Origin of the sequence: Trinickia sp., from assembly GCF_051953955.1 — a bacterium.
Classification (GTDB): domain Bacteria; phylum Pseudomonadota; class Gammaproteobacteria; order Burkholderiales; family Burkholderiaceae; genus Trinickia.
The window spans coordinates 55,712-96,093 of the sequence record NZ_JBQCIF010000002.1 but is presented as its reverse complement, the minus strand read 5'-3'; the positions used below and the strand labels follow the sequence as shown (position 1 = coordinate 96,093).

General features: G+C 65.3%; 37 protein-coding genes (1 of these 37 cut by a window edge). 20 read left to right on the top strand and 17 right to left on the bottom strand.

Going from position 1 to position 40,382, the window contains the following annotated elements:
* The 7 genes from ACTHNZ_RS00585 to ACTHNZ_RS00555 all read right to left on the bottom strand — a co-directional run.
* A partial coding sequence (locus tag ACTHNZ_RS00585) for a DUF924 family protein (protein ID WP_440540541.1) occupies positions 1-549 on the bottom strand: 549 nt, incomplete at its 3' end.
* Between the two features lie 11 nt (positions 550-560).
* Entirely contained in the window at positions 561-980 is a 420-nt protein-coding gene (locus ACTHNZ_RS00580; RefSeq protein WP_440540540.1) for a group II truncated hemoglobin, read from the bottom strand.
* Positions 981-1,088: 108 nt separating this feature from the next.
* Positions 1,089-3,608, bottom strand: coding sequence for an ABC transporter permease (locus ACTHNZ_RS00575; protein WP_440540545.1), 2,520 nt, complete (start codon positions 3,606-3,608; stop codon positions 1,089-1,091).
* 71 nt (positions 3,609-3,679) lie between these two features.
* Positions 3,680-4,297, bottom strand: coding sequence for a DUF4126 domain-containing protein (locus ACTHNZ_RS00570; protein WP_440540539.1), 618 nt, complete (start codon positions 4,295-4,297; stop codon positions 3,680-3,682).
* Positions 4,298-4,495: 198 nt separating this feature from the next.
* Complete coding sequence (locus ACTHNZ_RS00565) at positions 4,496-5,470, bottom strand: quinone oxidoreductase family protein (protein WP_440540538.1); 975 nt, start codon at positions 5,468-5,470, stop codon at positions 4,496-4,498.
* Positions 5,471-5,602: 132 nt separating this feature from the next.
* A complete protein-coding gene (locus ACTHNZ_RS00560) occupies positions 5,603-5,989 on the bottom strand; it encodes a methylglyoxal synthase (RefSeq protein WP_440540537.1) in 387 nt (128 codons plus the stop codon).
* An 83-nt stretch (positions 5,990-6,072) separates the two neighbouring features.
* Positions 6,073-6,852 carry an SDR family oxidoreductase gene (locus ACTHNZ_RS00555; RefSeq protein WP_440540536.1) on the bottom strand — a complete coding sequence of 260 codons (780 nt, stop codon included), beginning with the start codon at positions 6,850-6,852 and terminating at the stop codon, positions 6,073-6,075.
* 235 nt (positions 6,853-7,087) lie between these two features.
* Here ACTHNZ_RS00555 and upp point away from each other — a divergent pair, with 235 nt between their 5' ends.
* The 10 genes from upp (at position 7,088) to rng (ending at position 17,351) form a co-directional block, all read left to right on the top strand.
* Positions 7,088-7,738: a uracil phosphoribosyltransferase gene (gene upp / locus ACTHNZ_RS00550; protein ID WP_440540535.1), complete on the top strand. Its 651-nt coding sequence runs from the start codon at positions 7,088-7,090 to the stop codon at positions 7,736-7,738.
* A 194-nt stretch (positions 7,739-7,932) separates the two neighbouring features.
* A complete protein-coding gene (locus ACTHNZ_RS00545; protein WP_440540534.1) occupies positions 7,933-10,026 on the top strand; it encodes a putative bifunctional diguanylate cyclase/phosphodiesterase in 2,094 nt (697 codons plus the stop codon).
* Between the two features lie 271 nt (positions 10,027-10,297).
* Positions 10,298-11,026 carry a YebC/PmpR family DNA-binding transcriptional regulator gene (locus ACTHNZ_RS00540; RefSeq protein WP_440540533.1) on the top strand — a complete coding sequence of 243 codons (729 nt, stop codon included), beginning with the start codon at positions 10,298-10,300 and terminating at the stop codon, positions 11,024-11,026.
* Between the two features lie 126 nt (positions 11,027-11,152).
* Positions 11,153-12,427: a phosphoribosylamine--glycine ligase gene (gene purD, locus ACTHNZ_RS00535; protein WP_440540532.1), complete on the top strand. Its 1,275-nt coding sequence runs from the start codon at positions 11,153-11,155 to the stop codon at positions 12,425-12,427.
* 71 nt (positions 12,428-12,498) lie between these two features.
* Entirely contained in the window at positions 12,499-13,422 is a 924-nt protein-coding gene (hemF, locus tag ACTHNZ_RS00530; protein ID WP_440540531.1) for an oxygen-dependent coproporphyrinogen oxidase, read from the top strand.
* Positions 13,422-14,135 carry a nicotinate-nucleotide adenylyltransferase gene (locus ACTHNZ_RS00525; protein ID WP_440540530.1) on the top strand — a complete coding sequence of 238 codons (714 nt, stop codon included), beginning with the start codon at positions 13,422-13,424 and terminating at the stop codon, positions 14,133-14,135. The genes hemF and ACTHNZ_RS00525 overlap by 1 nt, the downstream gene beginning before the upstream one ends.
* A gap of 2 nt (positions 14,136-14,137) precedes the next feature.
* Positions 14,138-14,623, top strand: a complete 486-nt coding sequence (rsfS, locus tag ACTHNZ_RS00520) for a ribosome silencing factor (protein WP_440540529.1) — start codon at positions 14,138-14,140, stop codon at positions 14,621-14,623.
* Positions 14,624-14,706: 83 nt separating this feature from the next.
* A complete protein-coding gene (gene rlmH / locus ACTHNZ_RS00515; RefSeq protein ID WP_440540528.1) occupies positions 14,707-15,177 on the top strand; it encodes a 23S rRNA (pseudouridine(1915)-N(3))-methyltransferase RlmH in 471 nt (156 codons plus the stop codon).
* Between the two features lie 54 nt (positions 15,178-15,231).
* A complete protein-coding gene (locus tag ACTHNZ_RS00510) occupies positions 15,232-15,867 on the top strand; it encodes a Maf family protein (RefSeq protein ID WP_440540527.1) in 636 nt (211 codons plus the stop codon).
* 20 nt (positions 15,868-15,887) lie between these two features.
* A complete protein-coding gene (gene rng / locus ACTHNZ_RS00505; RefSeq protein ID WP_440540526.1) occupies positions 15,888-17,351 on the top strand; it encodes a ribonuclease G in 1,464 nt (487 codons plus the stop codon).
* 38 nt (positions 17,352-17,389) lie between these two features.
* Here the strand turns inward: rng and ACTHNZ_RS00500 are convergent, their stop codons facing one another.
* Complete coding sequence (locus ACTHNZ_RS00500) at positions 17,390-17,656, bottom strand: hypothetical protein (RefSeq protein ID WP_440540525.1); 267 nt, start codon at positions 17,654-17,656, stop codon at positions 17,390-17,392.
* Between the two features lie 256 nt (positions 17,657-17,912).
* Here ACTHNZ_RS00500 and ACTHNZ_RS00495 point away from each other — a divergent pair, with 256 nt between their 5' ends.
* Positions 17,913-18,071 (top strand): hypothetical protein, encoded by a 159-nt coding sequence (locus ACTHNZ_RS00495; RefSeq protein ID WP_440540524.1) that lies wholly within the window; start codon positions 17,913-17,915, stop codon positions 18,069-18,071.
* Between the two features lie 49 nt (positions 18,072-18,120).
* Complete coding sequence (locus ACTHNZ_RS00490) at positions 18,121-18,435, top strand: hypothetical protein (protein WP_440540523.1); 315 nt, start codon at positions 18,121-18,123, stop codon at positions 18,433-18,435.
* An 86-nt stretch (positions 18,436-18,521) separates the two neighbouring features.
* On the opposite strand, the gene msbA is transcribed toward ACTHNZ_RS00490, so the two are convergent.
* On the bottom strand, positions 18,522-20,306 hold the full coding sequence (gene msbA, locus ACTHNZ_RS00485; RefSeq protein ID WP_440540522.1) for a lipid A export permease/ATP-binding protein MsbA: 1,785 nt from the start codon (positions 20,304-20,306) through the stop codon (positions 18,522-18,524).
* Between the two features lie 349 nt (positions 20,307-20,655).
* Between msbA and ACTHNZ_RS00480 the strand changes: the two genes are divergently transcribed.
* The 3 genes from ACTHNZ_RS00480 (at position 20,656) to ACTHNZ_RS00470 (ending at position 23,679) form a co-directional block, all read left to right on the top strand.
* A complete protein-coding gene (locus tag ACTHNZ_RS00480) occupies positions 20,656-21,489 on the top strand; it encodes a glycosyltransferase family 2 protein (protein ID WP_440540521.1) in 834 nt (277 codons plus the stop codon).
* Entirely contained in the window at positions 21,479-22,312 is an 834-nt protein-coding gene (locus ACTHNZ_RS00475; RefSeq protein ID WP_440540520.1) for a glycosyltransferase family 2 protein, read from the top strand. Before ACTHNZ_RS00480 ends, ACTHNZ_RS00475 begins: the two co-directional genes overlap by 11 nt.
* A gap of 83 nt (positions 22,313-22,395) precedes the next feature.
* Positions 22,396-23,679, top strand: coding sequence for an O-antigen ligase family protein (locus ACTHNZ_RS00470; protein ID WP_440540519.1), 1,284 nt, complete (start codon positions 22,396-22,398; stop codon positions 23,677-23,679).
* A 42-nt stretch (positions 23,680-23,721) separates the two neighbouring features.
* On the opposite strand, the gene ACTHNZ_RS00465 is transcribed toward ACTHNZ_RS00470, so the two are convergent.
* The 5 genes from ACTHNZ_RS00465 to dnaE form a co-directional block, all read right to left on the bottom strand.
* On the bottom strand, positions 23,722-24,927 hold the full coding sequence (locus tag ACTHNZ_RS00465) for a glycosyltransferase family 9 protein (RefSeq protein ID WP_440540518.1): 1,206 nt from the start codon (positions 24,925-24,927) through the stop codon (positions 23,722-23,724).
* A gap of 39 nt (positions 24,928-24,966) precedes the next feature.
* A complete protein-coding gene (locus ACTHNZ_RS00460) occupies positions 24,967-26,397 on the bottom strand; it encodes an ArnT family glycosyltransferase (protein WP_440540517.1) in 1,431 nt (476 codons plus the stop codon).
* A gap of 172 nt (positions 26,398-26,569) precedes the next feature.
* Positions 26,570-27,580, bottom strand: coding sequence for a glycosyltransferase family 2 protein (locus tag ACTHNZ_RS00455; protein WP_440540516.1), 1,011 nt, complete (start codon positions 27,578-27,580; stop codon positions 26,570-26,572).
* A 186-nt stretch (positions 27,581-27,766) separates the two neighbouring features.
* Entirely contained in the window at positions 27,767-28,921 is a 1,155-nt protein-coding gene (locus tag ACTHNZ_RS00450) for a glycosyltransferase family 4 protein (RefSeq protein ID WP_440540515.1), read from the bottom strand.
* 71 nt (positions 28,922-28,992) lie between these two features.
* Entirely contained in the window at positions 28,993-32,532 is a 3,540-nt protein-coding gene (gene dnaE / locus ACTHNZ_RS00445) for a DNA polymerase III subunit alpha (protein ID WP_440540514.1), read from the bottom strand.
* Between the two features lie 183 nt (positions 32,533-32,715).
* On the opposite strand from dnaE, the gene ACTHNZ_RS00440 reads away from it, so the two are divergent.
* The gene (locus tag ACTHNZ_RS00440; RefSeq protein WP_440540513.1) at positions 32,716-33,579 is read left to right on the top strand and encodes a sulfurtransferase; all 864 of its coding nucleotides are present in this window, start codon (positions 32,716-32,718) and stop codon (positions 33,577-33,579) included.
* Positions 33,543-34,550, top strand: coding sequence for a tRNA glutamyl-Q(34) synthetase GluQRS (gene gluQRS, locus ACTHNZ_RS00435; protein WP_440540512.1), 1,008 nt, complete (start codon positions 33,543-33,545; stop codon positions 34,548-34,550). Before ACTHNZ_RS00440 ends, gluQRS begins: the two co-directional genes overlap by 37 nt.
* A 94-nt stretch (positions 34,551-34,644) precedes the next feature.
* On the opposite strand, the gene ACTHNZ_RS00430 is transcribed toward gluQRS, so the two are convergent.
* The gene (locus tag ACTHNZ_RS00430; protein ID WP_440540511.1) at positions 34,645-35,661 is read right to left on the bottom strand and encodes a 1-aminocyclopropane-1-carboxylate deaminase; all 1,017 of its coding nucleotides are present in this window, start codon (positions 35,659-35,661) and stop codon (positions 34,645-34,647) included.
* 230 nt (positions 35,662-35,891) lie between these two features.
* Here ACTHNZ_RS00430 and ACTHNZ_RS00425 point away from each other — a divergent pair, with 230 nt between their 5' ends.
* Positions 35,892-36,428 (top strand): Lrp/AsnC family transcriptional regulator, encoded by a 537-nt coding sequence (locus ACTHNZ_RS00425; RefSeq protein WP_440540510.1) that lies wholly within the window; start codon positions 35,892-35,894, stop codon positions 36,426-36,428.
* A 36-nt stretch (positions 36,429-36,464) separates the two neighbouring features.
* Here ACTHNZ_RS00425 and ACTHNZ_RS00420 read toward each other — a convergent pair whose 3' ends face one another.
* Together ACTHNZ_RS00420 and purT are read right to left on the bottom strand one after the other, a co-directional pair.
* The gene (locus ACTHNZ_RS00420) at positions 36,465-37,919 is read right to left on the bottom strand and encodes a DEAD/DEAH box helicase (RefSeq protein ID WP_440540509.1); all 1,455 of its coding nucleotides are present in this window, start codon (positions 37,917-37,919) and stop codon (positions 36,465-36,467) included.
* 349 nt (positions 37,920-38,268) lie between these two features.
* Positions 38,269-39,483, bottom strand: coding sequence for a formate-dependent phosphoribosylglycinamide formyltransferase (purT, locus tag ACTHNZ_RS00415; protein WP_440540508.1), 1,215 nt, complete (start codon positions 39,481-39,483; stop codon positions 38,269-38,271).
* A gap of 153 nt (positions 39,484-39,636) precedes the next feature.
* Between purT and ACTHNZ_RS00410 the strand changes: the two genes are divergently transcribed.
* Both ACTHNZ_RS00410 and ACTHNZ_RS00405 read left to right on the top strand, forming a co-directional pair.
* Complete coding sequence (locus ACTHNZ_RS00410; protein ID WP_440540507.1) at positions 39,637-40,176, top strand: META domain-containing protein; 540 nt, start codon at positions 39,637-39,639, stop codon at positions 40,174-40,176.
* Between the two features lie 66 nt (positions 40,177-40,242).
* Positions 40,243-40,382: the beginning of a DNA translocase FtsK gene (locus ACTHNZ_RS00405; RefSeq protein WP_440540506.1), read on the top strand. Its footprint extends 3,214 nt past the window's final position; the window shows 140 of its 3,354 coding nt (coding positions 1-140); the start codon lies at positions 40,243-40,245; the stop codon falls past the right edge of the window.

Genomic DNA, 40,382 nt, shown 5'->3' with positions numbered 1-40,382 from the left:
CGGGAACCGGCCGAATCGCTCGATCACGGCGGCGTGCCGACACGCGTAATCGTAATAGCTGCCCTTGCCCGCAGAGCCACTGTCACGAGCCAACGCCTCGAATAGCCGCACCGATTCGCGCTGAGCGGCACGCGACTCCGCGTGCTCGAACGGCAGATACGCAAATGCCCGATGCTCGGTCGACGGCAGGTCCAAATGGCCACCGCTATCGACGAGCCGGCGCGCGACCGCGAATGCCTGCGCATCCGACGAAAATGCCTCGGCTCGGCCGCGGCACGTATTGCGCGTAAATTGATCGAGCACGACGATGAGCGCAAGGGCGCCGAGCGGCGTGCACTGCCAGACATCGCATTCGCCGCGCTGCGCGCGCGCCAGCGTCTCGCCGAAGCGCGCGAGAATCGACGCGTCGAAGGCATCGTCGCGCTTGAACCAGCGCTCGGACGGCTTGCCGAACGCCGGCGTGCCCGGCTCCCCGAACCAGAAGTCGAGCACAGCCCGCGCTTGCGGATCGAGCGCGGCGTAGTCTGCATTCGCGTCGATTCGATTCATCTGGCGTTCCTTCAACCCGGCCGATTGCGCATCCAATCGGCCGTATCGAAGAACGATGTGACGAGGCGCTCGCGCAGCGCTTGCGGCAGCCCCGTATCCTCCATCGCCCACGCCATGCAGCGCACCCATTGGTCGCGTTCCGTCGAAGCGATCGCGAACGGCAAATGGCGCGCGCGCAGTCGGGGGTGTCCGAAGCGTTCGATGTAATGATCGGGGCCGCCGAGCCAGCCGCAGAGGAACCAGAACAGTTTGTCGCGCGAGCCGTCGAGCGACGCGGGATGCAGCGCGCGGATGCCCGAGAACTCGGGCTCGAGGTCCATGAGGTCGTAAAAGCGGTCGACGAGTTCGCGCACGCGCGCTTCGCCGCCCACGAGGTCGAATGCGCTGGACTGCTTCTCCTGCGCTTGTCCGTCGTTCAAATCATCAGTCATACGTCTAGTAATCGAAATCGATACGACACCACGCCGACACCAAGCCGAAAGCTCCGGCGGCACCCACATCGGAGCCCGAACCGCGAAAACGCGGCGAATGGCCGCACCTCAAGCATCGCGCAACGACTGCGCCGCCGGACGGTTCAGCACGCGCCGCAAGCTGAGCCAGCCGCCGACACCCGCGCATGCGATTCCGGCGGCGATGCCCGCGGGCACGAGCCACGGATCGAGATCGACATGGAAGTCGAACACGCGCGTTGCCAGCACGAGCGCGAGGGCCTGTGCGCCGATGGCTGCCATCGAGCCCGCCAGCGCGCCGACGACGGCAAACTCGGCCGCATGCACCGAGCGCACTTGGCCGTGCGATGCGCCCAGTGCACGCAACAGTGCCGATTCTCGCACGCGCTCGTCGCGCGTGCCGGCAAGTGCCGAATACAGCACGAGCAAGCCGGCCGCGAGCGTGAAGCCGAACAGGAACTGCACCGCCCCGACCACCTGCTCGACCACGTGCTCCACCTGCGCAAGGATCGGTGCGATATCGATCGCCGTCACATTCGGGTGCGCGGCAACCAAGCCGTCGAGCACCGGCCGCTGCGCGGGCGGCAGATAAAAGCTCGTGATGAACCGCGTCGGCAATCCCTGAAGCGCGGCGGGCGGCATCAGCACGAAGAAGTTGACTTTGAAGGTGCCCCAATCGAGCGTGCGCACGCTCGTGATCGGCGCCTCGATCGGGATGCCCGTCACTTCGAAGCGCATGACGTCGCCGACCTTGACGCCGATGAGCTTGGCCAGCCCCGCCTCGATCGAAATCTCGGGCCGCGTCGCATTGCCGAACCACTGGCCCGCCGTGATGCGATTGTCTTCGGGCAGTTCACGCCGATACGACAGATTGAATTCGCGGTCGACGAGGCGGCGCGCATCGGCATTCTTGTACGTGTCGGGCGCGATGCGTTTGCCGTCGATCGCGACGAGCCGGGCACGCACCATCGGCTCGAGCACCACGTTCGTGATGCCGTGCGCGCTCAGATAGTCGATGACGGCCTGCCGCTCGCCGGGCTGAATGTCGATCAGAAACTCGTTGGGCGCATCGGGCGGCGTCGATTTACGCCAGCCTTGCACGAGATCGTTGCGCGTCAGCGCGATCAGCAGCAGGCACATGAGGCCGATCGCGAGCGCGGTGATCTGAAGCGCGCTGACCCAGCCGCGCCGCTCGAGCGACGCCCATGCGTAGCGCCAGCCGACGCCGCCCGCCACGCGCCGTCCCCCGTCGCTGCGCGCCACCCGCGCGCATAGCCAAAGCGCCGCGCGCGCCGTCGCGGCAAACACGACGAGCCCTAGCGCGAACCCGCCCGCGACGATCGCGCCGAGCTTGAGCTCGCCGGCCGCGAGCACGAGCAGCGCGCCGAACAGCGCGATGCCGACGGCATAGGCCCACCAAGCCGCTCTCGCTTCGCCAGCCCACTCGCGGCGCAATACGCGCAGCGGCGGCACGCGGGTGAGCGGCAGCAGCGGCGGCAAGGCGAAGCCGAACAGCAGCACGAGAGCGGCACCCACGCCCTCGAGCGCCGGCAGCGGGCTCGGCTGGGGCAGCGCCACGGAAATCAAGCTGCCTAGCCACGCGAGCAGCGCGAAATGCCCTAGATAGCCGAGTGCGGCGCCGAGCACCCCACCCGTCAAGCCGACGAACGCGAATTCGAGCGTGACGAGCGTGCGCAGCTCGAGCTTGCTCGAACCGAGGCAGCGCATGACGGCGCAACCGTCCAGATGGCGCCGCGTATAGCGATGAGCAGCCATGGCGATGGCGACCGCCGCGAGCAACGCTGTCAGCAGCGCGACGAGCCGCAGAAAGTGCCCCGCGCGCTCGAGCGTCTCGCGCACCTGGGGTTGGCCGTCCTTCACCGATTCGAGCGCGACGCCACGCAGCCGGCCATCGTCGACGCGCGCATGCGCGAACGCGGCAAAGCGCGCGACGGCTGCGTCGTCCCCGGCGACGAGCAAACGATACGTCACGCGGCTGCCGTAGCCGAGAAGCCCGGTCGAAGGCAGCTCGTCGGCGCGCATCATGACACGCGGGGAAAAATTGACGAATGCGAAACCGCGATCGAGCTCGCGCGTGATGACGGCACCGATCGTGAAGCGGCGATTGCCGAGCTCGACGGTGTCGCCGACCTTCGCATGCAGCGTCTCGAGCAGTTGCGCATCGACCCAAACGCTGCCTTTCGGGGGAATCCCGTCCGCGCGATGATCGGGCGCGTCGGCGCCCGGCGCGATCCGCAGGGCGCCGCGCAGCGGGTAATCCGGGGACACCGCTTTGACGGCTGCCAGCCGCGCATTCGACAGCGCCGCATCGCCCGCGCTCCCTGAGTCTACGCGCGCCACCATCGTCGGAAAAATTGCCGTCGTCGCCGTGCGCAAGCCCAAGGTGCGCGCCTCGCTCGAGAACGTCGGATCGACGGGATGATCGGCACGCACGACGAAATCGGCCGCGATCATGCGGCGTGCGTCGCGCTCGAGCCCTCGCTGGAGGCGATCGGCCAGAAAGCCGACACTCGAGAGCGCCGCCACGGCCAGCACGAGCGCGATGACGAGCATCGTCAACTCGCCCGCGCGCCAGTCCCGCGCGGTCATGCGCGCGGCTTGCCGTACAAGCTCGAACCGGCCCAGCGGCGCGCTAGGCTTGACGACGGGCGGCGCTTCGTTCAATCCCGCTTGCCCCCTATCGAGCCGAGGCGCGACACCATGTGCGCCGCCATTGCCCGGAAGCCGCCCTGCACGCCGCGCCAGAGACGCGGCAGCGCCCAGGCCGCGAACGCGACGAAAGCGGCCATCAGAACGAGAAAGACGAGCGGCACGAAAAGCGCAAGCGCGAGACCCACGCAGACGAGGATGTCCTCCGTCGAGGAGGCGATCCAGTTCGAAAACGGCTCGGGCGACAAATTGATGAGCGCGCGCGTGCCGGCCTTCGTCAGGTGCGCGGAACCGGCCAACGCGCCGCCCACGAGCGCCGCGACCGTCAGGAGCGCCGGATCGGCATGGCCGAGCGAACCGACGGCCAACAATGCGCCCGCCGGAATGCGAATGAACGTGTGGATGGCATCCCAAAGCGAGTCGAAGGCGGGAATGCGATCGGCCAGGAATTCGACGACGGCCAGCACGCCCGCCGCGCCGATGACCCACGCGGATGAAAGCGTGGAGAGCGTCTCGGGCAGGTGCACGATGCCGAGCCTCGCGAACACGCCGACCAGGAAGACGGTCAGATAAAGACGCAAGCCGCTGGCCCATGAAAGACCCGCGCCGAGCGAAAGTGCGTCGATCATTGCCCCTCCCCCGCCACCTTGATGGCGCCTGGCTGCCCGAGCGCCATCGTTGCCGCATGCCGCGCGGATGCCACAGTGCGCCGATATCCCATTATAGACAGGGCGGCGGCCGCCCGGCGGCGCGGGGTGCGCGCCAGCGAACCGGGCGACGCGCAAATCCCAAAGAGGCGGCGGGACCCGCGAGCCTTACGGCGCGCCTTACGGAATCAAAACGGTCGAGCCCGTCGTCTTGCGGCCTTCGAGCGCCCGGTGGGCCTCGGCGACGTCCTTTAGCGCGTAGCGCTGGCACACGTTAGTCTTGACCTTGCCCGATGCGATGACGTCGAAGAGCTCCGCAGCCATCGCATCGAGCCATTCTCGCTTGGCCATGTAGCTGAACAGCGTCGGCCGTGTGAAAAAGAGCGATCCACGATTCGAAAACTCGGCGGCCTCGATCGGCGGCAACGCCCCCGAGGCGCTGCCGAAGCTGACGAAATAACCGAGCGGCGCCAAGCAATCGAGCGATCCTTTGTAGGTGTCTTTGCCGATCGAATCGTAGACGACGGGCACGCCCTCGCCGTTCGTGATCTCCCTCACGCGGTCCGTGAAGTTCTCGCGCGTATAGACGATAGGGTGATCGCAGCCGTGCGCCTTCGCGAGCTCGGCTTTTTCATCGGAGCCGACGGTGCCGATCACCGTCGCGCCGAGCGCCTTGGCCCATTGGCAAACGAAAAGGCCCACGCCGCCCGCCGCGGCATGAATGAGGATCGTCTGCCCCGGTTCGACGCGGAACGTGCGGCGCAGCAGGTACTGCGCGGTCAGCCCTTGCAGCATCGCGGAAGCCGCATCGTCGAAGCTGATCGCGTCGGGCAGCTTCACGAGCGCATCGGCCGGCAGCACGCGCTCGCTCGCATAAGCACCGGGCGGCCGCGCCACATAGGCGACGCGATCGCCGGCCGCAAAGCGCGTGACGCCCGCGCCGACCTCCGTCACCACGCCGGCCGCTTCCATGCCGAGGCCGGCAGGCAGCGGCAACGGATAGTGTCCCGTGCGGAAGTAGACGTCGATGTAATTGAGCCCGACCGCTTCCTGCTTGATGCGCACTTCACCGGCGCCCGGTGCGCCCACGTCGACGTCGACCCACCGCATCACTTCGGGACCGCCCGTCTTCTCGATTCGAATCGCTTTCACCATGCCGTTCTCCTTGCCGAGCGCGAAGCTCGAGTCGTTCGGTTCAGGCGGCCGAGCGTCGTGCCGCCGCGTTCATCGTTACAGTTGCCAGAGACTGCTTCGACCATTCCCGCCATTCCGACGAGGCGCGCCTCGTCAAGCAGCCGCGGTGCGCGCCGCGAGCGTGTCGAGCAGCATGCGCGCCGTCGCGAGGTTCGTCGCGCAAGGCACGTCGTGCACGTCGCAGGCGCGCACGAGCGCGTTGATGTCCGGTTCGTGCGGCTGCGGCGTCATCGGGTCGCGCAGGAAGATGACGAGATCGATTTTGCCTTCGGCGAGAAGCGCCCCGATCTGCAAATCGCCGCCATACGGACCCGAGAGCATGCGCTCGACGGTCAGCCCGTGCGTATCGGCGATGCGCCCGCCCGTCGTTCCCGTCGCGATGAGCTTGCAGTGACGCAGCGTCCGCGCGTACTCGCCGGAAAGGGCGACGATATCGTCTTTCTTATGGTCGTGCGCAATCAATGCGACGCAGGGGGTCATGGCACAGCTCCTTCGCATTCAAGCCAAGTTAAAGCCAAGTCAAAAAGCGATCGCATCCGATCGGGAAGCCGGGTGGCCGGGACTCAGAACGTGCCGGGATAGGCGCCGCCGTCGATGAGCCAGTTTTGGCCCGTAATGTAGCCGGCGTGCATGCTACACAAGAACGCGCAGGCCCGCCCGAACTCGTCCGGCTGCCCGAGCCGCTGCGCGGGGATGCTGGTCGCGCGCTGGCGCCGCGCCTCCTCGACGCTGATTCCTCTCGCTTGCGCCTGCGCGTCGAGCGTGGCGGCGATGCGATCGGTGTCGAACAGGCCCGGCAGCAGATTGTTGATCGTCACGTTGTGGTGCGCGACCTTGCGCGCGACGCCCGCGACGAAGCCCGTCAGCCCCGAGCGCGCGCCGTTCGACAGCCCGAGCACGTCGATCGGCGCCTTCACGGCCGAGCTCGTGATGTTGACGATGCGGCCGAAACCGCGCGCGATCATGCCGTCGATCGTCGCCTGCAGCAGCGCGATCGGCGTGAGCATGTTCGCTTCCAGCGCGCGAATCCAGTCGTCGTGCGTGAACTGGCGAAAATCGCCGGGCGGCGGCCCGCCGGCATTGTTGACCAGGATGTCGGGCGCCGGGCAGGCAGCGAGCGCCGCTGCCCGGCCCTCGGGCGTCGTGATGTCGCACGCGACGGTGCGCACCGAAACGCCCGTCTTCGCGCGAATGTCGGCGGCGGTCGCCTCGAGCGTCGAGAGCGTGCGCGCAACGATGACGAGCTCGACGCCCTCGGCGGCGAGCGCCTGCGCGCAGCCCCGGCCGAGCCCCTTGCTGGCCGCGCAAACGAGCGCGGTGCGTCCTGCGATTCCTAGGTCCATGCTTGATCGAGTCCGATGAGGATGGGCAATGGGGGCGATTGTAGAAGAATCGCCGCAACCGCGCCGAAGCGAGCCGCCGAGTTGCCGACGCTCGCGGAGCCGCGGCCGCGCGATACGGATCGAATCCGTGCGTTCGCTGCCAAGAAAACAACGGAAATTCGGCAACGAAAATTCGGCGCACACGGTTCTTTCGGTAAACTTGCGCGAACATACCCAGCCGCCGCACGCGCTCCCCATGAAACAAGACAGCCGCTTCCCGAACCTCTTCATCCTCGATCATCCGCTGATCCAGCACAAGCTCACGCACATGCGCGACAAGGACACGTCGACGCGCACGTTCCGGGAGTTGCTGCGCGAGATCACGCTGTTGATGGGTTACGAGATCACACGCGACCTGCCGATCACGACGCGCCGCGTCGAAACTCCGCTCGTCGAAGTCGACGCCCCGGTCATCGCGGGCCGCAAGCTCGCGATCGTACCGGTGCTGCGCGCGGGAGTCGGCATGTCCGACGGCTTGCTCGAGCTCATTCCGTCCGCGCGCGTCGGACACATCGGGGTCTATCGCGACGCCGATCATCGCCCGGTCGAATATTTGGTGCGGCTGCCCGATCTGGAAGACCGTACGTTCATCCTCTGCGATCCGATGGTGGCCACGGGTTACTCGGCCGTGCATGCGGTCGACGTGCTCAAGCGCCGTGGCGTGACGGGCGCACAAATCTCGTTCGTCGCGCTCGTCGCCGCGCCCGAAGGGGTCCAAGTGTTTCAGAATGCGCATCCCGACGTGAAGCTCTACGTCGCGTCGCTCGATTCGCATCTGAACGAGCACGCATATATCGTGCCTGGGCTCGGCGATGCCGGCGACAGGCTGTTCGGCACGAAAAACTAGAAACTAGACCGGAGAATCGAGTCCTAGCGCGCCGCGGATTGCAGCGCGCCCCCGAAGCGGCGCCGATGCCGCCCGCCCCATGCCGGCCGCTCCACATCGCGCGACCCCTATTCGGGTTTGTCTCGCATCAGAAAACGCCCGGCGTGCCGTTAAACGACGTGAGAACCCTCTCCTCTCGTCATTGCAAGACCGCCATGCACGGCACCTATAACCTTTGGCTCGTCGCGCTCTCGCTCGTCGTCGCGACGCTGGCCTCGTTCACCGCGCTCGACCTGTCCGGGCGCATCGCTTCGCTGCCGAACCGCCGGCAGCTGCACGCTTGGCTGGCCGGCGGCGCCGGCGCCATGGGCGTCGGCATCTGGTCCATGCATTTCATCGGCGTGCTCGCCTTCAGGCTGCCGATCCCGGTCGGCTACGATTTCTGGATCACGACCTGCTCGCTGCTGATCGCGATCGGCGTGTCGTACTTCGCGCTACGCGTGATCGCGCAGCCCGCGTTGAGCCCGATGCGCCTGATTTGCGCGGCCATCCTCATGGGCCTCGGCATCTGCGGCATGCATTACACCGGCGATGCCGCCATGCGGATGGAGCCGCCGATCCAATACGATCCGCGGCTCGTGGCCGCGTCGATCGTCATCGCCATCGCGGCCTCCGGAGCGGCGCTTTTCATCGCACAAAAACTGCGCGCCGAGCATCAGCAACACATCCAGCGCAAGCGCATGGCCGCCGCGCTCGTCATGGGATTGGCCATCACGGGCATGCACTACACGGCCGATGCGGCCGCCAACTACCTGCCCGGGGCGATTTGCGGCGCGGCGAGCGGCGTCGACCTGCGCTGGCTCGGCACGACGATTTCGATCTTCACGTTCGCGATCCTGATCGTCACGCTGATGCTCTCGCGGTTCGATGCGCGCACGGCCGCTCTCGCGCAATCCGTCTCGCAGCTCAATAGCCGCATCGTGCACATGGCGACGTTCGACTCGCTGACCGAATTGCCGAACCGCCGCACCCTCACCGAGCACATGGAGCGCGCAATCGAGCTCGGCAGGCACGGCACGGGATTGTTCGCGATTCTGTTCATGGATATCGACGGTTTCAAGACGATCAACGACTCGCTCGGCCACACGGTCGGCGATCACGTGCTCAAAGCGTTCGCGCAACGCCTGCTCGATTGCGTGAGCGCGGGCGACACGGTGGCGCGCTTGGGCGGCGACGAGTTCGTCGTCCTCGTGCGCCATGTCGGCTTGCCCGAGGACGGTCTGCGCGTGGCGCAAAAGGTGCTCGACCGCATGCGCGAATCGATCTGGGTCGACGCACGGCCGCTTCAGGTCGCACCGAGCATCGGCGTCGCCCTCTTCCCGCGCGACGGCGACACCGTCGAAACGCTGCTGAAGAACGCCGACGCGGCGATGTACGCGGCCAAACGCGCAGGCCGGGGTACATGCCGGTTCTTCGAATCGGACATGAATGAGGCGGCGACGCGCACGTTGCAGATTCAGCAGGCGCTGCACGAAGCGCTCGACAAAAACTACTTCTCGCTGCGCTTCCAGCCGAAGTTCTATGGGCGCGACGGCGCGCTGGCCGGTGCCGAAGCGTTGCTGCGGCTCAATCACCCGACGCTCGGGCTGATTTCTCCAGCGGAATTCATCTCGACCGCCGAGCGCAGCGGGGAAATCGTGCCGATCGGGTATTGGGTCGTGCGCGAGGCGTGCCGGCAGATCCGGCGCTGGCAGGCGGCGGGCCTGAAATCGACGAAGGTGGCGATCAACCTGTCGCCGCGCCAACTCGCGCAGGCCGATCTGCTCGCGACGATCCAAGAGATCGTCCGCGCCGAGCGGGTCGGCCCCGAGCGGATCATGTTCGAAATCACGGAAACGGCGGCCATGCACGATGTGCGGCGCATGGCGGACACGGTGCACGCGTTTCAAATGAGCGGCTTCGAAGTCGCGATCGACGATTTCGGCACGGGCTATTCGAGCCTCGCCTACCTGCAGCGCTTCCGCGTGCGGCAACTGAAAATCGACCGATTCTTCGTCGATGGGCTCGATGCCAACGATGACGAAGGGACGGCGATCGTCTCGGCAATCATCAAGCTCGCGCATTCGCTCGGCATGAACGTCGTGGCCGAGGGCGTGGAAACGGTGTCGCAGCGCGAAAAGCTCGAGGCGTTGCGGTGCGACCAACTGCAAGGCTATTTGCTCGGCGAGCCGCTCACGCCGGACGCGTTCGGCGTCCTGCTCGGCGGGACGAACGAGAACGCTACGCCGGGCACCCCGGTTCCCGCTTGAGCGCCCCGCGCGGCGCCGGGTCCGCTCCTGCCTTTCCCGGCGCCCTGCGCGCCCAGGCCGCGCCTCGCGCGCGAGTCCGGCATGGTAAAATCGCCGTCTGCTCTTCGGACGGCCTGCTTCACTCGCATCGCGGCCCGCATTCACGAGAAACGCGCGACACGCCGCCCGACACCTGAACCGAGCCCGGCGGGACACGCGCGGCTCATACGATTCGCAATCGACGAAAACGCATTATGCGTGTGCCGGAACGGCGCGCGCCACGGAGAAAGGTATGGCTGGTCACTCGAAATGGGCCAACATCAAGCACAAGAAAGCCGCCGCTGATGCCAAGCGCGGCAAGGTCTGGACGCGTCTCATCAAGGAAATCCAAGTCGCGGCCCGCATGGGCGGCGGCGAGATCGATTCGAATCCGCGCCTGCGTCTGGCCGTCGAAAAGGCTTACGACGCCAACATGCCGAAGGACAACGTCAACCGCGCGATCCAGCGTGGCGTGGGCGGCGTCGACGGCGCGAACTACGAGGAAATCCGCTACGAAGGCTACGGCATCGGCGGCGCGGCCGTCATCGTCGACACGATGACCGACAACCGCACGCGCACCGTCGCGGAAGTGCGCCACGCATTCTCGAAGTTCGGTGGCAACATGGGCACGGACGGCTCGGTGTCGTTCCTGTTCGATCACGTCGGCCAATTTCTGTTCGCCCCGGGCACGCCCGAGGACAAGCTGATGGAAGCGGCGCTCGAAGCCGGCGCGAACGACGTCGTCACGAACGACGACGAGAGCATCGAGGTGCTCTGCGGCCCGAACGATTTCGCGAAGGTCAAGCAAGCGCTCGAGGCGGCCGGCTTCAAGGCCGAGCTCGCCGAAGTGACGATGAAGCCGCAGACGGAAGTCGAGTTCACGGGCGACGATGCCGTGAAGATGCAAAAGCTCCTCGACGCGCTCGAAAATCTCGACGACGTGCAAGAGGTCTACACGAACGCGTCGATCGCGGACGAGTAAGGGATGCCGCACGCCGTGCCCGCTTTCCGCGTGAATGAAGCGCAGCGGGCACGAGTGCCGCGCAAAGACATCGCGGCCGGGCTCATTGCGCCGGCCGCCCTCTTTTAGGTCTTCGGGGAACATCATATGAAACTACTCGTCGTCGGTTCCGGCGGTCGCGAACACGCGCTCGCCTGGAAGCTCGCGCAATCGCCGCGAGTGCAGCTCGTCTACGTGGCGCCCGGCAACGGCGGCACGGCGAGCGACGAGCGCCTGCGCAACGTCGCCATCACCGATCTCGACGCGCTCGCCGATTTCGCGGAACAAGAGCAAATCGCGCTCACCGTCGTCGGTCCCGAAGCGCCGCTCGCCGCGGGCATCGTCAACGTCTTCCGCCAGCGCGGCCTCAAAGTGTTCGGGCCCACCAAGGAAGCCGCTCAGCTCGAAAGCTCGAAGGATTTCGCGAAGGCGTTCATGAAGCGCCACGCGATTCCGACGGCCGAATACGAAACGTTTTCCGATGCCGCGCTCGCACACGCCTACGTCGATCGCAAGGGCGCGCCGATCGTCATTAAGGCCGACGGCCTTGCGGCGGGCAAAGGCGTGGTCGTCGCCGCCACGCTCGACGAGGCGCATGCGGCCATCGACATGATGCTCGCCGACAACAAGCTCGGCGATGCCGGGGCGCGTGTCGTCATCGAGGAATTTCTGACCGGCGAGGAAGCGAGCTTCATCGTCATGGTCGACGGCAAGCACGTCCTGCCGCTCGCCTCGAGCCAAGATCACAAGCGCCTGCTCGACGGCGACCAAGGTCCGAACACGGGCGGCATGGGCGCGTACTCGCCGGCCCCGATCGTCACGCCGCAGTTGCACGCGCGCGTGATGCGCGAAATCATCCTGCCGACCGTGCGCGGCATGGAAAAGGAAGGCATCCGCTACACGGGCTTCCTCTATGCGGGGCTCATGATCGACGCCGAGGGCAATCCGAAGACGCTCGAATTCAACTGCCGCATGGGCGATCCCGAAACGCAGCCGATCATGGCCCGCTTGAAGGGCGACTTCTCGAGAGTGATCGAAAGCGCCATCGCAGGCACGCTCGATACGGTCGAACTCACGTGGGACCGCCGCACGGCGCTCGGCGTCGTGCTCGCCGCGCACAACTACCCCGAGGCACCGCGCAAGGGCGATCTCATCAGCGGCATCCCCGCCGAAACCGAGAATGCAGTCACGTTCCATGCCGGCACGACGATCGCGGGCGGCAAGCTCGTGACGGCGGGCGGGCGGGTGCTGTGCGTCGTGGGCTTGGCCGATTCGGTGCGCGGCGCGCAATCGGCGGCCTATGAAGCGATCAACCAGATCTCGTTCGACGGCATGCAATATCGCCGCGACATCGGTTATCGTGCCCTGAACCGCAAGCACTGACGCCGGGCTCTAGCAGGCACGCGTTGTTCACCCTTCGCCGTCACTTTTGCGCACGTCCATAGCGTCCTATCATGTCCGACACTCCTTACGACGTCTCTCTTGTGCGCAGCTACCTGCAAGGGCTGCAAACGCGAATTGCCGACGCGCTCGGGGCGCTCGACGGCACGCCGTTCGGCGTGGATGCCTGGCAGCGTCCGGCCGGCGAACGCCTGCGCGGGGGCGGCGTCACGCGCATCCTCGAGGAAGGGGCGCTGATCGAACGCGGCGGCGTCGGATTCTCGGACGTGGCCGGCGACAAGCTGCCGCCGTCGGCCACGGCGCTTCGGCCCCATTTGGCGGGGCGCGGCTTCGAAGCGATGGGGGTCTCGCTCGTCATGCACCCGCGTAATCCCTACTGCCCCACCGCACACATGAACGTGCGGATGCTGGCAGCCACCAAGGAGGGCGAGGCGCCCGTCTTCTGGTTCGGGGGCGGCATGGACCTGACGCCCTACTACGGCTTCGAGGAAGACGCCGTGCATTTTCATCGGGTCTGCCACGACGCGCTGGCTCCGTTCGGGGCGGAGCTCTACCCGCGCTTCAAGCGCTGGTGCGACGATTACTTCTTCCTCAAACACCGCAACGAAACGCGCGGCATCGGCGGCATCTTCTTCGACGATTTCGACGAACTGGGCTTCGAGCGCTCCTTCGCGATGATGCGCAGCGTCGGCGACGCCTTCGTGAACGCGTATGTGCCGTTGCTAGAAAAGCGTCATGCGACCCCATATGGAGAGCGAGAACGCGCGTTCCAGGGGTACCGGCGCGGGCGCTATGTCGAATTCAACCTCGTCTACGACCGTGGCACACTGTTCGGGCTGCAAAGCGGCGGGCGGACGGAGTCGATTCTGCTGTCGATGCCACCCGGCGCGAACTGGCGCTACGACTGGCAGCCCGAACCCGGCTCACAGGAGGCGCGGCTCTACAGCGACTTCTTAAAGCCGCGGGATTGGGTTTGATGACCAGCGGACGGCCGATGCTGCCGCGCCGGATCGGCCTGCTCGGCGGCACCTTCGATCCGATTCACAACGGGCACCTCGCGCTGGCGCGCCGGTTCGCCGAGTCGCTCCAACTGACGGAACTCGTGCTGTTGCCGGCCGGCCAGCCGTACCAGAAATCGGGGGTATCCGCGGCGCACCATCGCTTGGCGATGACGCGCGCGGCGGCGGCTTCGCTTGCGTTGCCCAGCATCGCGGTCACGGTGGCCACCGACGAAATCGAGCACGTCGGGCCTACCTACACGGCCGAAACGCTCGCCCGCTGGCGCGCCAAAGAGGGCCCGAACGTTTCGCTTGCCCTGCTGATCGGCGCGGATCAGCTTTTGCGGCTCGATACGTGGCGCGACTGGCGACGGCTATTCGAATTCGCGCACGTGTGTGCCGCCACGCGGCCCGGCTTCGACTTGTCGAGCCTCTCGCCGGCATTGGCCGGCGAGCTCGGCCCACGGCGGGCCGACGCCGCGACGCTGCGCTGCACGAGCGCCGGGCATTGGCTCGTCGACGATACGCTCGCGCTCGACGTCTCCGCCACCGACATCCGAGCCCACGTGAAGGCGAGGCTCGAACGGGGCGGCAAAGCGGGGGCGCTAGGCGCCGCAGGCACGCCTACGTCCGAACCTATCCCCGAGGCCGTCTGGGACTATATTCTTCAACATCACCTGTACCACCCATAACCATGGATATCCGCAAACTGCAGCGCGCGATCGTAGACGGTCTCGAAGACGTCAAGGCGCAAGACATTCGAGTCTTCAACACGAGCCATCTGACGGAACTGTTCGACCGCGTCGTCGTCGCGAGCGGCAACTCGAACCGCCAGACGAAGGCGCTCGCCTCGAGCGTCCGGGAAAAAGTGAAGGAAGCGGGCGGCGAGATCGTCAGCACCGAAGGCGAGGACATCGGTGAATGGGTGCTCGTCGACTGCGGCGATGCCGTGGTCCACATCTTGCAGCCGGCGCTGCGCCAGTACTACAACCTCGAGGAAATCTGGGGCGACAAGCCTGTGCGCGTGAAGCTGTCCGCCACGAGCCCGTTCGGGCTCGCGCGCGCAAGCGAAGCGGAGGAAGACGAGGACGATGAAGAAGCGGACAGCGCACCGGCTGCCGCACCCGCACGTCGTGCTCCGGCTCGCAAAAGCCCCGCGCGCAAGACGAGCGCCAAGTAACCGTATCGCCACGCAAGCTGCCGCAAGCGTGAGCTTCCTCCAATGGAGGCTTACGGGTGCGCGTGCTGCGTGCTTGCTCGAGCATGAAACTCCATATCCTGGCCGTCGGCCATAAAATGCCCGATTGGATCTCGGCGGGCTTCGACGAGTACACGAAGCGAATGCCGCCCGAATTACGCATCGAGCTGCGCGAGATCAAGCCCGAACCGAGAACGGGCGGACGTTCGGCACAAAGCGTGATGGCGGCGGAGCGCCAACGCATCGAGGCCGCGTTGCCGAAAGCGGCGCGCGTCGTCGCGCTCGACGAGCGCGGGCGGGATTGGACGACGATGCAACTGGCCGCCGCGCTGCCCGAGTGGCAGCGCGATGGTCGCGATGTTGCGTTCGTGATCGGCGGGGCAGACGGCCTCGATCCCGAGATCAAACAACGTGCCGAGTTGCTTTTGCGCGTGTCGAGCCTGACGCTGCCGCATGGCATGGTGCGCGTGCTGCTGGCGGAACAGCTTTACCGCGCGTGGAGCATCACGCAGAATCACCCCTATCACCGCGTCTGATGCGGCGTCCGTCTCTCGCGATCGGGCGCCCTCGCCGATAACGAGAACGAACACATGCCGCAGCCGAGTACCCGCGTATCGCCCTACCCGTTCATCTACCTTGCATCGCAAAGCCCGCGCCGGCGCGAATTGCTCGCGCAACTAGGCGTCAGCGTCGAGCTGCTGCTGCCGCGACCCGATGAAGACGCCGAAGGGCTCGAAGCCGAACTCGTCGGCGAATCGGCCCATGCTTACGTGCAGCGCGTCTGTGTCGCAAAAGCCGAGGCGGCGCGTGCGCGGCTCGCGGCCGGCGGCCATGCGCCGGCGCCGATCCTCGTCGCCGATACGACCGTGACCATCGACGACGCGATCCTCGGCAAGCCGGGCGACGTCGAGCATGCCGTGCAGATGCTGGCGCGGCTCGCGGGACGCGAGCACGAAGTGCTCACGGCGGTGGCCGTCATCGATGCCGGCGGTGCGCTCCTGCCCCCCGCGCTTTCTTGCTCCACCGTCCGTTTCGCTCAAGCGCCGCTTGCCGCGCTGACGCGCTATGCGATGACCGGCGAGCCGCTCGGCAAAGCAGGCGCTTACGGCATCCAAGGCCGCGCGGCCGAGTTCATCGAGCGAATCGACGGATCCTATTCGGGTATCATGGGTCTGCCCCTATTTGAGACAGCCGCGCTGCTGCGTCAAGCGCGCGTGGACTTCTAAAGCAGCCGCCGACATCCGACATGAACGAAGAAATCCTGATCAATGTCACGCCGCAAGAAACGCGAGTCGCGCTGATCCAGCAAGGCGCGGTGCAAGAGCTGCACGTCGAGCGCACGCTCTCGCGCGGGCGCGTCGGCAACGTCTATCTCGGCAAGGTCGTGCGCGTGCTGCCGGGCATGCAATCGGCCTTCATCGACATCGGCCTCGAGCGTGCCGCGTTCCTGCATGTCGCCGATATCTGGCATCCGCGCTTGGCGGGCGAGCATGCGAGCCCGCAGCAGCCGATCGAGAAGATCGTGTTCGAAGGCCAGACGTTGACGGTGCAAGTCATCAAGGACCCGATCGGCACGAAAGGCGCACGGCTGTCGACGCAGATCAGCATTGCGGGCCGCACGCTCGTCTATCTGCCGCAGGAGCCGCACATCGGGATTTCGCAGAAGATCGAGAGCGAAGCCGAGCGCGAAGCCATCCGCGCACGCTTGACCGCGGTGTTGCCGGCCGACGAGAAAGGCGGCTACATCGTGCGCACGATCGCGGAGGATGCGACGAGCGAGGAGCTTGCGAGCGACGTCGCCTATCTGCGCAAGACGTGGGCAACGGTCGTCGCGCAAGCGCAGCGTCTGCCGCCCACGAGCCTGCTCTATCAGGATTTGAACTTGGCGCAGCGCGTGCTGCGCGACTTCGTCACGGACGAGACGTCGCGCATCCAAGTCGATTCGCGCGAAACCCATCAAATGCTGGCGGAATTCGCGGCGGAGTTCACGCCGGCCGTCAGTTCGAAGCTGCATCACTACACGGGCGAGCGGCCGCTGTTCGATCTCTATAACATCGAGACGGAGATCCAGCGTGCGCTCTCACGCCGCGTCGATTTGAAATCGGGCGGCTATTTGATGATCGACCAGACCGAAGCGATGACGACGATCGACGTCAACACGGGCGGCTACGTCGGCGCGCGCAACTTCGACGATACGATCTTCAAGACCAATCTCGAAGCGGCGCATACGATCGCGCGCCAGCTGCGGCTGCGCAATTTGGGCGGCATCATCATCATCGATTTCATCGACATGGAAAACGCCGAGCATCGCGATGCGGTGCTCGGCGAGTTGAAGAAGGCGCTCGCGCGCGACCGCACGCGCTCTACGGTGAACGGCTTCTCGCAACTGGGCCTCGTCGAGATGACGCGCAAGCGCACGCGCGAATCGCTCGCGCACGTCCTGTGCGAACCTTGCCCGGTATGCCAGGGCAAGGGGCAAGTCAAGACGGCGCGCACGGTCTGCTACGACGTGCTGCGCGAAATCCTGCGCGAATCGCGGCAGTTCAATCCGCGCGAGTTCCGCGTGGTAGCGTCGCAGGAAGTCATCGATCTGTTTCTCGACGAGGAATCGCAGCACTTGGCGATGCTCATCGATTTCATCGGCAAGCCCGTCTCGCTGCAGGTCGAGTCGAACCTGAGCCAGGAGCAATACGACATCGTGTTGATGTAGGGCCGAAATCGTCCGCGTTCGCGTTCACGTTCGCGCGTTCAGTGGCGATCGTGCCAGCCGCCGCGCCCATGCCCGCCGCCTCGGCCATGCCAATCGTCGCGGTCGTGCCATCCGCCGCCGCCGAAGCCGATCCCGATACCCACCGACGGCTCCGCGTAGGCCGGATAGGACTCGTAGTAGCCCGGCGCGTAGCCGTAATCGTAGCCATAGGCCGGCTGCGCCGGCGCCACCACGCATCCGGTCAGCGAGCCCGTCAAGGCCACGGTGCCGAGACAAGCCATTAGTACAACGAAAGTCCTTTTCATGACGCTCCTCCTCTTGCTCCTTTAGAGGAGCATTCTCTACTCCATGTTCGATGAGGAGTTGTGTCCGCGCGTAAAAGGTGTAATGCGCGCTGTAATACGACAGCAAGGAGCGCAATTTAAAGGCACCCCGTATTACGGGTCATATCGCCGAACGTAGCGCTGCACGTCTGCAGCGTCCAAATACCGCTCGATCCGCGCGCACGTCGTGAAATCTCCTAGAATTTTTGTCAGGCAGGTGGCTTGCAAGGAGAGCGTCATGGCCGAATCGATTGCAGACGTCGTGGTCGGCATCATTCTGTTGATTGCCGTGGTCATCATCGTGGTCTCGCACTTGCACCGCCAGCACCAGCGAGCACGGTGGCTGCACCGCGTCGGCGACCATCGGCTTTGGGACAGGCTCAGGCATCGGCATTGAACACGGGCGGCCGGCGCCGCGAGCCAATGGAGCCGAAGCGGAGAATCACATGTTCGAAGAAGACGCCTTGTGGCAAATGATCCAATACGAAGCGTTCGAGGTCCACGTCGCCCCCGTCGTTAGAGAACGAGAGGAAGGGATGTCGCCGAGAGCCGGCGAGGACTACACCTACATCGGCTACGTCTGCCATCCGGGGGCCGATCCGAAGTTGCCCGGCCATGCCGTGCCGTTTCACGCGGACGGGGACGTCGGCTTCCCCAGCGCCGCCGATGCACTCGAGGAAGGCATGCATGTCGGCCGCACGATCGTCGACGGCACCCATCCCGACTTGACCGTTCTGCCCCTCGTCACCGGTGGTGTCTAGGTGAAGCGACGAGTAGCCGGCGTTGCGTGCGCCGGCGCTCGACGCCGGCGGATGACGGCAAGCCGCAAACGCCGCCTAATCCGCCCTCAAGCGGCCTGCTGTTGATATTGAATCCGATGCAGATGGGCATATAGGCCATCCTGCTGCACCAGCGCGTCGTGGCTGCCTTGTTCGACGATGCGGCCCGCTTCCATGACGAGAATTCGATCGGCCCGCTCGATCGTCGAGAGCCTATGCGCGATGACGAGCGTCGTGCGCCCTTTCATCAGGGTTTCGAGCGCCGCCTGCACATGGCGCTCGGATTCGGAATCGAGCGCCGACGTGGCTTCGTCGAGTATGAGAATCGGCGCGTCCTTGTAGAGCGCGCGCGCAATCGCCAACCGCTGCCGCTGCCCGCCCGATAAGCGCATGCCGTTGCCGCCGACGTCGGTGTCCATCCCTTCGGGCATGGCCTGGACGGTATCCCAGAGATTCGCCGCCTGGAGCGCCGCCTGCACGCGCGCGCGATCGGGGGGGCCGCCGTACGCGACGTTCGCGGCGATCGTATCGTTGAACAGCACGACGTCTTGACTCACCATCGCGATTTGGCTGCGTAGGTCGTGCAGGTCGTATTCGTGAATCGGCACGCCATCCACGAGGATCTGCCCGCTCGTCGGCGCAAAAAAGCGAGGCAGCAGATTCACGAGCGTCGTCTTGCCACTGCCCGAGGGGCCCGCCAGCGCGATCATTTCGCCAGGCTTCGCCGCGAACGAAACACGATCGAGCGTGGGGCGATCGGCCGCGCCGTAGCCGAACGTGACGTCGGCAAATTCGATCTCGCCGCGCGCGTGCTCCAAGCGACGCGTTCCGCCGGCCGGCTCGAGCGGCTCGTCGATGAGGCCGATGATGAACTCGGCCGCCGTGACGCCGCGCTGCAGCGGCTGATTCACGTCGATCAAATGCTTGAGCGGCGAGATCACGAGCAGCATCGACGTGACGAACGCCACGAAGCCGCCCACCGTCGTCTGATTGTGCGCCGACTGCACGACGGCGACCGTGATGACGATAGCAAGCGCGACCGAGGCGAGAATCTGCGTGAGCGGCTGCGCGAGACCGCCCGCGACCGTCATCCGCATGGCGTAGCCGCGCAAGCGCTGGCTCATCGCCGTAAAGCGATTCATTTCGTAGGCTTCGCCGTTGTGAATCTTGACGACCTTATAGCCCGCCACCGTTTCCTCGACGATGTACGAGAGCTCGTTCGTCAAGTTCTGCTGCTCGCGGCCGAGCCGGCGCAGCCGCCGGTTGATCTTGCTCACGAGCCAGCCGATGCCGGGCAGAATCAGCGCGACGATCAACGTCAAGCGCCAGTTCAGATAAAACAGATAGCCGAGCAGGAAGAACACCGACAGCGAGTCGCGCACGAGCGTCACCATCACGCTCGTCAGCACACCCAGGATTTGATTGACCTCGAAGACGATCGCATTGATGACCGTGCTGGCCGTCTCGCGCTGGAAGAATGTCGCGCTCGTGTGGATCATGCGCTGGAACATGTCGAGCCGCAGTTGCAGCAAGATGCGGTTCGAGACGTACGAGAGCAGGTATTGAGAGGCGTACTGCGAGACGCCGCGCACGATGGCGAGACCGATCACCGCGAGCGGCACGTACCACTTCGCGTGATCGCTCGCATGCTGGCCGAAGCCGTGATCGAGCAGCGGCTTGAGCAGTGCGGGAATACCGGCGTCCGTGGCGGCGGACAGGCCCATCGACGCGACGGCGAGCACCAGCACCCAAACGACCGGTTTCAGATAGGGCCACAACCGCCGCATGACGGCCGGCGTCGACGACGCATGGGCGCCGCCGATCGGTTTTCTCAGTGTTGCCTGGGGTTCCAAGAGGTTCCTTGCCTTGTATAGCTGCGGTAGCTGCAGTCACGACGGAGACGGTGCGCGCTCGACGTCGATGCCGGTATTGGGGACGCGCCGCGCCCGTTCGCTCGCGCACGAGCGAAATCGACGCATTATAAGCCGGCGGCCAAACGTCGCCACGGGGTGAGCCAAGCTGGGCGCGGGCCCATCCGCCGTCGCCCGGCCCCGCAACGGGGAAATCGGCGCGCCCTCGTTCGATTACAATAGCGGGTTGCGCCGACCGTGCCCGGCCCAGCACGTGCCGAGCTTGCCGCCCCTTTCAAAAAAGGGGGAGAAGGCGAAACGCCGCCGGCCCTGATACAAAGGCTTATTCCCCATGCCCAATCAACCTCCGGAACACGACGATAGCCCTGTGTCGCGAGCGAATCGCGCGACGCTATCGGTCATCGTCGTCGCCATGAACGAGGCGCACGATATTCGAGATTGCCTCGAATCCGTGCGCGGCCTCGCCATGGAAACGATCGTATTCGATTCCGGCAGCAACGACGGCACGCCGGACATTTGCCGCGACCTTGGCGCGCGCGTCTTCGAAACGGATTGGCCCGGCGACGGCCCCCAGAAAAATCGCGCGCTCGCGGAAGCGACCGGCGACTGGGTGCTGTGCCTCGACGCCGACGAACGTGTCGGCGCCGAATTGCGGCGCGAAATAGAGCGTCTGCTAGCGGAGGGCAGCCCGCATGCAGCGTTTTCGACGCCCCGCCGATCGAGTTTCTGCGGCCGGTTCATGAAGCACTCGGGCTGGTGGCCCGACCGCATCGAGCGCCTGTTCCGCCGCGGCAGCGCTCGCTTCACCGACGTGCGCACGCACACCCATCTCGTGATCGACGGCACGATCGGGCGCTTCGACGGGCCCATCATCCACATTGCGATCGACGATTTGCACGAAGCGCTCGACAAGGCGAACTCGTACTCGACGTCCGGGGCGCTGACGATGGCCGAGAGCGGGAAGCGTTCATCGCTTCGCAAGGCAATCGGCAAGGGCATCTGGGCGTTCCTGCGAACGTACGTCGTGCGGCGCGGCTTTTTGGATGGGCGGATGGGTTTCATGCTCGCCGTCGCGAACGCCGAGGGCACTTACTATCGATATGCCAAGCTCGCGTTGATGACCGATCGTCACGCAAGCGCTTCGCGGCAGCCTCGTGAGGTCTGAGATGCTCGTCACGCTCATCGTCACGACCTACAATCGCCCCGATGCGCTCGAGCTCGTGCTCGGTGCTTGTCTTGCGCAAACCGATCGAAACTTCGAGATCGTGATCGCCGACGATGGCTCCGGCCTGCCGACGCGCGAGCTCATCGAGCGTACCGCCCTGCGCTCGCCAATCCCGATCGTGCACGCGTGGCAACCCGACGAGGGTTTTCGCGCGGCGGCCAGCCGCAATCGTGCGATCGCGGCCGCGCGCGGCGATTATCTGATCTTCCTCGACGGCGACTGCGTTCCGCAGCGTAATTTCATCGCCCGGCATCGTGCGCTCGCGCAGCCCAGGACGATCGTAACGGGTAGCCGCATCTTGCTGCGGGAGCGATTGACGGCATATGTCTTGGAGCAGCAGCTGGCCCTAGCCGAGCAGTCCGCCGGGTTCTGGCTGCGCCAGCGTGCGGCAGGCCAAGTCAACAAGGTGCTGCCGCTGCTCGTCCAACTACCCGATTTTGCGCGAAGGCGCGTCGACGGATTCGTCTGGCGCGGCATCAAGACCTGCAACCTCGGGGCTTGGCGCAGCGACGTCGCCACGGTGAACGGCTTCGACGAGAGTTTCGTCGGCTGGGGGCACGAGGATGCCGATCTCGTTGCCAGACTTCATAATGCCGGCATCGGTAGAAAGCAGGGCTTCATGGCCACCGAAGTACTGCATTTATGGCATCCCGAAGCGGCGCGCGATCGCGAGGGCCCGAATCACGCAAGGGTTCTCGCGCGGCTTGCCGACGGCACGACTCGTGCCGAGAAAGGGCTCGAAGATTTGGCCGTTGTCACCTAAAAGCCGTCTGCGCGCGAGCCGCGGGATCCAACGATCGAGGGCGCCCGCGTGGCGCAACGACGTCTTACCATCGGAGTTCAGACTTGCAACACGTTTCGGCCACCCCTATCCCCTCATATCGCCTGACCGCAGCCCGAACCTTTGCCGTCGCCGCGCTCTGTTGCACGCCCATATCGACGGCGTTCACGAATATCGCGTGCGGCCTCTTCGCGTTGGCCTTGCTGAGCGCACCGGAGTTCTGGCGCAAGTTGCCTCCGTTGCTTCGCCATGGCGCCGTCTGGTCCTCCCTGCTCCTGCTTGCGGCATTGGCCGCGAGCGTCAGTTACAGCAGTGCGGGCGCGCACGAAGCGTGGTCTTGGTTCGGCAAATACAACAAGTTGCTGCTATTGCCGCTCACGATCGTCGCGTTCGCCGATTCGAATTGGGACGACCGGGCGCGGTGGGCGCTGTTCATCGTCTTGTGCGTCATTCTCGTGCTGTCGACGACGAACTACTTGGGCATGACGTCACTCGGGCCCGCTCACGCGCCATCGGACCCGACCACGCGCGCCTGGGTATTCAAGAACCGGATCGCCGCCGGCATGCTCGGCGCACTGTTGTTCTATCAAGCCGCCGATTTCGCCTTGGTCGCTAGCTCGCGACGCTCGCGCGTCCTGTTCGCGGCGATCGCATTGCTCTCGTTGGCCAACGTGCTCGTCATGCTGCAAGGGCGCACGGGGCAAGTCATTGCACTCTTGTTCGCGCTGGTCATCGCTGCCCGCTTCGTTTGGCAAACGCGAGGCGATTCGATCGTGCGCCCGGTCCTGTATGGGCTCGGCATGCTCGCCGCGGCAATCGTGCTCGTCGTCGTCGCATGCACGGTACGTGGCAGTCGCGTCGAAGAAGTCGTCACCGAGGTGCAAGCGTATCGCCAGCACGATGCCGTGACCTCGACGGGGCTGCGTCTCGAGTGGTATCGCAAGAGCCTCGAGCTCATAAGCTCGCGTCCGCTGACAGGCTATGGCGTGGGTGGGCTCGGCGAGCAATTCCGCGAATTGACCATGGGCGAAACGGGCGCCCAGGGAACGATGACGTCGAATCCTCACAACGAATATCTGTTGATGGCCGTGGAGCTCGGCGTTCCCGGGCTCCTGCTGTTCGTGAATCTGATCGTGCAGGTCGGCCGGTACGGGATGCGGCTCGAACCCCGTTCGCGCCATATGCTGCTCGCGTGGCTAGCCACATTTGCAATCGGCAGCCTTGCCAATTCGCTTTTGATCGACTTCACCGAAGGCCATGTTTTCGTCCTGCTGAGCGGCATACTCCTCGGGTGCGGATATCGGAGCAGCCGGCGCGAAGCTACGCAGCTCGTCCCGGCGCCTCGGTAAGCGCCCAAGCCGGCGGCCCTGCCCTTCGGGCCTGCTGGCGCCCTACTCGGGAGGCCGCCGCCCCAGCGCGGACGTGTCAACGACTGCAACTTCATCGGCCGCGACACTGCGGCCCCGCATAGGCGGCACATCCAACCCGAGCATCTCGGCCACGGCACCGATCACGCGGCTTGCGGGAAGCGTCACCAGACATTCGCTGCGGCTTTCCAGATGCCGCTCGCATCCCTCCTTGTGGCAAGGAACGCACGGCGCCTCGCCTTGCACGAGATAGACGTTCCCGCGACGGCCAGACCCGACCAGCGACCAAAGTTCCGCTCCGGCTTTCCAGCCCTTCGGCCAGGGGGCCCAACGAATCGTCTGCGTCGGTCCGAAAAGCGCGACCGTCGCAATGCCCGTGGCGGCTGCGATATGTGTGGCGCTCGTATCGGGCCCGACATACACCTTGGCCCGCCGGAACACCTCCGCGCTCTCCCCGAGCGAGAGCTGGCCGACGAGGTTCAGCACGGGCTCGCCGCTCGCGGCGACGATCTCCCGGGCATACTCGCGCTCCGCGGCGGCCGGCCCGCCCGTCATGACGACGCCGAATCCCTGCGCGCGCAGCCAGCGAATGAGCTCCGCCCAGCCGTCGATGCGCCAGCGCTTGTAGACGAACATGGGGGCCGGGTGCACCACGGCCAGCGGCTGCCCCAAAGATACCGCCGGCGGAGCATCGAAGCGCGCGTCGAACGCCGCGCGCCGCGCGGGGTCGTCGCCGATGCCGGGCGGCACGACGTCGGCAACCGGCTCGATGCCCAGCACGCGCGCGACTTCGAGGCTGCTCTCGACGGTATGAACCGTGTCGTGATGGCTGAGCGCGATGCCGTCGAGAATGAAGCGATTGAGCCGTGTGACGCGGTCGGGATCGACGAGCCCGACGCGCCTTTTGCCGGCGAACCAACTGTAAAAACGCGGACGATCGGCGCTCGTGGCCGCACAAGCGAGGTCGTAGCGGCGCCAGATGCGCGCGGCATCGGCCAGACGCTCACGCGGTTTTGCGCGCTGCGCGACCACGATGACGCTGCGTATGTCGGGATTGTGCTCGAGCACGCCTTCGGTCCCGCGGAACACGAGCATGTCGATCGGCGTGTCGGGCCAACGCGTCTTGAGCGAGCGCACGAGCGGGGTCGTCAGCAAAACATCGCCGATGCGCCGCGTGCATACGACGAGGATGCTGCGGGGCGGACGGGAAGAAAAAAATCGCGCGGTCACGAGTCGAAGGGGAAAGCCACTGTAGGCCGACAGTCTACTTCAATCCTTGGCGACGGCCGCGGTGCTCGCTGTGGTACTCGCCGCGCTGCAGGTACGGCCGACACAGACGAAGAAGAAGCGCTCTTTGCCGAGTTGAATCGTCTTCACGATGCGCGAGTTGGGTTCGTTCGCGTCGCGCGTGAGGATCCATCCCTCGGCGACCCCTTTCGCTGGAGGATGCGTAATAGGCGCGGCAGGCCATCTCATGCTGTCCATCGGCCCTGCAATGCACAATCCGGCGGAGGTCGAATCGTCGATATACACCTTATCGCTGCCCGCAAGAGAGACGAGTTCCTTCGCCACTTGGACCGCGTCGCCGCGATATTTCGCTTGATAGAGAGGAAACACGATCAGGCCGATGCATTTGAGCACGATCACGCCGGCGACCGAATACACCGCCAGCCTTTCGATACGGGCATCGCACCGGGCCAGACGGCTCGCGAGATAGAAAGCGATCAACGGATACAACGGCAGGATATAGCGAATGCCGCTTTGCGGCGCGAGCCAGTACGGCAAGAAGTTGACGAACACAATCCATCCAATCGTCGATTCCCACGCGCGCGCGGGGGCTTCGCCGGTCGATCGCCCGCGTGCCATCGCGTAGACCGCGATGGCGGAGATCGGCAAAAACCGGCAGAACGTCTCGAGCGGAAACGAGACGATTTGTTTCAGCCAAGCACCGACGCTCGGGGGCAGCAGCTTTTGCGCGACGTCTCCGACCATCTGCGCGCTCTCGTTCCCCGCATGAGCTGCAGGATTGAAGTGAAACCACACGAGCGGAGCAGCCGCTGCAACGAGATAGCTCAGTACGGCGGCTGGCTTGAGCAACGTCGCACGGGCTCGCTCGTGCCGGACGAAAACCACGAGCCATGCGGCGCCTACGAAAACGTAGGCTGTCAGCGCCTTCGTCAGAAACGCGGCGAAAACGCACCCGGCCGTCACCCATAGCAGCGCCACGCGCTCCTGCTTCGCTGCCAGGACCACGCAGGCCATCGCGGAGAACGTCAGCAGCCCGAGCAATGGATCGGCATAGGCGAGCCACCCGTGATAGAGCAGCGCATCGGAACTGAGAAAGACGAGAACCGCAAGCCACGCCTGACGCGCCCCGACGCCAATGCCGCGTGCCGTCCAATGCAGCACGAGCGCGGTCCCGAGCGTCGAGAGCGCGGTAACGAGCCGGCTAGCCACGAGCACGTGCATCGGCCCGAACGCCATGGCGAACGGCGCCATGACCCAATTCAGAAACGGCGGACGACCGTATCGCGAACCAAAAAGCAACGGGGTCGACCAGACGTGCCCATGCCACATTTCCAGCGTGGAGATCGTATAGACCGCCTCTTCGCCGATATACGGAAAGAACAGCGTCGGCACGAACGTCAGTGCCGCAGCCAGCACCAGCCAACGCCAAAGAGCGGGAATTTCTCGTTTCATTTCGTGTTTTCCAATGCAATGTCGCTATTCGGTATCGGCGCGCTTCGACCCGCCGCGCGCTCGCGGGGAAACGTCAAACGTCACGTTCGACGGACCGAAACACCCATGCCGAGGGGGATCGCGTAAGTCAACGACCGGACGCAGGCGGCAAAGCGCGTCAATCGCCCGCCGCTCACGAAGCATCCCGCCGATAGACTCGGCGAACGATGTAAACGGGACGACGTTTCGATTCCATGTAGATGCGCCCGACATATTCGCCGATGACGCCGATGCCGATCAATTGCGTGCCCCCGAGAAACAAGACGGCCGTAATGATGGAGGCGTAGCCCGGCACGTCGACGCCGCGAATCACCGTGCGCAGCGTAAGGTAGACTGCGTAGACGATCGCGAACAGCGCCGTGCCGCCCCCGATGTAGGTCCACACGCGCAGCGGCCACGTACCGAAGCTCGTCAGCCCTTCGAGCGCGAAATTCCAGAGTTTCCACGCCGAAAATTTCGTTTTGCCCGCCATGCGCGGTTGCCGCTCGTACTCGATCTGAGCCGTGCGGAATCCGACCCACGAGAACAACCCTTTCATGAACCGGCGATTTTCGGGCAGCTGCTTGAGCGCATCGACGACCTGCCGCGACATCAAGCGAAAATCGCCGGCGTTTTCCGGGATCTCTGTTTCGCTGATGGCGTTGTGCACGCGGTAAAAAAGCGCCGCCGTGCCGCGCTTCATGTAGGTATCGGTGCTGCGCTCGACACGTTTGGCCAGTACGACGTCGAACCCTTCGCGCCAGCGTTCCACGAGCCGCGCAATCGCCTCCGGCGGGTCTTGCAGATCCGCGTCGAACGGAATCACGGCATCCCCCGACGCTTCGTCCATCCCGGCCGTCAGCGCCGCCTCTTTGCCGAAATTGCGTGACAGGTCGACCACGCGCACCCGCGCATTGCGCTCGCACACGGCCAACAGCCGCTCCAGCGTCGAATCGGCACTGCCGTCGTTGACGCAGACGATCTCGTAGTCGACCTGCGGAATGCGCTCGAGAATGGGCGTGACCTCGCGGAAAAACGTTTCCACGCCGTCTTCTTCGTTGTAAAACGGTACGACCAATGACACGAGATCGAGCGCGCCTAGCGGCGGGACCTCGTCCGCGCATGCCTTGGCGCCGGCCTGCGGTCCCCCAGTGAACTCCAGCATGGTCGAATGATTGACGTAGTTGCCTGAAAAGAAACGATTATCCGGATTGCAAGAGATCCGGGCAAGGACGCGTGAGCCGCGCGAAATATCATAAGGGGGCAGATCCACTCTCGGCCAGTTGCGGAGTGCCCAACGGCCTATTGCGGCACCGAGGCGATTACCTCGATCGCTGGCTCGCGGTTCCCGTCAATCGGCTCTCCTCGCGCGTGCACGCGGCGCCAGCGAGGACCTCGTCCGATGCGACGTCGATACGATCAACGCCATCAGCGCTTCGAGGTTGCGCGCCACGCAGAACCGATGCCGTACGTCGGCCTGCGCGCGGTCGGCCATTTCACGCATTTCGGCCGGATGCGTCAGCGCATATTCAACGGCCCGCGCGAGGTCGTCCGGGTCGGGGCTGCAAAGCAGGCCGGTCTGCCGGTCAACGATCGTCTCGGGAATCCCTCCGACGTTCGTGGCGACGACGGGTATGCCGAGCCCCGCCGCCTCGATCTGCGCCATGCCGAGCGGTTCCACGAGCGAAGGCATCACGACCAGGTCCGCTTTGGAAAGCGCAGGGGCGACAGGCGTGAGCGCCCCGATCCAGATTCGTTCTTCGAGGCCGAGGCTGGCCGCCCGCGCTTCGATGGCTTCCCGTTCAGGCCCCGCGCCCGCGATCACGAACCGGAAACGGTATCCGGCCCGCCGCAGCTTCGCCAACGCATCCAACATCAATAGATGCCCCTTTTCCTCGCGAAGCATGCCGACCTGCATGATGATCGGGCCATCTTGCCGCTCGAGCCATAGGGATAGTTCGGCAGGCAAGGCCTCGTTTCGCTCGGCATCGAGCCGCTCGAAGTCCACGCCCGGGGCGACGATATGGACCTCCCGAGGATCGACCTGCGGGTTAGCCAAAATACACGTGCGCAGGTAGCCGCTCGGTGCAAACGTGCAATCCACGAAACGGTTGTAGGTCCTCGCCGAAATCTTGCCGGCGAGATACGTTTTCGAACGCAGCAATCGAGGACGCTTAGCGTGCGACAAGCGAGCGGCGATCGCGAGATTGTTGGTGTCGTGCCCGCTATGACAAATGCAGGCCACCGGACGCAGTGCTCGAATCAACGCGCGCAAACCCCATATCGTCGGGATATCGAAGCTGTTTCGAAACGGAAACGTGCGCACGGGCAACCCCATGCCGATCGCATGAATCTCGATGCGAGAGCCGGGGCGGCATGCCAGCACCACTTCTGCCCCTGCCGCACGAAGCGCCCGCATCTGACTGAGCAGTTGCAGTTCCTGCCCCCCGAGATTCGGCGAGCTCTCGGTGAACAGCACCGCGCCCGCAATGGTCGATTGTTTCATCTAGTCGTTCTGCATTTCTCTATTGCGCGTTCCCGCAGCCGCGGCACAGCGCGATGCTCAACAAGGCACTGCTAATAAGCGATTTCTACGATGCTCTTATCGAATGCCGTGCGCAATTCGGCCAACAGTTCATCGCTCGGTCTCACGCGCCACGCCTCGCCGAGGGCCAGCTCGCCCTCCGCACGGACGTTGGTGTAGCGAATCCGGACCGCTAGGCCGTTCGGCGCGGGCGGTGCCGAGCGGCGCCCGCCGCCGTCTCGTCCGCCCCCGCGGGCGACGCCCGCTTCCGCCGGTGCGGCACCCGGTTCACCCTTCGCGATATACGCCTCCAACACCCGTTTGAGCGCCACCGCATCGGCATTGCCGTTCATCGACACCTTGACGGCTTGCGCATAGCGGCTGCGCGCACGCTCGAGGTCCATCACCGAATCCACGGTGAAACGAATGCCGCCCGTAAACGCATCGTTGCGCGCCTGCCCCTGCACGACGAGCAACTCGTCTTCCCTGAACAACGCCTTGTTGGCTTCGTATTGCTCGTTGAAGACCGTGACTTCGCATTGGCCCGTGCCGTCATCGATGAGCGCGATCAGCATCTTGCCGCGCTGGGTCATCTGCGTGCGCAGCGACGCGATGATGCCGGCGACGAGCTTGTCGCGCCCTTCCTTCAAATCGGCCAGCTTCGTGCGGACGAACCGGCGCACTTCGCCCTTGTAGGCATCGAACAAATGCCCCGACAGGTAAAAGCCGAGCGCCGTCTTTTCTTCCTGCAGCTTGCGCTTCTCGTGCCACGCAGGCTCGTCGACGAGCTCGTGCCCCCGCGACGGCGCATCGCCCATGTCGAACAAGCCCGCTTGCATCGCGTTCGCACTCGCCTGGTCGGCCGCTTCCATCGCCAGCGGCACCGACGCGATCAATTGCGCGCGGTTCGCATGGATCGAATCGAATGCGCCGGCACGGATCAACGCCTCGATCGTGCGCCGGTTCACGACGCGCCGGTCGATCCGCGCGCAGAAATCGAACAGATCGGTGAAGGGCCCCTCCTCGCGCGCGCGCAAGATTTCTTCGATCGCATTTTGCCCGCTGCCTTTTACCGCGCCCAACCCATAGCGAATCGTGCGCGAAGGCTTGCCTTCGGGATGCGCTACCGGCTCGAAACGATAGGCCGAAAGATTGATATCCGGCGGCAGTACGTCGATCCCGTTGTGCTTCGCGAGGCAATCGTCGTAAAGGATCTTGACCTTGTCCGTGTCGTCCATGGCCAAGCTCATGTTGGCCGCCATGAATTCGGCCGGGTGATGCGCTTTGAGCCAGGCCGTGTAGTACGCGAGCAGCGCGTAAGCCGCCGCATGCGACTTGTTGAAGCCGTAGCCCGCGAACTTCTCCATCAAGTCGAAGATCTCGTCGGACTTCTCGCGCGTCAACCCGTTCGTCGCCGCACCTTCCGCGAAGATCTCGCGGTGCTTGGCCATCTCCTCGGGCTTCTTCTTGCCCATCGCGCGGCGCAGTAAATCGGCGCCGCCGAGCGAGTAGCCGCCGATGATCTGCGCCATCTGCATCACCTGCTCCTGATAGACCATGATGCCGTAGGTCTCTTTCAGGACGGGCTCCACGCGCGGATCGGGAAACTCCACCGTCTCGCGCCCGTGCTTACGCGCGCAAAAGCTCGGGATCAGATCCATCGGGCCCGGGCGATAGAGCGCCACGAGCGCGATGATGTCCTCGAAGCGGTCGGGCTGCGCGTCCTTGAGCATGCCTTGCATGCCGCGGCTTTCCAGCTGGAACACGGCAACCGTATTCGCCTTCTTCAGAATCGAGAACGACGCGGGATCGTCGAGCGGCACCTGCGCGAGCGACCAATCGGCCTTGGACGGGTCGAGCCGGCGGATGTAGCGCTCGGCCCAATCGAGGATCGTCAGCGTCGTCAAGCCCAAGAAGTCGAACTTCACGAGGCCGACCGCTTCCACGTCGTCCTTGTCGTACTGGCTCACCACGCCGCCGTCGTCGCCTTGCGTGTAGAGCGGACAGAAATCCGTCAGCTTGCCCGGTGCGATCAGCACCCCGCCCGCGTGCATGCCGACGTTGCGCGTCAAGCCCTCGACCCGCTGCGCGAGCTCGAGCAGCTGACGCACTTCGTCTTCGTTGTCGTTGCGCTCCTGCAGCAGCGGCTCTTCCTTCATCGCATCGGCAATCGTCACGTGCTTGCCGGGCTTGAAAGGGATCAGCTTCGCCACGCCATCGGTAAAGTTGTAGCCGAGATCGAGCACGCGGCCGATGTCGCGCACCGCTGCCTTCGCCGCCATGGTGCCGAACGTCGCGATCTGCGAGACGGCATCGGCGCCGTACTTGCCCTTCACGTACTGAATGACGCGGTCTCGCCCTTCCTGGCAGAAGTCGATGTCGAAGTCGGGCATCGAGACGCGCTCGGGATTCAAGAAACGCTCGAACAGCAGGTTGTAGCGCAGCGGATCGAGATCGGTGATGCCGAGCGCGTAGGCGACGAGCGAGCCCGCGCCCGAGCCCCGGCCCGGCCCCACGGGAACGCCGTTGTTCTTGGCCCAGTTGATGAAGTCGGCCACGATCAGGAAGTAGCCGGGAAAGCCCATCTTGACGATCGTGCCGCACTCGAAATCGAGCCGCTGGTAGTACGCCTCCCGCTGGCGCGAGCGCTCGGCTTCATCCGGATACAGCTCGACGAGGCGCTTTTCGAGCCCCTCCTTCGACAACTGCACGAGGTAGTCGTCGAGCGACATGCCGTCCGGCGTCGGGAACAGCGGCAGCTTGGGCTTGCCGAGCTCGAGCGTCAGATTGCAGCGCTTGGCGATTTCGACGGTGTTGGCAATCGCCGACGGAATATCGGCGAACCGCTCGGCCATTTCGGCTTGCGTGCAAAAACACTGCGCTTGCGTGAAACGCTTCGGGCGGCGCGAATTCGCGAGAATGTCGCCTTCGGAGATACAGACGCGCGCTTCGTGCGCCGTGTAATCGTCCGCGGACATGAACTGAATCGGATGCGTCGCAACGACGGGCAGCTTCAACGCCGAGGCGATCGCGACGGCTTGCTGCACGTAGGTTTCGGCGCCGGGCTGCCCGCAGCGTTGCAGCTCGATATAGAACGCATTCGGAAAGCACGCGGCCCACCGCTCGGCATGACGTTTGGCCGCCTGCTCGTTGCCCGCCGCGAGCGCGAGGCCGATGTCGCCCTGCTGCGCACCCGACAGCGCGATCAGGCCCTCGCTGAGCGGCGAATCGAGCCACGCCGCGTCGATCTCGGCCCGCCCTCGATATTGGTTCGTGAGCCACGCCTTCGTCAGCAACTCGCACAGATTCAAATAGCCGCGCCGATCTTTCACGAGCAGCAGCAAGCGCGAGGGCTTGTCGCGATCGTCGGGATTCATGATCCAGACGTCGCAACCCGCGATCGGCTTCAGGCCGTTGCCGCGGGCTTCCTTGTAGAAACGGACGAGACCGAACGCATTCGCGAGATCGGTCATGGCGAGCGCACCCTGACCGTCGTCGGCGGCGGCCTTGACGATGTCGTCAATGCGCACGATGCCGTCGGCAATCGAGAATTCGGAGTGAACGCGGAGGTGGACGAAGCGAGGATCTGACATGGGCGGTATTGTACATCCGGCCATCGCGCGAACCGCGCATCGAACGGCCTAGGCCGAACGATCGACAGTTTGCGGGATAATAGCGGTTTCGCCGCCCCGGGCACCGTGCCCCGGCTACTGCCGCCCCCTCCAGAGGCCGTCCGCCGGGCGGGCCGCGGCGGCTTTCATTCTTGCACCACCATCATGCGCATCGTCAATCTCGCCGCCTACCGCTTCGTCACGATCGACGCCATCGACACTTGGCGTCCGCTGCTCGCGCAGCGCTGTGAGGCGCTCGGCCTGCGCGGCACCATCCTGCTCGCGCCCGAAGGCATCAACCTGTTCGTTGCCGGCACGCCCGAGGCCGCGCGCGAATTCGTCGATTATCTGCGCGGCGATCCGCTCTTCGACGGTAAATTCGCCGATCTCCACTTCAAGGAGAGCTTCTCGGAAACGCAGCCGTTCCGACGCATGCTCGTCAAGCGCAAGCGCGAGATCATCACGATGAAAAAGCCGGCGATCCAACCCGAGCTCGGCCGCGCCCCGTCGGTCGATGCGCAAACGCTCAAGCACTGGCTCGATCGCGGCCACGACGACGAGGGCCGCCCTGTCGTCATGCTCGACACGCGCAATGCGTTCGAGGTCGACGTCGGCACGTTCGCGCAAGCCGTCGATTATCGGATCGCGAAGTTCAGCGAATTCCCGAGCGTCGTGGAAGCCCATCGTGCCGAGTTCGAGGGAAAGACGGTCGTCTCGTTCTGCACGGGCGGCATTCGCTGCGAAAAAGCGGCGATCCATATGAAAGAGGTCGGCATCGACCACGTCTATCAGCTCGATGGCGGCATCCTCAAATACTTCGAGGAAGTCGGCGGCGCGCATTATCGCGGCGAATGCTTCGTCTTCGACTATCGGACCTCGCTCAATCCGCAGCTCGAGCCCACCGAGACGGTTCAATGCTTCGGCTGCCGCGCCGTGGTGACGCCGGAAGACCAGCGTTCGCCGCTCTATGCGGCCGGTAAAACGTGCCCCGCATGCCATCCGAACAAGGACGCGGCGCGCGCGGCGTGAGCGACGCTCATCGCTCGAGCGCGGCAAACGCCGCACCGCCCGAACCCCATTATCGAGGCCGGTTCGCGCCGTCGCCGACGGGCCGGCTGCATGCCGGCTCGCTCGCCGGCGCGCTGGCAAGCTATCTCGACGCTCGAGCCCATGGCGGCGTCTGGCTCGTTCGCATCGAAGACATCGACGCCCCGCGCACCGTGCCCGGTGCCGGCCGCGCGATCCTCGACACGCTCGCGCGCTTCGGCATGGAAAGCGACGAGCCGCCCGTGTGGCAAAACGCGCGCACGGCGCGCTACGAGCAAGCGTTCGCGCGGCTGACGCGCGCCGGGCTCATCTACCCGTGCGGCTGCACGCGCAAGGAGATCGCCGATTCGCTCGCCAATGCGCACGCACGCCACACGACGCTCGCGTATCCCGGCACATGCCGGCAAGGCCTGCACGGCAAACGCGCGCGTGCGTGGCGCCTGCGCGTGCCCGATGGACCCAATGCCATCGTTACGTTCGACGACCGCTGGCAAGGGCGGCAAACGCAGGACCTCGCACTCGAAGTCGGCGATTTCGTCCTCAAGCGCGCGGACGGCCAGTGGGCATACCAGCTTGCCGTCGTCGTCGACGATGCGGAGCAAGGCATCACACACGTCGTGCGCGGCGCCGATCTGCTCGATTCGACAGCGCGCCAAATTTATCTCCAACGCTCCCTCGGCGTGCCCACACCGTCCTATCTGCACGTGCCCGTCGTCACGAACGCGCAAGGCGAAAAGCTCAGCAAGCAAACGGGTGCACGCGAGCTCGACGCCGACGCGCCGTTGCCGGCGCTCGTTGCCGCGGCCCGGCACTTGGGGCTGACTCTGGCTTGCGATGCGAACGATGATCGGCCTGCCGCGCCGCGCTATCGATCGCTCGACGCGTTTTATGAGGACGCGGTCACGGCGTGGGCGAGCCGATTCACCGCGCCTCGATCGCCAGCCCGCGCTTGACCTCGAACGCGGCGAAACCCTCAATGGAAGCTCGGCCGCCGATCGCGCACGGGAGAACGACGCTTCCGTGCGATCGAGCGTCGCTCCCGCGCGCTCAGCCTTCGCGGAAGATGAAGCTGTAAGCGCTCAACGCCGGCGCTCCGCCCAAATGCGCATAGAGCACGCGCGAACCCGGGGGAAATTCGCCGCGGCGCACTTTGTCGATCATGCCGTGCATCGATTTGCCCTCGTAGACGGGATCGGTCAGCATGCCTTCCGTTCGCGCACAAAGCCGGATCGCCTCCAGCGTGCCGTCGTTCGGCAAACCATATTCGGGCCCGCCGTAGCGCGTGTCGAGCACGACGTCGTCGGCCCCGATCGGGCGGCCTAGGCCGACGATCTCCGCGGTATGCTCGGCGATGCGCGTGATTTGCGCCCGCGTAGCCTCCGGCTTGGCCGATGCATCGATGCCGATGACGCGGTCGGCGCGCCCGTCGGCCGCGAACCCGACGATCATGCCCGCTTGCGTGCTGCCGGTGACCGAGCAGACGACGATGTAGTCGAACTTGAAACCGAGCGCCGCTTCCTGCTCGCGCACCTCCTCGGCGAAGCCGACGAAACCGAGACCGCCCAGTGGATGCTCCGAGCAACCCGCGGGAATCGCGTAGGGCTTGCCGCCCGCCACGCGCACGCTCTCGAGCGCCTCTTCCCAGCTCTTGCGGATGCCGATGTCGAAACCATCGGGCACGAGCCGCACATCCGCGCCGAGAATGCGGGAGAGCTCGATGTTGCCGACGCGATCGTAGACGGCATCGTAGTAGTTGACCCAATTCTCCTGCACGAGCACGCACTTCATGCCGAGATGCGCGGCCACTGCGGCGACTTGCCTCGTCTGATTCGATTGAATGCCGCCGATCGACACGAGCGTGTCGCAGCCCTGCGCGAGCGCTTCGGGCACGAGGTATTCGAGCTTGCGCGTCTTGTTGCCGCCGAATGCGAGACCGCTGTTGCAGTCTTCGCGCTTCGCATACAGCTCGACTTTGCCGCCGAGGTGCGCACTCAGCCGCTCGAGCGGCTGGATGGGAGTGGGCCCGAACGTCAGTGGGTAGCGGGGAAAGCGCGCGAGGTTCATCGAGAGCTCCGGTCGTATCGAGAAAATGCCGGCCGCCGCTGACGGCTGGGCCGTGGCGCAAGCAGCAAAGGCGTGGATGACCGAAAGATGATAGGCAAATAATCGCGAAATGGGCTTGTGAAGTTTCGCGCGTTGAACTACTTTTAGTCCGCGATTTCCCCTCGTCGATTAACGAACACGGGTTATGTCTGGATATGTGCGCAACGAAATTGCGTCAGGATGACCGCCGCATGCCCGGCACCGCTGTCCGGGCGCGCCACGCGGGGACACGCGCCGCGACACCGGCGACCGAGCCCGTCCACGTCGCGCAGCTCGATCGCGTCGATCGCGCCATTCTCAAGCAGTTGCAGCGCGATGCGTCGATTTCCAACGTCGCATTGGCCGACAAGGTCAAGCTCAGCGCACCCGCATGCTTGCGACGCGTCGAGCGCCTCAAGTCGCTCGGGTTGATCCGGGGTATCGTGGCGCTGTTGGAACCGAAGGCCATCGGTGCCGGGATGCTCGTCGTCATCGGCATCGTGCTCGATCGATCGACGCCCGAAGCATTCGCCGCGTTCGAGCAAGCGGCGCGCCATGTATCAGGGTGTATGGAATGCCACGTCGTGACGGGCGAGTTCGATTACTTCATGCTCGTACGCACGCGCGACAGCGACAGCTTCAATCGGCTGCACGCCGAGCAATTGCTTTACCTGCCGGGCGTGCGGCAGGTTCGCTCGTTCATGGTGCTCAAGGAGATTTTGTCGACGACTCAATTTCCGATCGCGTGAAGCGGAAGGCGAGACGGCGAACGCGCGGCGACTCGATCAAGACGACGAATCGTTGCGCCGCGGCATGCCGAATCCGCCGAGCAATGCCGCGAGCGGCTGCTTCGGCGTCTTCGTTTGCGGCGCTTCGGCCCGCTTCGCTTCTTCTTCCTTGCGCGCCGCCGACGGCGATGGCTCGTACGGCTTCAGGAAGAAGTCGTCAACGGGCGCATGATTGGCACGATAGGTCGTACGCTCGTGCGATCCGGTACGGCGGCGCCCGGCGCCGGCTCGCTCGTCCCGGTCGCGCCGCGCCCCGCCATGCTCTTCGCGCCCGCGGCGCACGGGCACATCGACGGCCAGATGCTGCACCTGCAGCGGCTTTTTAATCAACTTCTCGATCTCGGCCAGCTGCTTGCGCTCGTTGGGGCTGCACAGCGAGAGCGCATCGCCCGAGGCTCCCGCACGCCCCGTTCGGCCGATCCGGTGCACGTAGTCTTCCGCGTTGAACGGCAGATCGAAGTTGATCACGGCCGGCAACTCGACGATGTCGAGCCCTCGCGCGGCCACGTCCGTCGCGACTAGCGCTTCGATCTCGCCGCGCTTGAAGGCGTCGAGCGCCTGCATGCGCTCGTTTTGCGATTTGTCGCCGTGGATGGCCGAGGCAACCACGCCGTCGCGCTCGAGCTGCCGCGCGAGCCGGCTCGCACCGATCTTGCTGTTGCAGAACACGATCACTTGCTTCAGCTCGCGCTCGCGAATCAACTGCACGACCGCGCCGGTCTTGTCGCCCTCGGCCACTTCGTAGACGAGCTGCGTCACGTTCGTGGCCGTGGAGTTGCTGCGCGCCACTTCGATCGTCTGCGGATTGCGCAGATACGTGGACGCCAGCTTTTTGATTTCAGGCGAGAAGGTGGCCGAGAACAGCAGCGTCTGGCGCTCCTTCGGCAAGAGATTCAAGATCCGCTGCAGATCGGGCAGAAAGCCCATGTCGAGCATGCGGTCGGCTTCGTCGAGCACGAGAATCTGCACCTGCCCGAGATTGGCCGTTTTCTGCTGAACGTGATCGAGCAGACGCCCCGGTGTCGCAATCAGGATTTCGACGCCGCGGCGCAGCTCCGCGGACTGCGGATTCATGTCGACACCGCCGAATACCACGGCGCTACGCAGCGGCGTGTGCTTCCCGTAGGACTGGACGTTCGCGGCGACCTGATCGGCCAGCTCGCGCGTGGGCGTGAGAATCAGCGCCCGCACGGGATGGCGGGCCGGCGAGGCGCTCGTGCTCGCGGCCGGCAGCAGGCGCTGGATGATCGGCAACGAGAAGCTCGCCGTCTTGCCGGTGCCCGTTTGCGCGGCGCCCATGACATCGCGGCCGGCCAGCACGACGGGAATCGCCTCCGCCTGGATCGGCGTGGGCGTGGTGTAACCCTGTTCGGTGACGGCTCGCAGGATCTCGGGAGCGAGACCGAACTGGTCGAAGGTCGCGGTGGTAGGCGTGACAGCGGGATCGGACATTGTGGCGTTCGCTAAAAATGCGCCGCTAGGCGCTGCGTCGTTCGAGCGCGCGGCGGCGGCAGCACAGCCGCTCGATGAGGTCGACGTGAAGGCGGAGCCACGGTGAGTCTCGCGCGCTCGCGCCGAGGACGCCCGTAAGGACCGCGCTTCGCGCGCGGCCGGCTCCAGCCGGCGGATATACCGCCGGAAAGGCCGGTATTGTAGCACCGCAAGATTGCACGGGCCGTGCCCGCAAAAGGCCAGCCATCTGAAACCGCCGGATCCGGCCCCTGCGACTGCGTGCCCGAACCTAGACTCGGCCGCACCCACGGCCGGCGCGAGCAGCAGGGCCAGGCGCGGGCAGAGGAGCTCAGCGTGTCGAAACGGGTCGCACCGCGTCGGCAGCGGCCGTCGCACGCTCGCGCGCTTGGTCGATGCTCGCCCCCGTCGCCACGGCCACACCCATGCGCCGCTTCTTGAAGCTCTCGGGCTTGCCGAACAGACGCAGATCGGCGCCCGGAACGGCCAGCGCCTCGCGCACGCCCTCGAAGGCGATGCCCGCTTCCTCGAGGCCACCGTATACGACGGCCGAAGCGCCCGGGGCCAGCATGGAAGTATCGACGGGCAGGCCCAAGATCGCACGCGCATGCAGCTCGAACTCGGACAAGCGCTGCGAACGCAGCGTCACGAGCCCCGTATCGTGCGGACGCGGGCTGACCTCGGAGAACCACACTTCATCGCCACGCACGAACAGTTCCACGCCGAAGACGCCGCGGCCGCCGAGGGCGCCCGTGACGCGCTCGGCAATCTCCTTGGCGCGCGCGAGCGCGGCGGGAGACATCGGCTGGGGCTGCCACGACTCGACGTAGTCGCCGTCGACTTGCAAGTGGCCGATCGGCTCGCAAAACGACGTGCGCACGTCGCCGCTCGCGGGATCCACCGCGCGCACGGTCAGCAGCGTGATCTCGTAGTCGAACGTGACGAACCCTTCGACGATGACGCGCCCCACGTTCACGCGGGCCCCGGCCGTCGCGTATTGCCACGCGCGCTCGACGTCGGTTTCGCCGCGCACGACGGACTGCCCCTTGCCCGAAGAGGACATCACGGGCTTCACGACGCACGGGTAGCCGATCCGTGCAATGGCCGCTTTGAACGATTCGAGCGAATCGGCGAATGCGTACGGCGACGTCGGCAGGCCCAGCTCTTCGGCGGCCAAGCGCCGAATGCCTTCTCGATTCATCGTGAGCTGCGTCGCCCGCGCTGTCGGGATGACTTCGGCCAATCCCTGGGCTTCGATTTCGGCGAGCGCATCGGTGGCGATCGCCTCGATCTCGGGCACGATCAGATGGGGCCTTTCCGCCCGCACGAGCGCCTTGATCGCCGCGCCGTCGGTCATGTCGATCGTATGGGCGCGATGCGCGACTTGATGCCCGGGCGCGTTCGGATAGCGGTCGACCGCGATCACCTCGACCCCGAGCCGCTGCAGCGCGACGATGACTTCCTTGCCGAGTTCGCCCGCACCGAGCAGCATGACGCGCGTGGCCGAGGGTGAAAGCGGCGTGCCGATCCGTTGACCGATCTGCATGGCGAATCCCATAGATGCAAAAGGATGGAAAGACGAGGATGTTAACATGCGCGTGAGCGGGCCTTGCGCGCGGAACGCCGCACTCGCGGCACTAACGACCGCAGGAGTGCGTTACCCTTACGCCTTCGCCAGTTTTGCAAAAGGTTCGGGGCCATGCCGATTACTTTCACTGCGACGACTCGGGGCGCGTCGCGGTTGCGCGTGCCGTCGCGCGCGCTCGCGCTCGCGGCGGTGCTCGCTGCCACCGGCTGCGCGATGCCGACCCACCCCGACTCCGCCGCCGCGCCCAGCAATCCGTTGAATCCCGCCGCCGTGCAGTTGCTCGACGACACGAGCTGGGTGTTGCGCAGCGTGCAAAAAAGCGACGGCCACAATGCCCTCGACGTTCCGGCGAGCGCAACCGCCGCTCCCACGCTCGAGCTCGACAGCACGACAGGAGAGCGCCTCGCGAGCGGCTTCGCGGGCTGCAATCGGTTCTCGGGACCGTATAGACTGCACAGCGGCGTGCTCACGCTCGGGCCGCTCGAGGCCACGCGCAAGGCCTGCGGGGACGAAGCGCGGCACCTCGAGCGCGTGTACCTCGACGCGCTCGCGCACGCCGACGCGACGCTCGTGCAAATGCGCTCGCCGCAGCAGATGCGCATCATCGCGTCGAACGGCATCACGCTGACTTTCTCGCGCGCGGGCCAATGACGGGCACGGCGCCCGCAACGTGCACGCGCCCCTATGTGAATGAACAGACTCTAGCCCCTGTCTAGCATGCATACGGTAGTTTTCGGCTGGTTCGGCGTGTCGGCCCTTTGGGCCGTGCCTTTGGCCTTGCGTCTGGCGATCGCGGCGCTGATGCGCGGCACCGAAGCCAGCGGCCGCGGCACGATCCGGCTCTGGCTCGGCTTCGC

Bases quoted from the DNA above. Each gene is read 5' to 3' on its own strand.
- ACTHNZ_RS00580 (WP_440540540.1), bottom strand. From the start codon at position 980: ATGACTGATGATTTGAACGACGGACAAGCGCAGGAGAAGCAGTCCAGC.
- ACTHNZ_RS00575 (WP_440540545.1), bottom strand. From the start codon at position 3,608: ATGACCGCGCGGGACTGGCGCGCGGGCGAGTTGACGATGCTCGTCATC.
- ACTHNZ_RS00570 (WP_440540539.1), bottom strand. From the start codon at position 4,297: ATGATCGACGCACTTTCGCTCGGCGCGGGTCTTTCATGGGCCAGCGGC.
- ACTHNZ_RS00565 (WP_440540538.1), bottom strand. From the start codon at position 5,470: ATGGTGAAAGCGATTCGAATCGAGAAGACGGGCGGTCCCGAAGTGATG.
- ACTHNZ_RS00560 (WP_440540537.1), bottom strand. From the start codon at position 5,989: ATGACCCCCTGCGTCGCATTGATTGCGCACGACCATAAGAAAGACGAT.
- ACTHNZ_RS00555 (WP_440540536.1), bottom strand. From the start codon at position 6,852: ATGGACCTAGGAATCGCAGGACGCACCGCGCTCGTTTGCGCGGCCAGC.
- upp (WP_440540535.1), top strand. From the start codon at position 7,088: ATGAAACAAGACAGCCGCTTCCCGAACCTCTTCATCCTCGATCATCCG.
- ACTHNZ_RS00545 (WP_440540534.1), top strand. From the start codon at position 7,933: ATGCACGGCACCTATAACCTTTGGCTCGTCGCGCTCTCGCTCGTCGTC.
- ACTHNZ_RS00540 (WP_440540533.1), top strand. From the start codon at position 10,298: ATGGCTGGTCACTCGAAATGGGCCAACATCAAGCACAAGAAAGCCGCC.
- purD (WP_440540532.1), top strand. From the start codon at position 11,153: ATGAAACTACTCGTCGTCGGTTCCGGCGGTCGCGAACACGCGCTCGCC.
- hemF (WP_440540531.1), top strand. From the start codon at position 12,499: ATGTCCGACACTCCTTACGACGTCTCTCTTGTGCGCAGCTACCTGCAA.
- ACTHNZ_RS00525 (WP_440540530.1), top strand. From the start codon at position 13,422: ATGACCAGCGGACGGCCGATGCTGCCGCGCCGGATCGGCCTGCTCGGC.
- rsfS (WP_440540529.1), top strand. From the start codon at position 14,138: ATGGATATCCGCAAACTGCAGCGCGCGATCGTAGACGGTCTCGAAGAC.
- rlmH (WP_440540528.1), top strand. From the start codon at position 14,707: ATGAAACTCCATATCCTGGCCGTCGGCCATAAAATGCCCGATTGGATC.
- ACTHNZ_RS00510 (WP_440540527.1), top strand. From the start codon at position 15,232: ATGCCGCAGCCGAGTACCCGCGTATCGCCCTACCCGTTCATCTACCTT.
- rng (WP_440540526.1), top strand. From the start codon at position 15,888: ATGAACGAAGAAATCCTGATCAATGTCACGCCGCAAGAAACGCGAGTC.
- ACTHNZ_RS00500 (WP_440540525.1), bottom strand. From the start codon at position 17,656: ATGAAAAGGACTTTCGTTGTACTAATGGCTTGTCTCGGCACCGTGGCC.
- ACTHNZ_RS00495 (WP_440540524.1), top strand. From the start codon at position 17,913: ATGGCCGAATCGATTGCAGACGTCGTGGTCGGCATCATTCTGTTGATT.
- ACTHNZ_RS00490 (WP_440540523.1), top strand. From the start codon at position 18,121: ATGTTCGAAGAAGACGCCTTGTGGCAAATGATCCAATACGAAGCGTTC.
- ACTHNZ_RS00480 (WP_440540521.1), top strand. From the start codon at position 20,656: ATGCCCAATCAACCTCCGGAACACGACGATAGCCCTGTGTCGCGAGCG.
- ACTHNZ_RS00460 (WP_440540517.1), bottom strand. From the start codon at position 26,397: ATGAAACGAGAAATTCCCGCTCTTTGGCGTTGGCTGGTGCTGGCTGCG.
- ACTHNZ_RS00455 (WP_440540516.1), bottom strand. From the start codon at position 27,580: ATGCTGGAGTTCACTGGGGGACCGCAGGCCGGCGCCAAGGCATGCGCG.
- ACTHNZ_RS00450 (WP_440540515.1), bottom strand. From the start codon at position 28,921: ATGAAACAATCGACCATTGCGGGCGCGGTGCTGTTCACCGAGAGCTCG.
- dnaE (WP_440540514.1), bottom strand. From the start codon at position 32,532: ATGTCAGATCCTCGCTTCGTCCACCTCCGCGTTCACTCCGAATTCTCG.
- ACTHNZ_RS00440 (WP_440540513.1), top strand. From the start codon at position 32,716: ATGCGCATCGTCAATCTCGCCGCCTACCGCTTCGTCACGATCGACGCC.
- gluQRS (WP_440540512.1), top strand. From the start codon at position 33,543: ATGCCATCCGAACAAGGACGCGGCGCGCGCGGCGTGAGCGACGCTCAT.
- ACTHNZ_RS00430 (WP_440540511.1), bottom strand. From the start codon at position 35,661: ATGAACCTCGCGCGCTTTCCCCGCTACCCACTGACGTTCGGGCCCACT.
- ACTHNZ_RS00425 (WP_440540510.1), top strand. From the start codon at position 35,892: ATGCCCGGCACCGCTGTCCGGGCGCGCCACGCGGGGACACGCGCCGCG.
- ACTHNZ_RS00420 (WP_440540509.1), bottom strand. From the start codon at position 37,919: ATGTCCGATCCCGCTGTCACGCCTACCACCGCGACCTTCGACCAGTTC.
- purT (WP_440540508.1), bottom strand. From the start codon at position 39,483: ATGCAGATCGGTCAACGGATCGGCACGCCGCTTTCACCCTCGGCCACG.
- ACTHNZ_RS00410 (WP_440540507.1), top strand. From the start codon at position 39,637: ATGCCGATTACTTTCACTGCGACGACTCGGGGCGCGTCGCGGTTGCGC.